This window comes from Sorangium sp. So ce124 (assembly GCF_051525235.1).
GTDB classification, from domain to species: Bacteria; Myxococcota_A; Polyangia; order Polyangiales; family Polyangiaceae; genus Sorangium; species Sorangium atrum.
Genome location: NZ_CP150312.1, coordinates 11989313 through 12046983, shown reverse-complemented (window position 1 = coordinate 12046983; position 57671 = coordinate 11989313). Strand labels below are relative to the sequence as shown.

Sequence of the window (57671 nt, the reverse complement as noted above, 5' to 3'; positions counted from 1 at the left end):
CGTCCCAGTGCTCGTCACGCCCGATCAGCACGGGATATCGGACCTCCGCCCGCCCCGCCGCGCGGATCCGCAGCAGATAACTCCCCCGCTTCAACGGCACCTCCAGAAGCGGAGTCGGCCCCAGCACCCCTTCGCGCACCGGCACGAGCCGCCGGTCCTCCAGCGCGAACCGCTCGACGATCACCTCCGCGCCCGGCGGGTCCGTCACCACCGTCACCGCCCCGTCCCCCCGCAAGAACGCCGCGTTCCGGCCCCGATCGTGGACGCGCAACATCTCCTCGGCGCGCGCCGCGTCCTCGTCTCGACGCGAGAGCTCCGCCTCGATCAGGCGCGCCCGGTGGTGATCCGCGAGCATCGCGTGCGCCTCGGAGAGGTCGGGATCCAGGCTCAACGCGCCTTGCACGGCCTCCAACCACCGCGTCTCGAGCAGCGCCGCGGCTCTGCCCGCTCGCCCCGCTTCGTCCTCCAGCTCCCACGCGGGGCGCTTCTTCTCGATGGGATCGAACGGCCTGAGCTCGCTCTGGACGGCCCGCGCCCGCGCCTCCGCCGCCGCTGCCTGCGCGCGCAGCGCCGCGATCTCCGGCTCGAACGCCCGCGCGTGCTCCAGCGCCGCGAGCGCCTGCTCCCGCCGCCGCACGCCGTCCAGCCACGCCACGACGTCGCGGGCCATCGCCTCCGCGCTCTCGTAGCGCCGCTCGATCTCGGGGCGCATCGCGCGCTCCACGATCGCGGCGAGCTCGGCCGGCACGGCAGGCCCGCCGGCGGCGGCGTCGCTCACGGGCACGGGGGGGCCCGCGAGCAGCGCTGACAGCACCTCCCTGGCGTGGTCGCCCCGATAAGGGGGCCGCCCGGCGAGAAGGCAATAAAGGACAGCGCCGAGCGAATACACATCGCTGGCGGGGCCGTGCAATCGAGTGTCCCCGCGGGCCTGCTCCGGCGGCATGTACGCGGGCGTGCCGACGATATCTCCATGGCGCGTCAACGCGGCCGAGCCCGCGTCGTCCGGCGGGCCGCTGATCCCGCCTTCGGCCGCGTCCGCGGTGCCCACCCGCCGCGCCAGGCCCCAGTCCATCACCAGCACCTCGCCGAACTCGCCGGCCATGAGGTTATCGGGCTTGAGGTCGCGGTGCACGACGCCGCGGCTGTGCGCGTAGGCCATCGCCTGAGCGATGCGCGCGAACGCGTCGACCACGCGCCGGAACGTCCAGCCCGAGGGCGCGGCGCGAAAGCCCGCGGGGCTCGCGCTCGCGTGGAGCTCGGTGATGATGTCTTGCAGCGTGCGGCCGCGCACCTCTTTCATCGTGAACCACAGCCGCCCGTCCGGGAGCTCGCCGCGATCATAGAGAGCGACGATCCCCGGGTGCTGGAGCTGCGCTGTGATCTGCGCCTCGACGAGGAAGCGGCGGCGCAGGTGAGGCTCACCCGCGTGCTCGGCGCGCAAGAGCTTCATCGCGACGACGCGATCCAGCACCGTGTCGCGCGCGCGCCGCACCTCGCCGAACGAGCCGCCCGCGATCGGGCCGAGGTCCTCGTAGCGACCGGGGAGGCCCGCCTGGATCGAGGCCTCCGTCCGCCCGGGCGAGCCGGTCCGGACGACGCCGCTGCCGTCCGCGGCGAGCGTGTCCTCTTGAGGACCGCGCGCGTCCTGGGTCGCCTCGTGGTTGCCGGCCTTCATGAGGGTCCCTGCGGGCCCGGCAGCCTAGCAGCTGCGCTCGACGCCGGACATACGGGCGAGTTCAGGGGGATGTACTTTCCCTCCCGTCGCGTTACCTTGGCGAGCGGACCGGCGCACGGAGCCTCGTTGCATGGCCGCTTCAGCCTCCACCCTCGACCTCGGCAGCTCGCTGACGGTCGCGCCCGAGCGATCCCAGGGTGAAACAACAGCGCTGATGATCGCCTGGGCCGCGTCCGAGCCGCACCGGATAGGCGAGCTGGCGTTCTTCGAGTCAGAAGGGGGAGCGCAGATCCTCGGCCGCGGCGGGCCTCGGGACGGCTCCGGCGTCGAACGAACGGTCTTTTATCGCCAGCGGCCCGGCTGCGTCGAGCGCACTGCCGATCTCGCCGGCCCCGGCCTGTCGAGGGAGCAGCTCCGCGTTCGCCCGGAGGGGAGCCGGCTGCGGATCGAGCGCATCGGAAGATGCGCGATGGAGGTCCGCGGCGAACGCGTGGATCGGTGCGTCCTGGAGCCCGGCGACACGCTCCTGCTCAAGGGCCAGCTCTTGCTCTTTTGCACGCGCCGCCCCCGGAAGCTCGCCCCGCTCACCAGCGCGAAGCTCGCCGATGCGCCCGCGTTCGGCGCGCCGGACAGCCACGGGATCGTGGGCGAGTGCCCCGCTGTCTGGCACCTTCGCGATCGCATCGCGTGGATGGCGACGGCCGACGAGCACACGCTGCTGCTCGGCGGGAGCGGCTCCGGCAAGGAGCTCGCCGCGCGCGCGGTGCACGCGCTGTCGGCCAGGGCGAGGGGGCCTTTCATCGCCCGCAACGCGGCGACGATCCCGGCGAGCCTCATCGACGCGGAGCTCTTCGGGAACGTGAAGGGGTATCCGAACCCCGGGATGCCGGAGCGGCCGGGCCTCATCGGCGCGGCCAACGGAGGCACGCTGTTCCTCGACGAGATAGGCGAGCTCCCCGAGGGCCTTCAGGCGAACCTGCTCCGCGTCCTCGACGAGGGCGGCGAATATCACTGCCTCGGCGCGGCGGTCGCGAAGCGCTCCCATTTTCGCCTGATCGGCGCGACCAACCGCGACCCGGCGGCGTTGAAGCACGACGTCGGCGCCCGCCTCGTGCTGCGCCTCGAGGTCCCGGGGCTCGACGAGCGGCGCGACGATGTCCCCTTCCTGGCGCGGCACCTGCTCCGGCGCGCGGCCGCGAAGAGCCCCGACGCGGTACGGCGGTTCCTGGCGGCGAGGAGCGACGGAGATCCGGAGCCCGCCGTCGGCGCGACCCTCATCGACCACCTGATGCGGCGCCGGTACACGACGAACCTCCGGGAGCTCGATGCCCTCCTGTGGCGCGCGATGTCGACGAGCCAGGGCAGCGAGATCGAGTGGTCAGAGCGCTCACCTTCCGTCGCTGCCCCCCCGCCGGTGGCGATCGAGGCGTCGGAATCGCCGGCAGGCGCGTCGGAGCCGCCCCCCGAGATCCCGGATCCGTCCGCCGATCGTGTGCGGGCGAGCCTGGAGGAGCATGGGGGGAACATCACGCGCGCCGCGCAGGCGCTTGGGCTGTCGAGCCGCTACGTGCTCTATCGCCTGATGCGAAAATACGGACTCAGCGCCGAATAGACAGCGATGAGATCTGCGCTTGTCGCCCGCGGCGGGGGTCGCGGCGCGGCCGCTGGCGATCTGGCAGGCTGAGGCGCGCCCCGAGAGCATCCGCCGGCAGGGGCGAAATGGGTCGCTGGGGCGAAATGGGGCGGGCCAGCCGGGGCAGCGAATCCACACGAGGGAATCCAGCGGACCCGCCGCCTGCTGATCGGAGGGCGTACGGTATTGCAATGCGACGGGCGCGACACATCGATCTCCAGGGAGCGGCTCTTGCAGCGCTCCGCTTCGAGGAGGATACGAAGTTCATGAAGAATCAGATCAAGACGATCCTGTTGCTCGGCGTCATGTCGGCAATCCTGGTGTCGATCGGCGGGGCGCTGGGGCCCGGGTACCTCGTCTTGTTCGGCGTGCTCGCGCTCGCGATGAACCTGGGTGCGTATTTCATGTCCGACCGCATCGTGCTCGCGGTGCACCGGGCCGCCGAGGTCTCGCCCATCGAGGCCCCGGGGCTGCACCGGATGGTGGAGGAGCTCTCGAGCCGGGCGGGGATCCCGAAGCCCCGCGTCTATGTCATCCCGGACGCGCAGCCGAACGCTTTCGCCACGGGGCGCAACCCGGAGCACGGCGTCGTGGCGGTGACCGAGGGCATCATGCAGCTCCTGAGCGAGCGTGAGCTGCGCGGCGTGCTGGCGCACGAGATCGCGCACATCAAGAACCGCGACATCCTGGTGTCGACGATCGCGGCGGCGTTCGCCTCGGGCATCACGTGGGTGGCCCATGCCGTGAGCTTCGCCGGGATATTCGGCGGATCATCGGATGACGAGGAGGGCACGAGCCCGCTCGGCGGACTGGCCCTCGCGATCGTGGCGCCGATCGCGGCGACCCTCGTGCAGCTCGGCATCTCGAGGTCGCGCGAGTACATGGCGGACGAGCTCGGCGCGAAGCTGTCCGGCGACCCGGAGGCGCTCGCCAGCGCGCTGTCCAAGCTGGAGCACGGCGTGGCGCTCGTGCCCCCCGAGGCGGCGCGCCCGGCGACGGCCAGCCTCTTCATCGTCAACCCGCTCGCCGGGGCTGGCTCGGTGCTGAAGTGGTTCTCGACGCACCCGACGACCGAGGAGCGCGTGAGCCGGCTGCTCTCGATGGCGTCGAGCGGCCGGGCGGCGCGCGGCTTTACGAGCGCGATGGCCTGACGGCGGGCGCTGCCCTCTCGGCGCCCATGCGCGGCAGCGCGACTACCTGATCGCTGCGATGCAGGTGTACGTCACGCCATCATCGGATGTGTCGCAGTAAGAGCCCGTCTGGCAACAGTCGTTCACGGGATCGCAGAGATCATCAACGTCGAGGATCTCCGAGCATACGGGCTCAGTCGGGTTTCCCCCCGCGCCCCCCGTCCCCGCGCCGCCTGTGCCGCCGCTCCCGCCCGCGCCGCCGCTGTCCTCGTTGATGTCGAGGGTCCAGTAGGCGCGGTGGTTGTTCTCGTCGAGACCCTGGAACGGCACGCGGAACGCCGGGTAGCTCGGGTCCTGGCCTGCAGCAGCCTTCTGGACGTCGATGGCGGCCACCCAGATCTGCTGGGTCCCCTCGGGGCGCACGACGCCGTACTCCCGCTTCGTGTTGAACGCGATCCAGTTGAGATCGCCTGGCGGCGCCCAGGTAGGCTGGCTGTTCTGATACTGCCCGTCGGTCATCCGGTTCGATGTGACGCGGTTCGCGTTGAGGAGCTCCACCGGCTGACCGCCGCTCGCGCCGAGGACCATGAGCTGGGCCGTGTTGTCACCGTGGCCGCCCTTCCCCCGCGAGAACGCGATCCATGCCGCGTCCGGAGAGAAGCTCGGGAAGAGGTCGCTCTTCTTGGCGGGCGGCGCGAGCAGGACCGATGCCTGCCCCCAGACGCCGTTGCTGTACGGAATATGCGCGATCGATGAGCCGCCGGGAGCATCGCCGTCGCCCGTGGCGAAGACGACCTCCGTCCCGAGCGGGGACCAGTCCGGATGCGTCCCCTTCAGCGCACCGGTCGGGAGATCGTTGACATAGGCGCCGGTCTCCCGCTCGACCATCCACATGGCTCCCTTCGACGCGGCGACGACCCGCGCGTCGTCGGGCGAGATCGTCGCAAAGACGTGGCCATCCGTGTCCTTCACGCTCTTGACGAGCGGGTCGGGCGGCGCGTCCGGCGTCACCGCGAGGATCCACAGGCTGTTCCCGGAGTTGGCGGACACCGGGGCTGCCATGTACTTGCCGTCGCGCGAGAGCACGTGGCATGCGACGCACTTGACCTTGTCGCCGTCGGAGTACGTCGTCGGGGGCTTGCCCACGATGTAGTCCTCCGGAGTCTGGCGAGAGATCTTCCCCCGCCGCACTCCGGCAGAGGTCGTCGACCAATAGAAGATCGCGCCTTTCACGTCCTGCCTGGAGAAGCCTATCTCGATGGCGGCCGAGCGGCGCACGGTGGCTGGCGTCGTCGAGGTGTCGAGCGCGTCGACCGTCCAGGTCGCGGTCCCGCCGGCATTGGAGCCAGCGATGTAGTTCCATGTCGTCTCGTCCACCTCCCAGCACCCGGCGGCGGGGTTGGCCTGCTCGCAGAGGCCGTGCGCGCCGTCCGTGAAGACGGTGACCGTGGAGCTCGCGCCCGTGAATACGAGCCGGAACTCCGTGAACCCCTGGCTCCGCCACTGGAACAGCGTGCGGTAGACGTTCCGCGGAAAGCGCGTTTGATCGCTCGGGTAAACGATGCTTGGCGCAGGAGCGCCCGTGACCGGGGTCCCCGCCCAGGCGCCTTGATCGCTCGGCGTGCCGAGGACCGTGCTCAGGTGGAGCACGACGGTCGTCTCTCCCGTCACGCATCCATCGCTCGCAGTGACTCGCACCGTGCCGCCCGCTGATGCGAAAGGCTCCAGAACACCGCCCGCGATCGTCCCCGGAGGCGTGTCGTCGCCGCGCGTCGCTGACCAGAGGAGCGCCCCCGGCTCGAGCGCCCTCGTGGTGCCGTCGGAGAGCGTCCCGGTGGCCGTGAACGTGATCGGCGCAGCGGAGTGGCCATCGATCTCCACCGTGGAGTCGTCAGGCGACAGAGCGATGGACTGCAGCCCTGGGACGCACGTTACGTGTCCGCCACCTGCGCTGCCTGTGCTACCTGCGCCACCTCCGCCATCTGCACCGCCTGTGCTGCCTGGAACGACACCTGTGCTGCCCGTGGGCATCCCCTCCGCCTCGGTGTCGCTCCCGCACGAGCAGCCCCCCATACAGAACGTGAGCAAGACCGGAAACAGCGAGAACCGCATCGGCGCCCTCCCACGGGGATCAGCGAGACCCCCATTCCGACAGGCTACATCGGGCATTGCACGCGAGTAAAGCGAGCGCCGAGCGTCAACTCACCGGCTGTGAATCGTATTACCGGTTTGCTCGTTAGCCCAACTTTGCCAATCACGGAGCCGTTGGAAGAGCGACGCTAGCTCGACCGCTCACCCACGCATCGAGGGGACCACCTTCACTCCCCAGACGGCGGGTCTTCGTCGTCGCTGTCGCTGTCCTCGCCGTCCTCGTCGTCGCCAGCGCCGTCCTCGTCGTCCTCGTCCTGCTCGGGGGGCTTCGGCGCGAGCGCCACGCGCGGGTAGTGCTCGCCGGAGGTGTCACGGCGCCCGGCCTCCCAGGCGTCCTCGAGGTTGACGAGCTCATACCAGCCAAGGCGATTCACGGCCTCGAAGAAGAACTTGCCGTCAGCGCTCGGCTCGAAGCTGAGGGGCTCGGGCTCGAGCTCGGCGAGCGTGCGGACGCCGTCGTCGTAGACGCCCCAGACCCGGATGGGCTTGCCTTCGGAGACCTCCAGCACGGCCACACGGCCGCCCGCGGCGCTCTCCACGACGCGGAGGTCCAGGTCGCCGCGCGCCTCCAGCCTGGACGCGCCGCCGCTGACCGAGAAGATCCAGGTCTCGGATGAGGTGCCCACGATCACCCGCCCGGAGGCGAGCGCCTCGAGCGTGTAGACCTCGTCCTCGCTGTCCTCCTTGCCGAAGTCGTGCACGAGGACCGGCTTTCCGTGCGGGAGGTCGACCCACCAGAGCTTGGCGTCGCCGTCGGTCGCCACGAGCGCGGCGCTCCGATCCGCGTTCACAAGGCCCGTCGACGAGGGGGAGCTCGCCTTCACCGCGGTCTCGATGAGCTCCCCGTCCTTCAGCACGGCGAAGACGAAGGAGCGCCGGGCTTCCTTCTTCCATCCGATGTACACGTCGGCGGGGCGGTAGCGCTCGATCTCCCGCGCGCCCGCTCCGAAACGCGCGCGCACGTCCTTCGGGATGTCCTCCTCGTCCTCCGGGAGCGGGCGCTGCTTGCCCAGGTAACGCAGGCCGACGCGGCCCGGGGCGGGCTCGATGGCGTACTCCTCGGGCGCCCTCTTCGGGCCCGACTCGGGCGCCTCGTCGTCGTCCTCGTCCTCCTCGGACGGCGTGTACACGGCGACCTCGGGGAACGCGTCGGGGTTCGTGGCGAGCCGCTCGAGCAGCGTGTCGAGGCCGAGCAGCTCGTAGGTGTCGCCGATGTGATCCATGAAGGCCCGGCCCTCGGCGATCCGGACCTCACCCACGGAGGCCTTCACGCGGCTCACGCGGCGCAGCTTGCTCCCGTCGAAGCCGACGATGGTCAACCCGTCCTCGGAGTCCTCGCCCTCGTAGCTCTTGACGAGGAGCAGCCGGCCGCCGAGGGCGGGGGTCAGGCCGTAACCGCCCACGCCCCAGCGCTGCTCGAGGACGGCGCCCTCTCCCTCGCGGCGGTAGACGTCGAGCGACTCGCCCGTGGAGAGGATGACGCGGTCCTCCGGGCCGTAGGCGATGTCGGAGATCGACGCCTCGTGCTCGAAGAGGCGGCGCAGCTTGCCGTCCGCGAAGGAGAGCTCGGCGACGAGCTTGTAGTCGAACCCGTACAGCACGGCGCCGCCGTCCTCCCGCGCCGCGATGTAGCCGTGGGGGCTGGGCAGCGCCTCGCCCTCGGCGCGCTTCAGCTCCCCGTCCTCGATCCAGGCGGCCGTCACCGGCTTGCGCCGGAGCTTCGCGATGCCGTAGACGCGGCCGCCGGGCGCCACCGCGATGCAGGAGGTCGACCCGAACAGCTCGCGCTGCGCGCGCTCGATCTCGGGCTCCGGGGGCACCTCGCGCGACCGCCGCGGCTCCACGCGGAGCGCGCCCTCCAGCACCTCTGGCCGGGCGCCCTCTTCCTCGTCGCCCTCGCCGGACGTGCTCTCGCCCTCGTCGTCGCCCTCGCCGGACGCGCTCTCGTCTTCGTCCTCGTTGCCGGGTTCGTGCTTCTTCAGCTCGGGGAAGGACTCCGGCTGCGCGGCGAAGCGCGCGGCGAGCTCCTCCAGGCCGAGCAGCACGTAGCCGTCGTCGCCGTCGATCACGACGACGCGGGCGCCCTCGATCACGATCTCGCCGACCGCGATGCGCACGCGCGCCAGCCGGCGCACCGTGGATCCGTCGTAGCCGAGGATGGTTACGCCGTCGGCGCTCTCGTCCTCGTCGTCGAAGCACTTCAAGAGGAGCAGGCGTCCGCCGAAGACCGAGCGCATCCCGTAGCTGTCGAGGTCCCAGCGCCCCTCGAGCGCGACGCCCGAGCCCTCCCGGCGGTAGACCTCGATCGTGTCGCTCGCGACCAGCACCCGGTCCTCCGGGCCGTAGGCGACGTCGGAGAAGGGCTCGTCGTGCTCCAGGAGGCGTCGCACGGAGCCCGCCGCAAATACGACCTCCCATACGGCCTCCGAGTCCTCCCCGATCAGCGCCGCGCCGCCGTCGTCGCGCGCGGCGAGGGATATGCCGTGCGTGGTGGCGAGCGGATCGCCCTGAGCGGTGCGGAGCTCGCCGCCCTCGATCCACGCGGCGACGGGCGGCTTTCGCTTCGGCTTGGAGACACCGAAGACGAGGCCGTTCGGCGCGATCAGCCACTCGCTGCTCCGCCCGAAGAGCTTCAGTTGCTCTTCGGAGGGCTCGGGCGCCGTGTAGCCCGGCACGCGCTCCAGCCGGAGCCCGCCGGAGATGACCCTGGGCTTGTCGTCGTCGTCGTCGTCGTCGCTGGTCTCCGCCTCGTCCGTGTCGTGGTCGTCGCCTGCCGCGCGCTCCTCCTCGGGGGCCGCGGCGCGCGCCGCCTCGCGTGCGGCTTCGACCGCCGGATCCACCGCGCACGCGGCCTCGAAGCGCTGGCCTCCGCCGAAGCGGGGCAGCTCGACGGGCCACCTCGGGCCCGCCGGGGGCTCGGGTCGTTGCTCGGCGGACCAGGCGTCCCAGTCGCTGTCGCTCTCGATCGCCTCGGCCAGAGACGCCATCTCGATCGGGTGCGCGCCGTGCACCGCGGTGAGGGCCCGCTGGACCGCGCTTGCCATGTCGGCGACGCAGGCCTTGCTCCACCCGGCCGGCCGCACGCGCACGAGCGCCCAGCGATCGGCCCACTGGAAGGGCTCGCAATGCTCCACCGCGCGCGCGTCGAGCGCCCGCTCCCACGCCTCGCCGGCGGCGCGCCGCGCGGCCGCGTCCGGGGGCGCCACGAAGCAGAGCTCATAGGAGAACAGGTCCCCTTCGAGATCGAACCAGTCGCTCGGCGCTGCCCCGAAGAACGCGAACGGATAGGGCTGAGATCCCGGCATGGGGGCGAACGGTACAGCAGCTTCTGGCGAGCGTGCAGGTCCAGACGCCCGACGGCCCGGCGAGGCGCCGGAGGCGCTGCTCATCGTCCCCGGTGGGCTTAAAGGCCCCGCGAAGCGGAGTGCATGGACGTGGTTTCACGGCGCTTGGGGAGTCGCCGTTTCGTGATCCATCGAGGTGGCCCGGATGGAATCCTCTTCAACTCGATAGCAGCGCTGACCACGCGAAGATGGCGCGAGGCGCGCCCAGCCTGCTCACGTCGAAGCCTTGGGTACTCCTGGCTCGAACCGCGCGCCGAGCTGCACGAGCCGGCCGAGATCGTCGGCGTTACGCCATGTCTCGACGATCTTGCCCTCGACGATGTGGTGAATGAACATCGCGGTGAACGTCTGTCGCCGTCCGTGGCTCGGGATGCCGAGGAAGCTCGCTTGTGCGCACGTATTCTTCGCGCGCACGACCACCTTGTCCCCTTCGGCGATGACGTCCTCGATCGACCATGTTTGCTCGATGGCGCCGAATGTCCCGAAGAGCGTGCGGATCCCTTCCGGCCCTGCGGGGAGCGCGGGTGGCCCGCCGTGCATCCTCCAGGACGGAGAGATCATCTCGCAGAGCTCCTCGATCTTGTGTTCGCTCACGAGCTCGAGAAACCGTCGCGCGATCGCCTTGTTCGCCTCGATTGAAGACATCGCTGCTCACCCTCCTCTTGTCATGCTGAGAGCGCATCGCCGCTCGGCTGAGCTGTGATCGGCTCCCGACGCCTGGTCGCCTGGTCGATTGCGCCGCCGGGGGTTGTCGCGGGCGGCGTGGCGCTGGTGCGGTGGTGGTGCAGGTGCGGTGCCAGGCGCCGCAGCCGGGCGCTCCAGCCGACGAGCTGGCCGCTCCACGTGGCGTCGCGCTCGACGCGCCCCTATCGAGCCACCGTCGATGATGGCGCCAGCCACCACCAGACTGAGGGGCGGCGCCTCCATGGCGAGGCCGAGGCGCCGCGTCCGTCGCGTTACGACGCCGCGCGCGGCGCCTCGCCGAGGAGCTCCAGCCTGGCCAGGCTCCCGCAGGTCTCCGACAGGGCGCGCATCAGCCGCAGCCGGTTGTCCCGCACGGCCGCGTCGTCGGTCATCACGAACACGTCGATGAAGTACTGGTGCAGGAGGGGCGCGAAATCCGCCACCGCCCTGAACGCGGCGTCGTACGAGCCGCTCCGGACGTCCGACGCGATCTGCTCGCGCAGCTTGAGGTACCCCGCGAAGAGCGCCGTCTCGCTCGGGTGCACGTCCTGTCCGAACGGCGCCACCGGCTCGCCGGCAGGCGCCTTGTCGGCGATGTTCGTGGCCCGCTTGAAGACCTCGCCCACCCGCGCGCGCACCTCCGGGCTCAGCGCGTCGATCGCGCGCACGCGGGCCCTGAGATCGAGCGGGCGATCGGCGGCGACGCGCAGGCACGCGAGGACCGCGTCCTGCGGGAGCCGGTCGGAGAGCAGGCCCCGCAGCCGCTCGGAGAAGAACTCGCCGAGGCGGGTCGCGAGCTCCTCGCGCGAGACGTTGAGCTCCACCCCGGCGTAGCCGTCGTAGGCGGCGCCGAACGCGGCGCCGAGGCGCAGGTCGAGATCGCGATCCAGGAGCGTGCGCAGCACGCCGAGGCACGCGCGGCGCAGCCCGTACGGGTCGGCGGTGCTCGTGGGGACGAGCCCGATCGCGAAGCAGCCGACCAGCGTGTCGAGCCGATCGGCCATCGCGACCAGCGCGCCGGCGTGCGTCGGCGCCGTCGCGTCCGCGGCGCCCTTGGGCAGGTAGTGATCGCGGACGACGTCGGCCACCTCCGGGCTGACCCCCTGGGCGAGCGCGTACGCCCGCCCCATCTCGCCCTGGAGCTCGGGGAACTCGCCCACCATCAGCGCGACGAGATCGCACTTCGCGAGGTGCGCCCCCGAGGCCGCCGCCACCAGCGTCTGCTCGGGCAACATCAGGAGCAGGCCGAGCTCGCGGGCGAGCCGCTCGACGCGCTCGGCCTTCGCCAGCACGCTGCCGAGCCGCTTCTGGAACACGATCCCGCCGAGCTTCTCGCGGCGGTTCGCGAGCGGGATCTTGACGTCCTCCCGGTAGAAGAACTGCGCGTCCGACAGGCGCGAGCGCATCGTGTTGTCGTTGCCGCGCTTGATCTTCTCGGGCGCCTCCGCGGTGTTCACGACCGCCAGGTACCTCGGGAGCAGCGCCCCGGTCTTCGCGTCGCGGACGCCGAAGTAGCGCTGGTGGCCGCGCGCGACCTCGAGGATCACCCGCTCCGGCAGCTCGAGGAACCGCTCCTCGAAGCTGCCGACGATGACGTGCGGCTCCTCCACGAGGGAGAGGTTCTCGCCGATCAGGAAGTCGTCCTCGATCAGCGCCCCGCCCGCGTCCCGCGCCGCGGCGAGCAGGCGCTCGCGCATGAGCTTCGCGCGCGCCTCGGGGTCGACGAGCACGTGCGCCGCGCGCATCGCCTCCACGTAGTCCTTCGCGGCGCCGATCGCGATCTCGCCCGGCGCGAGGAAGCGGTGGCCGCGGCTCGTGCGCCCGCTGCGGATGCCGGCGATCTCGACGGGGATGACCTCGCCGCCGGAGAGCGCGACCAGCCACTGGATGGGGCGGCCGAACGCGAAATCTCCCTGCCCCCAGCGCATCGACTTGCGGAAGGGGATGGCCGCGACGAGCGACGTCAGGACGTCGGGGAGGAGCTCGGCCGCGGGCTTGCCGGCCTCGCGGCGGGTGCCCGCGAGGTACTCGCCCTTCGGCCCCTCGACGCGGCGCAGCTCCGCGACGGTACAGCCGAGCTTCTGCGCGAACGCCTCGGCCGCCTTCGTGGGCGCGCCGTCCTTGAAGGCCGCCTTGACCGGCGGGCCGGTGACCTCCTCCTCGAGGTCCGGCTGGCGCGCCGCGACCCCGGAGACGAGCAGCGCGAGCCGACGCGGGGTGCCGAGCGCGCGCACCGCGCCGTGGCGGAGCCTGAGCTCCGCGAGGCGCTTCGTTGCGAGATCCGGGAGCGCGCGGAGCGCGGCCTCGACAAACGACGAGGGGAGCTCCTCGACGCCGATTTCGAGCAGGAGATCGCTCGCTTCGTTGGACATGGGACCGCGGACGCTACCCCAGAACCGCTCGTTCGGCGAGGTGGTCGAGCGATCGAGCCGCGCTGTTTACGCGGTTTACGCCGTTCACGCCGGTCGCGCCGTCCGCGTCGCCCGCCACGTCACGCCGTGGCGCGGCGCGCACGACCGGCGTGCGCCACGGGCGACGTGACGTTCGCGCGGCTCAGCGCGCCTGTGCCGCGCTCCGGAGCGCGCGCGAGAGCACCTTCTTGAAGGCGCTCGCCTCGCCTCCGCTCGGCTTGTCCTTGCGCCCGTAACGGGTCGCCGCGCCGACCCGGGCGACGCACTGGGCTGCGCGCATGTACCGCCGGGCCGCCTTCGCGACCGCCCGATCGCCCGGAGCAGACGCCGACGCGACGGCCGCGCCGAGCTCGTTCAGCGCCTCGTCGAGCGGGGCGCAGCCCTCGGGCGTGGGGGGCAGCTGGAGGGGGGGCGGGGCGTGGCAGCAGCGGGCGCGCAGGGTGGCCAGGGTCGCCATGTCGTGCCAGCCGAGAACGGCCCATTCCTTCGTGGCGTCCGAGACGCCCTTGGGCCCAGCTGCCTGGGCGAGGTGGCTCTTGAGCGCCGCGACGCCCTTCATCGGGTCGATCTCGGCGCACACGGACAACAGCTGGCCCGCGGTGGCGGCGTCGACGCTCTTGCCGGGAAAGAGGGGCATCGCGCACGCGGCGAAGTCCGCCGTGGCCGCAGGATCCGGCGCTGTGCTCGCGGTGCCTGCGTCCGCTGGCGCCGCCGCACCTGTTTCCTCCGCGCCCGCGTCACCGGGCGCCGGGGCGCTCGGCTCTGCGGGGGCGGCGCACGCGGCGGGCGCAGCGTCCGAGCCGGACGGCGGCGCCGGGAGGGACGCCGGCGCGGCGTCGCGGTGTCGAAGCCAGAACCAGGCTGCCCCCGCCGCGCCCGCGATGGCCGCGACCCCCAGGGCCAGCGTCACCCACCGGCGCGCCGCGGACGGCGTCCCGTGGCTCGCCCCGGGCGCCGGCGCCGGCGCCGGCGCGCGAAGCGGCGGCATCGCCGCGCGCGGCGGCGCGCCGAGCCCGGACGCGCCGCCGCGCGCGGCGACGCCGCCGGGCGCCATCGGGAAGGGGTGCGACGGCTCATGCGTGTCGTCTTCGCCGAGCCAGAGCAGATCGACGGCCGGGACGTGGGGCGTCGGTGCGCCGAGCTCGGGCGCGCCGACGCGCGTTGCGGCGCCGCCGGGCGCCATCGGGAAGGGGTGCGACGGCTCGTGCCTGTCCTCTTCGCCGAGCCAGGGGAGATCGTCGATCGTTCGCGGGCTCGCCGGGGCATCCGCGTCGAAGAGGGGCACCGCGGTGGGCGAGAAGGGCGGTTGCGCCGTCGCTACGGGCGCAAAGGGCAGTTGCGCCGTCACAGCGGGGGTGACGGGCGGTTGCGCCGTCACAGCGGGGGCGACGGGCGGTTGCGCCGTCGCCGCAGGCACGACGGGCGGTGGCTGCACCTCCGCGGTCGGCGCAGCCGGTGCGCCCGCACGCGCGCCGTCCTCCGTCCTTGCGCCGGCGAGCCCCGGCGATGCGGCAGGCAGCGCGGTCTGCGCCTTCGAGGGACGGTCTGGCGCTTCCGGCGGCGGGGTGGTCGGCGCGCCGGTCGTCGAACGGAGGCCCAGGCTCGCGAGCCCGTGGAGGGGCAACGGCGTCCGGCGGGCCGAGGCGCTCGCGATGGGCGGCGGCTGCGAGCTCGAATGGCCATGCGGCGGCGCGCTCTTGCGGGGCGGCTGCGAGCCTGTGCCCTCGCGCGGCGGCGCGCTCTTGCGGGGCGGCTGCGAGCCTGTGCCCTCGCGCGGCGGCGCGCTCTTGCGGGGCGGCTGCGAGCTCGACGTCCCCCGCACCCCGCTGCTCGACGGGCGCGGCGCTGGAATGGTCCTCGCCGGCGCCGCGAGCGCGTGCTCATCGAGCGGCGGCAGCTCCTCCAGGCCGTCGCCCGGCCGCGCCGCCTCCAGCGCGCGACGGAGCGCCGCGACCTCGGTGATCCGCTGCTCAGCGCTGCGCGCGAGCGCCTGGTCCAGCACGCGCCACAGCGCGTCGCCCGCCGCGCCGGGCGGCGTGATTCGCGGCGCGGCGCCAGCGCCTTGCTTGCGGCGGAGCTCCTGGTCGCTCTCGGCAGGGAACGGGAGCGCTCCCGAGAGCGCCGTGTACAGGGTGACCGCGAGCGCCCACGTGTCGTCTCGGCGCGACGGCCCCTCGCCCGCGGCCCGCTCCGGCGAGCGGTAACCCACGAAGGCGGGCGTGGCGAGCGGGTCCGACAGCCACCCCGTCGACGTGCACGGCTCGCCCTCCATGACCACGCACGCGGCCGACAGGCGGCCGTGCACCGTCCCGCGCGCGTGCAGGCTCTCGACGCGCTTCGCCAGGCGGACGACCCAGCCGACCGCGTCCCTGTCCGGCAGCGGACCGGCGCGTGCGATCCTCGCAGCGAGCGTCTCCATACGAGCGCCGCAGCGTAGTGCGGCGAACCGCCGCTGACCACATTGTGGCTCTCCCGCGGCACGCCGGATCGCGGATCGCCCGCGTCTGGCCCTGGAGCGCCGCCGTCAGCCGCCGATCACGTCGGCCATCGTGTATCGGCCGGGCGGCTTCCCGTGCAGGTGCCACGCCGCGCGCAGCGCCCCGCGCGCGAAGAGATCACGGCTGGTCGCGCGGTGCGTGAGCTCGATGCGCTCGCCGGGGCCGAGCAGGTGGACCGTGTGGTCGCCGATGACGTCGCCGCCGCGCACGGCGAAGATCCCGAGCTCGTCCGCCTTTCGCGGGCCGACGTTGCCCTCGCGGCCGTGCACGTCGGCGAGCGTCGCGTTCGGCTCGCGGGCCGCGCGCACGGCGTCGGCGAGCCGCACGGCCGTGCCGCTCGGCGCGTCCACCTTGGCGCGGTGGTGCACCTCCACGATCTCGACGTCGTAGCCGGGCCCGAGCCGCCGCGCCGCGCTCGCCGCGATCTCCGCGAGCACGTGGATGCCGATGCTCGTGTTCGGCGACCAGAGGACCGGGACGTGCTGCGCCGTCTCGTCGAGCAGCCGCTCGCACGTGCCGTCGAGGCGCGTCGTTCCGCTGACCACGGCGACCTTGGCCCGCATCGCGAGGTGCAGGAGACGGGGGAGCGCCTCGGGCCGCGAGAAGTCGATGACCACGTCCGCGCCGAGCAGCCCGGCGCTGGTGTCGTCGCTCATCGCGACGCCGATGTTGCCTGTCCCCGCGAGCTCGCCGACGTCACGGCCGATGCGGGAGGAGCCGCGCGACACGATCGCGCCCACGACCTGGGCTCGCTCGTTCGCCGCGAGCCGGACGATGGCTTGCCCCATCTTGCCGCTCGCGCCGTGGATCGCGACCTTCAGCAGCCGTGCGTCGTCCCCCTGGGCGGCCCCCATGAGCGCGCTCATGGGAACACCTCGATGATCTCCGTTCGATTTCACGACGCCTCGCGCCTCGCCTCGAGCCGCCTCATCGCCTCGGCGATCTGCTGCCGGGTCGCCTCTCCGGCCGGCACGAGCGGCAGCCGGACGGCGGCGCTCATGCGGCCCAGGGCGGCGAGCGCGGCCTTCGCGGGGGCGGGGTTCGGCTCGACGAAAAGGAGCCCATGCAGCTCGAGGAGCGCGAGGTGGGCTGCGCGCGCGCCCGCCAGGTCGCCGGCCAGGAACCGCCGGGTCACCGCGCTGGTCTCGCGCGGCAGCACGTTCGACGTGACGCTGATGACACCCTGCGCGCCGAGCGCCATCATCGCGAGCGTCAGCGCGTCGTCGCCGCTCAGGATCGTGAGCCGGTCGCCGAGGCGCCGCACGAGCTCCTGGCAGCGGAACACGTTGCCCGAGGCGTCCTTGATGGCGACGACGTTCGGCGCGGCGGCGCAGATGCGCTCGGTCGTCTCGGCGGAGAGGTCGACCACCGTCCGCCCCGGGATGTTGTAGAGCACGATCGGCGCAGGGACGGCCCTGGCCACGGCCAGCGTGTGCTCGCGGAGCCCGTCCTGCGAGGGCTTGCTGTAGTACGGCATCACGATCATCACGCCCGCCGCGCCGGCGGCGAGCGCGGCGCGCGAGGCCTCGATCGTCTTCTTCGTCGAGAACGAGCCCGTCCCCGCGATCACCGGCACGCGGCCGCGCGCGGCCTCGACGACGCGCCGGATGACCGCGGTCGTCTCGGATTCGCTGAGGGTCGGCGACTCGCCCGTGGTCCCGCACGGCACGAGCCCGCTGACGCCGCCCGCGATCTGCGCCTCGACGAGCGCGTCCAGCGCGTCGAAGTCGACGGCTTCACCATCGGGCGTGAATGGCGTGACGAGGGCGGTGAATGTTCCCGACAAGGGGAGCTGCGACATCAGACGACCATGATCGCCACCCCGGGTGCGCGTCAACAGGAGAGGACAGGTTCGCCGCGGACTCCCCGCTCTCCGCTGGTTCCTGCGCGGGGCGACGCCGAACGGACGCGGCCTTGGGGGCGGGCTGCCGGGAGCCCGCTCGGCCTGTACGGCGCGGGCTGGCGGGAACCCCCGGGGCTTGCGGGGAGCGGGCCGGACGCTCCAGGGCAGGTCCGCGTCTGCTATCGTCCGCGGTGTAGCGCCTCGCTCCTTCGGGGGATTTGCCCGAGCGCGTCAGGTCCCTGAGAGGCACCGGCCATGGATCTCGCCCAGTACATCAAGAGCATCTCCAGCGCGGCCAATACCATCCTGGAGGGGATGGCGGTCACGTTCTCCCATCTGTTCCGGGAGCCCATCACCGTCCAGTACCCCGACAAGACGGACCGCCCCGTCAGCGAGATGCTCCCCCCGCGGTACCGCGGCTTCCTCGAGGTGCAGATGGACATCTGCACCGGCTGCAAGCGCTGCGAGCGCGCGTGCCCCATCGAGTGCATCGCCATCGATCTGGAGAAGGACCCGGCGACGAAGAAGCAGGCAATGAGCCGCTTCGACATCGACATGGGCAAGTGCATGTACTGCGGCCTCTGCGTCGAGGCGTGCAAGACGGAGTCGACCGGCGCGATCCGCCACACCCGCGAGTTCGAGGGGGCGGCGCCGACGCTCGACCACCTCACGTTCCGCTTCATCCCGGAGGGCCTCGTGCCGCTGTACAAGGCGCCGAAGGACCTCGGCGAGGTGCCCGTCGGCGAGTACGGGCCGCACGCCCGGGAGGCCCGCGAGCGCGCCATGCGCGACAACCCGGCCGCGCTGGAGGAGCTGCGCGCCATCTGGCGCAAAGAGCGCGGCAAGCAGCAGGGTGCCGAGGGCGCGGAGCCCGCGGGCGGGGGGGCCGGAGCGGAGGCCGGAGCGGGGGCTGGAGCAGGGGCCGGAGCGGGCGCCTGAGCCAGGGCGCGGCGCGCAGAAGGGCGCAGAAGCGCGCCGCGAGCGACGCCCAGGGGTCGCCCTTGATGGGCGGTGGGCAGCGGTCTAACGTCGCGGCCCTCACCCCATGCCCCCCCTGAGCGCACTCGTCTTCCTCGGGCTTGCCGCGCTGACGCTCGGCTCGGCCGGGCTCGTGGCGTTCTCCAGGAACATCATCCACTCCGCGCTGGCCCTGCTCGGCACGTTCCTGGGCATCGCCGGGCTGTACGTCACGCTCTCGGCCGACTTCATCGCGGCGACGCAGGTGCTCGTCTACGTCGGCGGCACGCTCGTGCTCATCCTCTTCGCCGTGATGCTCACGAGCCGCATCGCGGAGATGAAGATCTCGAACCCGCGCGGCGGGCCGGCCGTGGCGTTCGGCCTGGTCACGGCCGTGCTTCTCCTGCTCGGCAGGGTGGCGGCCCAGACCCCTTGGCCCGCCGAGGCCAAGCCGCCGATGCCGTCCACCGCCAAGCTCGGGCACGCGTTCCTCGGAGAGTACCTGCTCCCGTTCGAGCTCGGCTCGGTCGTGCTGCTCGCCGCGATGATCGGCGCTGTCGTGCTCGCGCGTCGAGCCGTCAGGCGCGCCTGGGAGAGGGAGTAGGCGATGGAGGTCGGTCTCATCCATTACCTCAGCGTCGCCGCGGTGCTCTTCGGACTCGGGCTGTTCACCGTCATGACGCGGAAAAACGCGGTGGGAATCCTCCTCGGCGTCGAGCTCATCCTCAACGCCGCCGCGCTCAACTTCATCGCGTTCGACCACTTCGTCGCCGGCGGCGTGGCTGGCCAGGTGTTCACGGTCTTCATCATCGTCCTCGCGGCGAGCGAGGCGGCGATCGCGCTGGCCATCGTGCTTCAGGTCTACCGCAACCACCGAAGCATCATGGCCGACCAGCTGACATCCCTGAAGAACTGACGCGAGAGCGGTCATCCGTGCGGAAGCGCGCGGTCGGCGTGACCCGCGTGACGCGCGGGATGGGCGCGACGGGCGCGACGGGCGCGACGTTCGGACCGGCGGCCGCCGCGTCGCGCGCCCGCGCGCCCGCGCGCGCCACGCCCACGCCGATGCCGATCGCCTACGCCGATCGCCGACCAGGAGATGCGCTCGACGCGCCCGCGCCCTGCTTCTTCACGTGGAGCTCAATCCCAGCGACAAGCAGGAAAAACCTGACCTTGCTAAGGCCCAGCGGGCGACCCACGTTCGAAGGCATGCAGAACCTATCCAAGTCGGAGCTGGTGGGGTTCGTGGAGCTCGAGGTCGGTTCGCTTGCTGTGCAGGTGCCGATCCGCGCCGCCGCAGCGGCGACAGAGCTACCGCTCGCATCGTTCGAGGCTGAAGGGGACAATTGCGCCATCCTCGTGCGAGGCGACACGTCCTCGAAGGCGGTCGAGGTCGCGCTGCGAAACGCGGCGCAGGAGGCGGTCAAGCACCTCTCGAAGAAGTTGCTCAACTAGAGCGGAGCGATGGTCCCGCTGGCCCGGCGCAGGGCTGCGGGCCATCGTCTCCGTGATGTTCCGTGATGTTCCGTGATGCACGGTGCCCCAGGGTACCGGCGGAGCGGTGTGGACAGGTTTCTGCTGGCCGCCCGGCGCTCAGCGCGAGCGGGGCGGCGTTCCGGCCCGCGCGGGCGCCCCGCGTCGCGGGGGAGCTCGCTGCGCTCCGACGTGAATTTCTCGACGCACGTCGTGCTACGCTGCGCCGCGAAATCGCCCGTGAAGCTCATCATCCAAATCCCTTGCTTGAACGAGCGCGACACGCTCGCGCAGACATTCGCGGACCTGCCGCGGTCGATCGACGGCGTGGACGAGATCGAGGTCCTCGTCATTGACGACGGCAGCACGGACGGGACGAGCGCGCTCGCCGAGCAGCTCGGGATCCACCACATCGTCCGCTTCGCGAGGAATCGAGGCCTCGCCGCCGGGTTCATGGCCGGCATCGACGCGTGCCTGCGGCTCGGCGCCGATATCATCGTGAACACCGACGCAGACAACCAGTATCGCGGCGCGGAGATCCCGAAGCTCATCGCTCCCATCCTCGACGGGCGGGCCGACCTGGTGATCGGCGACCGGCAGACAGACAGGATCGAGGAGTTCTCGCCGCTCAAGAAGGTCTTGCAGCGGTGGGGCTCGCGGCTCATCCGGCGCCTGTCGGCCACGGAGGTGGCCGACTCGCCGAGCGGCTTCCGCGCGGTGAGCCGGAAGGCCGCGCTGCAGCTCTTCGTGCACAACCGCTTTACCTACACGCTGGAGACCGTGATCCAGGCAGGCCGCCGCGGCCTCGCCGTGGAGAACGTGAAGATCACGACCAACCCGAAGACGCGCGAGTCGCGGCTCTTTCGTTCGATCCCCGACTACCTGCGCCGCGCCGGTCCTGTCATGTTCCGGGCTTATGCGATGTACCGCCCCGTGCAGCTCGTGGGCTGGGTCGCGACGGTCCTGCTCGTGTTCGGCGTCGCGCTCGGCGTCCGGTTCCTCTACTTCTACCTGCGGAATCCGGACCACAGCGGTTATATCCAGTCGCTCATCGTCGGCACGGGCGCCGTCGTGATGGCGTGCATCCTGGTGGCCGTGGCGTTGCTCGCGGAGCTCATCGCGACGAACCGCCGCCTCGTCGAGGAGGTGCTGATGCGCGTGCGCCGGATCGAGACCGAGCTCGCGGGGCGGGAGTCGGCCCTCGGGCTGGAGGGCATCCGGACCACGGGCGCGAAGCCTTGGCGCAACCAGCAGGTGCGGCAGGCGCGAGCGATCGCGAGGTGAGGGCCATGCCGGAGGACATCGGATCTCCTGCTCCGGCTCCGGGAAGCATCGATTAACCAGCTGCCGTGGTCGCGATCTCGTGGCGCTCGTCGGGGGCGGGCTCGCTGTCCGCGAGGTGAAGAGCCCGGTCCCCTGGACCGGGCTGCTGGCCGAGCGGCGCGGGTAGCCTTCGGCCTGGCGCTCAGCCGTCCGGATCCTCCTGGTCGTCGTCCTCCTGCGAGGGGTCCGCCGGGCCGGTCGTCGGCTCCGGCCCGGATGACGTGTCCGCCGCCGGGGGCTCGGGCGGCGGCTCCGGCCGGGCCGCGTCGCGCTGCTGCCGCAGGTAGACCGTGTAGTTCTTGAAGCGCTCCGCCGCGAAGAACGCGCCGTCCAGCTTGACGTTCCGGCCGCTCCGCGCGGCGTTCTTGCCGAGCACCACCGCCTGCGCGGCGTCCAGGAGCGCGGCCTGGGCGCTCGTATCGCTGGGCCACGCCCGCGCGGGCTTCGGCTCCTGGCCCTTGGGCGGGCGGAGCTTGGGGATGATGTGGAGCGCCTCGACCGGGTAGAGCCCGTCCGTGTAGCCCGGCGCGCCGAGCGCGAGCACCTGATACGGCAGCTCGTCGGGCGGCGGCGGCGCCTTCGGCATGGTCACGAGCTGGAGATCGCCGAAGCGGCGCTTCTCCGTCGCGTACCGGTGCACGAGCTCGTTGAACAGCACCGCCGCCTGCAGCGTGTCCGGCGGGCGCTGGCCCGGCGGGTACAGGATGTGGGTGATGCCGACGCTCCGGTAATGATCGTAGAGCTCGCGCGGTCCTCGCAAGGGCTCGTAGAAGATGAGCGATTGCCAGGCCTGGATATCGAAGATGATCTCGCGCTCGATGCCGAGCGTCGTGCGGTAGTTGCGCGCGAGGATGCGCGCGTCCGGCGGGGTCGCCCGGGTGATCGCGCGGTGATTTTCGCGGAACTTGAACCGCTGCGCGTCGCTCCACCGCTTGTCGTAGGTGGAGCGGATCATCGAGAGCGCGCTCTCCAGCCTGCGGGGGCCGGAGTAGAAGGGCACATCGCCGCTCCACACGATCTGGAATGCCACGAGCGGGACGAGGCCGAGCCGCGCGACGGACCCGAGCTGCCATGTGCGGACGAGCAGCGCCGCGGTGACGGCGATCGGCACCGCGAGCAGGCCCTGGAGGTACCGATCCGCGGTGTACGTGTTGCTCCACATCCAGATGCCAGCGAACGTCGCCCAGGCCGCGAGCGCCGGCCTGCGCCGACCGCGGATGATCAGCAGCATCGGCAGGAGGAGCGTGAAGAGCGAGCCCATCGAGGGGACGTAGCGAGTGAACGAGTAGTGCGGAGCGAACGAGAATGTGAAGAAGTTCCCGACCGCGATGAGCTGCCGCTCCAGCCCCTTCCCCTTGGGCAGGTAAGGCTCGTTGGGGTACGCCTTTTCCATGAACTCCGCGGAGCGCGCGTGCTGCGGGTACGACCGCGTGAACACCCGCTGAGCCATCGGGAAAACGGGGTTGTTATGATAAATGGCGTTCTTGATGAAGTGCGGCGCGGCCGTGCCGAGCGCCACGCCCGACACGATGAGCCCCGCCACGAGGACGCGGCGCGCCGAGAGCAGCGGCCGCCGGCGCTTCTTCACGGCGCGGTAGGCGTCGCGCGCGAGCAGGAGCGCGGCGCGCGGCACGACGACCGCCGCCGCCATCGCCAGGTGATAGACCGCCTGGTACTTCACCAGCATCGCGCCCCCGAGCGACGCGCCGAGCAGGACGGCATACCGCCTGTCGAAGCGCTCGGCGAAGCGCATCGACGCGAGCAGGACCGGCGCCGCGAAGAAGCCCAGGAAATGGTCCGCCGAGCCGCCGGGGTTCTGGTCCTGGACGAACAGCGATGGGAACAGGAAGAAAGCCACCCAGAGGCCAGGGATGCGTTCGCCATGCAGCAGGTACCGCGCCAGAGCTGCGACGCCGACCACCTTCCCCAGGACGAAGACGAACTCCAGGTGGAGCGCCATCATCCACCGCTGCTCCACGAGCATCCCGGGAACGCTGAAACCCCACGCGTAGAGCATGCTCGCGAGGTGAGGGAACGAGTGGTTCACGTCACCGTAGAACGGCACGATGCGGCCGGCGCGCGCATAGTCCTGCCCGATCGGCAGGTGATACCAGGTCGCGTCGAAGCTGATGGAATCCGGGGTCAGCGACAGCAGGTAGAGGAGCACGAGGCACACGGCGCCGACGCCCGTGGCCGTGAGCCACAGCCAGCGCATCGTCCCTTTCGGCGTCGTCGAGGCGTCGAGATCGTGCTTCAGACGCGATAGCCAGCGTGGCAGCTCCAGGAGGCCGCCCGCGAAGAGGGCCGCCGGCATCACGAGCCCGTACCAGGGGCGGATCCAGCCGACCACGCCCGCGAGGTACATGCCGAACACGAAGGCGATGGTGCCGAGCGTCATGCCGAACAGGCCCTCTTCGACCGGCGGCAAGTGCGCGACGCGGAGCCCCCGGCGCAACAGCACGAGGCCGACGCCGAGGCTGGAGAGCAGGAACAGCAGCGAATAGCCCCAGAGCGGCGCGAGCCGCCACAGGAGCCAGTGCTGGATTGGAATGTGCGCGTGGACCACGCGCGCGTAGCCGGCGAGGCCCGTGAGGCATGCGATGGCCGCGAAGACGTTGCGCAGCAGCCTTGGCCGGGGCGAACTCGAGGTCAGGGCGGCACAAAAGCGGGCCAGGGGGGAGTCGGAGTTCAGGGCAACACGCAGGTGAGCCAGCATGAGAGGGGGCGCATCCTAGCGAGGCGGGGGGCGTCGGCAAAGCAGGCGCGCGAGGAGCAAGCCGCCCACGTCCACGGCGAGCGAGGTGGCGCGCGAGATGATCGCAGCGCCCAGCGCTGCCGCGGGTCCAACGGCGGGGGCGAGGCCCACGGAGAGCAGCGCCTCGCGCACGCCGATGCCGCCCGGCGTGGCCATCGCCAGGAAACCGGCCACGGGCGCCAGCACGAAGAGGCCCGAGCCGCCGAGCGCCGCGCCCGGCGTCGCGCCGACGGCGAGCGCGGCGCACGCGCCATGCGCGGCCCAGGTCAGCCAGTACGCCGCGTGTACCAGCGGCAGTCGCACCGGCATGAGCGGCCCGCGCCCCTCGGCCGCGAGGAGCTTGCGCACGCGCTCGGGCGCGCGGGCACGATCCACGGTCATGAGCGCGACGAGCACCGCGCCCAGGGCGACGAGCAGAGGCAGCTTCCATCGACCGATGAGCGCGCTCGCGCCCGCAAACTGCTCGCCGCTCGCCGCGAGCAGGCCGAACCCCACCATGGCGCCGACCGCGACGAAGCTGGCGAACTCGATCGCGAAGGAGGACGCCACCACCGCGCTGGTCGTCCCGATCCGCGGGGCGCCGAGCATGCGGACCAGCGGCACGCCGAGCTTGCCTGGGATGTAGCGTGCCGCCTGCGACTCGATGTGCAGCGCGATCGCCGGCCAGCGAGGGATGGGCCGGCCGGTCAGCTCCTCCAGGACAAAGGCCCAGGCGAGCCCCAGCACGACGATGCCGAGAGCGAGGGGCAGCACCGCGAGCGCCACGAACGCGGGACGGACGTCGACGGGCTCGCCGCTCTCCCACTTGCGAGCGAGATCCCGCGCAGCGAGCCCGATGAACAAGGCGACGGCGACGACCATGACCGGGCGCAGCGCCTTGCGCACCCTCGCGAGCGGGCCTCCGAGCCCCTGCGGCGGGCCGGGCGGGTCGCGCGCGGGCTCGGGTGGATCTGCCGCGATCATCGGGGGCGCTGGCGGGGCGCTCGCGGGCGGGGTGCTGGTGAGGTCGACGAGCGACGCAGATCGGTCCTTCACGCGGGCCAGCGCTTCGCCACGCAGAAGACCGACGGGCCGAAGCCTGGCCGGTGCCCGCGCGCGATGAGGTCGACCTCGGCGCCGAGGCCGAACCCGCTCACCAGATGGGCCAGCAACCGGGCCCTCCCCTTCTTCAACCAGTCGCCGGATTCCTCGAAGTCGCGCTGAACTACCGTCGTTCCCATCCGCTCTTCACTCTGCATGCGGGGCTGGATCGCCCTGGGGGGGCGATCCGGCCGGGGGCGGCGACTCTGCTGGTTCCGCCTCGGCCGGCTCCGGGGGGGTCGGGATCTCGATCGTCAGATCGTCCACCTTGCCCGGCTCTTTCCGCGACTTCTTCGGCGGCGGCGGCGGCGGGCGCCGCTTCCGCGGCGGCGTCGTCGCGGCGGCCCTGGCCGACGGCTGCGCGGACGTGGCCGTTTCCACAGGCGGCGCCGTGACGGCCGGCTCGGGCGCTGGCTCTTGCGGCGGCGTCGGCTCTGCCGTGACGGCGGGCGGCGGCGGGACCTCGCTCTCGGCCGCCGGCGTGCTCTGCGGCAGGCGCTGAGAGCGGACCACCTGCCACGCGACGACGCCGGCCAAGGCCACCAGCGCGAACGCTACCAGCCGAGCGCGCCGGCGCCGACGTGAGCCGGGGTCGAACTCCGGAGGCTCGCTCTCGCGCGCCTCGTGCGCCACCCCGCTCACGCTGGACCCCTTCATCCACTGGTCCGGCGACTGGCCGGAGGGCAACGCGCGAGCCCGAGGGACGAGCTGTGAATCGAGCGGGTGCGGCGCGCGCACCGACGCGGGGGGCGCGGCGGCTGCGGCCGTCCCGGCGACCGCTCGCCTGACGTTGTCGCGGAGCTGCTCCGACGGCGGGTCCTGGCTCAGCGGCGCCTCGCGCTCCGCGGCGATCGCGTGCGGATCGGCCGCTTGTTGCGAGAGCGCGCGCGGTGTCTGCGAGGAGGGCGGCGGTTCGGCCGTGGCGCCCGGCGCGATGGGTACGCCGCTCTGGGGCGCAGTCACCGCGGGCTCGGGCGGCACGTCGGCCACGGGTTCGGCCGGCGCATTGGCCGCGGGTTCGGCCGATGCGTGGGCCGCGGGCTCGGCCGGCACGCCGGCCATGGGCTCGACCAGCGCATGGGCCGCGGGCTCGGTCGGCGCATGGGCCGCGGGCTCGGTCGGCGCATGAGCTGTCGCTGCGGGCTCGGCCGGCGTCGCGTCTGCGCGCGGAGCGAGCGCTGCAGATGCGGCCGGCGCCGCCCCGGGCTCGTCCACGTCGGTGTCGATCGCGTCCTCTTCGAACTCGTCGATGTCGACGTCGACGAGCGAGGACGCGCTGTCCGCCGCCTTCCGGAACGTGTCGCTGGGCGCCAGCGCCGGTGCAGGCGCGCCTGGCGGGGCGTCGACGCTGTCTGCCGTCGCGGGCGACACGCTGCTCGGCTGCGCGGAGACCGGCGTTCCAGTGGCGACCGGCGTTCCGGCATCGACCGGCGTTCCGGCAGCGACCGGCGCTCGGGCAACGACCAACGTTTCGGCAGCGATCGGCGCTCCGGCAGCGACCGGCGCTCCGGCAGCGACCGGCGCTCCGGCAGCGACCGGCGTTTCGGCAGCGACCGGCGGCTTCTGCGACGCGCTGTTGCTGGGCAGCGGCGGCGCCGGAGGTCGATCGCCGGGCCGAGCCGAGGGCGGTGGCCGCTGGCTCAGCGGCGGCCGTTCGCCGACCTCGGACGAGCCCGGCGGTTGCTCGCTGATCGGAGCCAGCGACGGCGTCTGAGGCCGCGCCGTGGGCCGAGGCGGCGCCGGAGGTCGCTCGGTGGCCCGCGGCGGTGCGAGAGGCCGCTCGCCGAACCGGGACGACAGCGGCGGGCGCTCGCTGAGCGGAGGCCGCTCGGTGAGCCGCGGCGGCGTTTGCGGCCGCTCGCTCGGCACCGCGGGGATCCTCGCGCTCGGACTGGCCGACGACGGCGCGGCCGCCATGTCCGCCGGCGGCTCGCCCGATCCTCGCTCGGGCGATCGCGTCGCGGCGGCGGCCGTGGGGTCGGCCACCCGCGGGAGCGGCGGCGCCTTGGGGATCACCGAGCCCGTCGCCGGCCGCGGCGGGGCCGCCGGCGGGCGCGTGGGCGCGGCCCGGGGCGGCAGCGGCGGCGGCGACGGCGGCGATCTCATGCTGCTCGGGGCATCGGCCGACAGGTCGGCGGTGCGGGCGAGCGACTCCGCGAGATCGCGCGCGCTGCTGAAGCGCCGCGACGGGTCGCGGTCGCAGGCGCGCGCGAACCACGCGTCGAAGCTCGGCGGCAGCTCCGGGTTCACCCTCGACGGGACCGGGATCTCGCCGAGCGAGATCTTGATCAGCAGGTCGCCGACCCCCTCGCTGTCGAACGGGAGCTCGCCCGTCACGCACTGGTAAGCGATCACGCCGAGCGCCCAGAGATCCGCGCGGTAGTCGACCTCCCGGAGCCCCTTCACCTGCTCCGGGCTCATGTAGTGCGGCGTGCCCATGAGCGTGCCGACGCTTGTGCGCTGGGCGACCCGCTTCCCCTGCCCCTTCACCTTCGCGATGCCGAAGTCGAGGATCTTGACGATCTCGTCGTCCTCGTTCGCGCAGAGGAAAAAATTCTCCGGCTTGAGGTCGCGGTGCACGATGCCGGCCCCGTGCGCGCGGGTGAGCGCGCGCGCGACCTGCGTCACGATCTTCGACGTCTCCTGGAGCGAGAGGCGGCGCCGGCGCGCGAGCCGATCGAAGAGGTCCTCGCCCTCGAGCAGCTCCATCACGATGAACGGCTGCTCCCCGTCGATGCCGTGATCGATGATCTGCACGACGTGCGCGCTGCGCAGCTGCGCGGCGGCCGTCGCCTCGCGGCGGAACCGCTCGCGCGCGTCGTCCTGCTTCCCGAGCTCCGGATCGATGAGCTTGACCGCGACATGCGTGCCGAGCGCCAGGTGCTCGGCGACCCACACCGCCGCTTGCGCGCCCTGCCCCACGGGTCGGATGAGGCGGTAGCGCTCGCTCAGCACCTGACCAGCTGCAATAGACACGGCGGCAAAAGCCTACGTCGAGGACAACATCCGTGTCGAGTTCATGCGTACCACCTCAGATGCCCTGCGGAACGGTTTCCTGCATCAGCTCGCGCCATTCGTCGTGGGTGAGCTCTGGATAAATGTAGTCGCCCTCGAAATTTGTATGGTGCAGGAGCAACCGGGCGACATCGACGATGGCCCGCGCGACGTCGCCGCCCTGCGCAACGCCCGCCAGGGCGTCGGTCGCTTCACGCACGGCGTCGTGCTGCTTCAGCGCCACCTGGACCTCCTCGGCGAGCCCGCGCGCCTGGAAATGCGGGAATATGGCGGCCTCTTCGTAGCGCATGTGTCGCTCCATCGGCCCACGCAGGAACGCGAGCAGGCTTGCGCGCTCGGCGCTCGCCTCGTCCGCGGAGCGCTGCGCCAGCTCGATCAGCTTCTTCGCCGTGTCGCGAGCGAGCTCCTCCTCATGGAAGAGCTCGCTCACCATCCGGTCCAGTTCCATGAGGTGCGGGCCGTCGTAGTCCAGATCCCGTGGAGGGTCGAGCGGGGCGCGGCGCGATCCCGCGGCGGAGCAGGTCGGCTCCGTCGCGCGCGTCAGTCATGCGCGCGGGCGCGGACGATCGCGGCGAGCCGGCCGACGACGCCGCTCGCGACCATGGCGAGCACCTGCTTCTCCAGCGCCTGTCGCTCGCTCGGCCTGCCGCCGAACGAGATGCGCGAGCGGGCGGTAGCTCCGCCGACGACGCGGCCGACGACGGTGCAGCTCACGCGGTGGACGTCGCCCCGCGTGGCCGAGGTGAACTCGACGACACGCGCGCTCAGCACGACCGATTTCGCCTTGCCGAAGTCCGCCTTCTTCGCGGCGCTGGAGAGCAGCCCGCGCAGCGCCCGCGCCCGCTGGGCCTGGCCCTCGCCCGCGGGTACGTCGACGCTCTTCCATTCGACCTTGGTGTCGCGGGCGAAGGTCGATGCTGGCGAGGCCGTGAGCGTGGTCAGGGCCATCACCGCCGAGAGCAGCCATCGTGACGCGCGGCGCATGCGCGCAGGGTAGGGGGCCGCGGGCTCGCCGGCCAAGTTCGCGCACGGCGCGCGGGCGCGGCGCGCGCGATCGCCGCGCTCGCGCCGCGATCGGGCCCGCGCTATGCCGTGGCCTGGAAGCGAGGTTCGATGGAGCGCAGCTCGCCGGGGGGAGATCGACGGGATCGACGAGGACGAGATCGACGCGCGCGCGCCCGCGCGCTCCGCGGGGGCGGGTGGCTCGCCGCGCTGCTCGCGATCGCCGCCGCGCCTGCAGCGGGCAACGCCCAGTCGCCGCGTCCTGGAGGCGCGAAGGCGGGCGCGAGCGCGCCTGCAGCCGGCAGCGCGCCGGCGCCGCGAGCGGGGGGCGCGAAGGCAGGCGCTGGCGCGCCCGCGGTGGGCGGCGCGCCGGCGCCGCGAGCGGGGGGCGCGAAGGCAGGCGCTGGCGCGCCCGCGGCGGGCGGCGCGCCGGCGTCCGAGAAGCGCGCGCCCATCGTGCTGGCGCTGCGGTGGACCGCCGCGACGCCCGACGAGATGCTCGGCGCGGCGCTGGCCCGCGCGCGGCGGGGCGGCGACGACGCGTTCGCCGGGCTCGTGATCGCGGCGGCGCTCGCGGACCGCGCCGCGCAGGGCCGCGCACGGGAAGGCCTCGCGCAGATCGGGGCGTCCTCGTCGCCGCTCGCCGACGAGGCGCGCTGGCTCGCCGCCTCGCTCGCCCCGGAGCCGCCGGCGGCGACGTGGCCCGGCGCGCGCGCCGTCTCGTACGACGCGCCCCCGGACCCGTCCGGGCTCGTCAAGGCGTTCGCGGTCCTCGGCCCCTTCCAGGACAACTCGGGCGGCGGGCTCGCGCGCCGCGAGGGGCCCGAGGCGGAAGGCCAGCGCTTCTCGGACATGAGCGCCCGCTACGCCTGGGGGGTGTACGACGTCGCGTGGCGCAGGGTGCTGCCCGCCGCGTCGACCGCGCGCGGCGTGCCGCTCGATCTTTACATCCATCCGCGCACCGAGGCATGCACGTACCTCGCCTCGCGCGTGACCGTCCCGGCCGCGCTCGATCGCAAGCCGATCCTCGCCCACGTCGCCGCGACCGGCGCCGTGCGGCTCGCGTGGGACGGCGCCGACGTCGCCGCGAGCGAGGCGGCGCACGAGCGCCTCGTGCTCGACCGCATCGCCGCGCGCATCGAGGCGCCCGCCGGCGATCACCTGCTCGCCCTCAAGGTGTGCACCGGGGCCATCGCCGACGAGGGGCGCGTCCGCGTGCGCTTCACCGACGAGGACCGCCGGCCTGTGGCGCTCGCGACCTCGTCGGACCTCACGCCGCTCGAGCTGCCGCCGGCCCCGCCCCCTGGCGCGCGCGCCGCGACCGCCGTCGCGACGGCGCTCGACAGGGCGCTCGACGCGGGCGCGTCGCAGTCGCTCGAGCAGACCCTCACGGCCGTCGTGGCGCGCACGCTCGGGGGCGCCGACGACCAGCGGTCGCCCCGCGCGCCCGGGCTGCTCGACCGTGTTACGCGGTCGCCCGGGATCTCCGCCGACGCGCTCGCCCTGGCGGGGTGGGTGTCCCCGTTCGGCGCGAACCGCAGCGGCTGGCTCGAGGCCGCGCGCGCCCGGGGCCTCGCGGAGAAGGACCGGGCCACCGCGGCGTTCGCGCAGCGCCGGCTGGTCGCCGCCCACCTCGCCTCGGAGCGGGTCGACTGGGCGGCGGCCGCGCTGCGCGACGAGCCGCTGCGCTCGGCGCGCGATCCCGAGGCGCGCGTCCTCAGGGCGCTCGTCAAGAAGAAGCTCGCGACGGCGGGGCTCACGCGGGCCGGGCTCGAGGAGCTGCTCGCGGTCGAGCGCGAGCAGAAGGACCGGACGCCGGTCGTCGTCTGGCAGGAGATCGCGGCCGCGGCCCGGCTCGACCCGGCGCTCGAGCTGCGGGCCGCGCGCAGGCTCGCCGAGATCGCGCCCGAGTCGCGGGGCGCGTCTTACGTGCTCGCGTTCGAGCCCGACGGCGGCGCCGCGCTGGAGGTGGCGGCCGCGGGGGCGCTCGCCCAGCAGACGTCGGCCGAGGACGTCATCCGCATCGGCCGCGCGCTCCACGACGCGGGCCGCGTCGCGTGGGCGCGCGAGGTGCTGTCGTACGCGACGCACGTCGCGCCGAACCAACCCGCCGCGTTCCAGGCGCTCGCCGCGGTGCGAGAGAATGGCGCGGGCGGCGCGGGCGGCGCGGGCGCGCGGCCGACGGCCGCGGCCGCCGCGTCGCGCGTGGCCACGGCGGCGCTCGCGCGGGCGCGCGACCTCACGCCAGGCGATCCGTACCTCAAGGCCGAGCTCGCGCTCCGCCTCGGCGAGGGCTCGGCCGGCGCGCCGGGCCGGCAGCGCATGCGCGACGAGCAGCACATCGTCGCGCCCGACGTCTTCCTCGCGCGCGCGCGACAGACCCCGGCGAAGAAGGGGGAGGTGGCCGACCGGCAGCTCCACTGGGTGCGCGTCGTGACGTACCACCCGGACAAGCGCGTCTCGCAGCTCATGCACTACGCGCGCGAGATCGTCATCGAGCCGCGCACCGATCAGGATCTCTACGAGCGCGACATCCCCGCCGAGGGGGAGGACACGGAGCTCCTGTTCGCGCGGGTCCACCGCAAGGACGGCACGGTGGCGCAGCCGGACGAGCAGGGCGCGGGAGGGCAGAAGCCGTTCGTGCGCTGGCCCGAGCTCAAGGCGGGGGACGTGGTGGAGGTCGCGGTGCGCTCGTGGACCCGGGGCCCCGTCGGCCGCCGGGGCGACGCGCCGTTCTACTTCATCGACTACGTCGGCTCGACCGACACGCGGCCGATCCTCTACAACGAGGTCGTCGTCGACTCGCCGGCGAGCGATCCCCTGGCGATCGACGTATTGAACGGCAAGGCCGAGCGGGTGCTCAGGTCCGAGAAGGACGGCCGCCAGGTGACGCGGTACATCTGGGACGACCCGCCCGAGGTGCCCGAGGAGCCGCTCGCCCCGCACCTCGCGGAGGTGCTGCCGGTCGTCGTGGGCTCGACGTTCCACGGATGGCACGACTTCCGGGAGTGGTACCGGGGCGCGGTCGCCGGCTTCATGGAGCCCGACGATCAGGTCCGCCGGCTCGCCGCGGAGCTCACCAAGGGCAAGGCCACGCGCGAGGCCAAGCTGCGGGCGCTCTTCGACTTCGTGTCGGACGACATCCGGTACGTGAACTTCGTGTCGGGCGAGTGGTGGCTGCCGAACCGCCCGCAGGAGCTCCTGGCGCGGCGCCAGGGCGACTGCGACGACAAGGCGATGCTGCTCATCACGCTGCTCAAGTCGATCGGCATCGAGGCGACGGAGGTGCTGGTGCAGACGCGCTACACGGGCCAGCCCTCGCTGCTCCGGAGCGAGGTGGCGGCGATCCCGGTGTTCGATCACGGCATCGCGTACCTCCCGGGCGCGGGCGGTGCGCCGGGCCTGTGGCTCGACGCGACGAGCCCGCAGAGCCGCCTGGGGCCGCTGCCGGCGATGGACGCGCGCACGCTGGCGCTGTTCGTCGACGAGGGGCCGCCGAAGATCGTGGAGACGCCGGCGAGCTCGCCGGCCGATCACGGCGTCGACGCCGAGTGGACGATCGCGCTGCTCCCCTCCGGCGCGGGCGAGCTCGCGGCGAAGGAGCGGCACATCGGCGACGCGGCGTTCGAGCTCCGGTCGAACCTGGCGGAGGCCGACGCGCGCGCGCAGTGGGTCGAGCAGTACCTCGCGTACGGCTGGTTCCCGACGGTCGACGTGAAGCCCAAGGTGGCGTTCCAGGCCGATCTCCCGCACGGGGCGGCGACGCTCGAGTACGAGGCGCGCTCCGAGGGGCTCGCCCGCCGCGAGGGCGCGGAGCTCTCCGTGCCGCTCTCGGGCGCGTCCACGATGACGTCGCAGCTCGCGCCGCTCGTGAAGCGCACGCTGCCGGTGGTCCTGCCGCCGAGCTTCGCGCCGCGGCACCACAGCCGGACGATCACGATCACCGCCCCGCCCGGGTACGTGTTCGCCGAGCTCCCGCCGGGCGGCGACGAGAACGGCGGCGCGTTCGGGCGGGCGACGATCTCCTTCGCGAAGGCGCCCGGCAAGAACGCGGTGGTGGTGAAGGAGCGCGTGATCCTCGATCAGTCGACCATCCCGGTGGCGCAGTACGCCGCCTGGCGCGGCTGGCTGCAGCGGGTCGACGGGCTCCTGCACCGGATGGTGCGGCTCTCGCCTGTCGCGCCCGCGACCAAGCAGGCGCGCAGCGCGCTGGACCCCGCGGCGGGCGGCGGCGCCGGTGCGGCGGCGCCGGCGCGCGGCGCCATCCACTGACGAGCGGCTTCGCCCTCGCGCTGGCGGCGCGCCGAGGCTCTTGCTCGGCCGCTCGCGGCGGCGATCCCGGGCGCCGCGTCCACCCGCCGGCCACGCGCGCCATCGCGGTTGGTACCGTTCTGGCTAGCCGCGCCCTGGCGTACGCACGCACATACCCGAACGCCCTGCCCAGGGGAGGGGCTCGCCATGTCGCTCGAAGAGTACCGACGCCCGCGAATGATCGTTCTTAGCCCGCGCTCGACCGCTTATGACGCCGTGAGGGCGATGATGGACAACCACGTCGGCGCGGTCCTGGTCCACGACGGCCAGCGCCTCGCCGGCATCGTGACCGACCGCGATATCGCGCTGGAGATCGTGGCAGGCGACCTCGACGCGCGCAGCACGATGCTGCGCGACATCATGTCGGACGAGATCGCGACGCTCGAGCTCGACGCGTCGATCGACGACGCCGTGCGCACCATGCGCGATCATGCGTGTCGGCGCGTGCCGGTGACCGAGCAAGGGCGGCCCGTCGGCCTGGTGACCCTCGACGATCTGCTCGCCGATGGGGTCATCGACGCGGAGGCCGCCGGCTCCGTCGTGAAGGCGCAGCTCGAGGTGGCCGCCCGGTTCAAGCCGGAAGGCGCGCTGCACCCCGAGGGGACCGCGCGCCCGGAGCGCTCGCACGGCCGCGTGCGCGCCCTCACCCGGCGCAAGGCGCGCGCCGACAGCGCGTATGGCCGGCTGATCCACGCCGTCGAGCGCCACAGCGGCCTCCAGCAGCGCGACCGCGCGGAGCTCGCGCTGCAGATCGTCCTCGGCTGCCTCTGCCGCAGGGTGACGCCCCAGGAGGCGCGGCACCTCGTCGCGCAGCTCCCCTCGAAGCTCCACCCGTCGCTCGAGCCGTTCCTCGACGGGCCCGACAAGCGCATCACGACCGCGACCATCGAGGCCGACGTCGCGCGCGAGCTGCGCATGGACCGCGAGGCCGCCGGCTTCGTGCTGCAGGCGATCTGCGAGGCCGTCGCGGACAGCGTGTCCGCGGGGGAGATCGAGGGGTTCCGCGGTCAGCTCCCGCTCGACATGAAGGACCTGTTCCCGCCGACCCCGCTGCGCCGGGCCGTCTAGCTACGCTTGCGGCCAGACCACGCCGCGGGCGCGCAGATCGGCGACGGTGTCCGCGAGGGTCTCGAGCGGGTCGCGCGGCGTCCAGCCGAGCTCTCGCCGGGCCTTCGTCGCGTCGAGGTACCAGAAGTGCTGGCCCATCTCGGCCGACACCGGATCGACCGGCAGATCGAACGGCAGCCGCTTCCGCGCCTGCTCGATGAGGTGCGCGCCCGCCTTCGCGAGCGCGATGCTCCGCGGCAGCCGCAGGGCGGGGGCCGGGACGCCGGAGATGCGCGCGAGGCGGCGGAAGAAGACCTCCAGGCTCATGTTGGCGGCGCCGAGCAGGTAGCGCTCGCCCGGGCGGCCCTTGTCCATCGCCAGCGCCATGCCCTGGGCCGCGTCGCGGGCGTCAACGAAGGAGAGGCCGCCCGCGGGGGTGAAGGGGAGCCGGCGCTCCAGGAAGCTCACGATGTCCCCGGTCGAGGCGCCGTGGACGTCGCCCGGGCCGAGCAGGATGCTCGGGTTGACCGCGAGGACCTCGAAGCCGGGCCCGCTGCGATCGAACGCCGCGCGCTCGGCGTACAGCTTCGAGCGGTAGTAGGGCCAGCCGGCGATGAGGTCGATCGGCGTCGCCGCCGTCTCGTCGCGGACGTCGCTCGGGTCCTTGCTGACCGCGACGACGCCGCTCGTGCTCGCGATCACCGCGCGCTTCACCCCCGCGTCGCGGCAGGCGTCGAGGGTGATCTTGGTCCCCTCGACGTGCGTCCGGTAGAGCGCCTCGGCGTCCTCGCGGCGCCGCGAGACGCGCCCGGCGCAGTGGAAGACCCCGTCGCAGCCCTCGGCGGCGCCGCGCACCGACCCTGCGTCGAGGATGTCTCCGCGGCGAAGCTCCACGCCCTGCTCGGCGAGCGCGGGCGCCTCCGCCCGGCAGAGCGCCACCACGTCATGGCCACCCCCACGGAGCGCTGTGACGAGGTGCGATCCCAGGAAACCGGTCGCCCCGGTGACGAGATAGCGGCTCATGCGAGATCGAAAACCTTCTGGAAGGTCTGGAGGAGGGAGATGTCGTTCGATTTCACGAGGCCCGTCATGAACTCCATCGGGCTCGGTGTGTAGGCCTCGCGGACGATCTTGGTGAATATCTCGGGCGTCGTCTTGAGGACACAGTCCGCTTGCTGGCTTGGCTTACCGATCCGCGCCTCGCAGCTGGCCGGGTCGATCCGCAGCGTCCACTTCGCCTCGTCCTCCGTGCCGAGCGTCACGTAGTAGGTGATCGGCTGGGTGACCCGCCCGGCGACGTATTTCGACTCGAGCTCGCGGAACAGGACCGTGAGCGGGTGCTCCTTGGTGGTGGTAGCGGCCTGATCGATGCTCTCCACCCGGCTCAGATCGAGGGCGCCGCCCTCCTTGAGCTTGATGACGGCGAGCTGCGTGAGCTCCGCGACCTTGCGGCAGGCCACCGCGTACTTCATCCCGGCGGTGAGCCGCCGGAGGTCGCCGATCGTGAGCGGCGGTCCGATGCGCGCGACGAGGTCGCGGCGGATCGGGACGGTGCGCCCCTTGGGCAGCGCCTCGAAGGTGCCGCCCAGGTAGAGGGGCAGGATGTCGACGTTGTGCGTGAGCGCGAGGTGCCCGATCGCCGGCTTGAACTCGAGGATGCCGCCGTCGGGGCTGCGCGTGCCCTCCGGGAAGAGGAGCACCGTCCGCCCGCGGTCCAGGATCTCGCCGGTCTGGCGCAGCGCCGTGCGGAGGCCGCCCTTGCGGTCGAAGGGCGCCAGGTTCGTGAGGTTCTCGAAGTAGGCGCGCCGCCAGCGGTTGCCCTCGAAGAAGTAGTCCTGGGCGGCCAGCGAGACGAGGCCGTCCCCGTAGCTGCCCAGCGCGAACTTCACGAGGCCCATGTCGAGGTGGCTCGCGTGGTTCGAGACGACGATCGTGTTGCGGTTGTGCGGGATGAACGCGCGCCCGTAGACCTTCGGGCGCATGACGTTCCCGTAGAAGCCGGACTGGACCTTGTTCATCCAGTGCTTGGCGAAGTCGGCCACCGGGCGAGGGATGTGGATCGGCTCCTCGCCCTGGCCCTGCGCCTTCGGCTCTGCGATCGCCGCGCCGGCGTCCTGCGCGACGGCCGCCGCGCCCGCGCCGGCCTCGGCGGCGAGGCGCGTGACGATCGCCTTCACCTCGGAGCGCTTCACCTGACCGGACGCGGTGCGGGGCAGGTCGGCGTCGTGGAGGTGGAGGGCCATGGGGTGGCACGGCTTGGGCAGCGCCTGGATCGCCGTCCGGAGCGCGTCGAGCGCGCGCTCGTGCTGCGTGGCCAGCGCGAGCGCCTCGTCGCCCTCGCCGTCCTTCGCGCCGGGCGCCGTGGGGACGGCGAGGCAGGCGACCTGCTCGCCGCCGCGGCCGTTGTCGATCCCGACGATGGCGAGCTCCTTGACGTGCTCGACCTTGCCGAGCATTCGCTCGATGTCGGCCGGGTACAGGTTCTCGCCCTTCGCCGCGCTGATCACCTCGCTCTGCCGGCCGACGAGGACGAGCCGCCCTTGCTTGTCGAGCTTGCCGAGATCGCCGGTGCGGAGCCACCCGTCCGCGTCGAGGGCCGCCTGGGTCGCGCCCGGGTCGTCGGCGTAGCCCTTCATGACGTTGGCGCCGCGCGCGAGCACCTCGCCGACGCCGTTCGCGTCCGGGTTCGCGATCTTGATCTGCACCCCGGGGATCGGCTTGCCGACGTTCCCCGGGTTCGCCGCCGGCGAGGGCCTGGCGACGGTCAGGAGCGGCGCCGCCTCGGTCAGGCCGTAGCCCTCGGCGAGCGGCAGGCCGAGCCCCTTGAACACGGCGGCCGTGTCCCTGGGCAGCGCCGCGCCGCCCGAGATGAGGAAGCGGACGTTGCCGCCGAGCGCGTCGTGGACGCTGCCGAAGAAGAGGCGCCCCGCGTTCAGCCCGAAGCGCTTGCCGAGCATGCGGTTCAGCTCCATGGCCCAGCTGAACGCGGTGGCCGCGGCGGGCCCCTGCTCCTTCACCCTGGCGACGATCTGGCGCTCCAGCATCTGCCAGAGCGCCGGCACGCCGACCATCGCCGTGACGCGCGCCCTCTTCAGCCCGTCGCTCACCCGATCGGCCGAGACGTCGTCGAGGTAGATGATCCGCGCGCCCTGCGACAGCGGCAGGAGCAGGCCGCAGGTCACCTCGAAGGTCTGGTGCAGCGGCAGCACGCTGAGCACGCGGTCGCTCGCCTTGAGCGGGAACAGCGGCGCCAGCGAGGCCAGCAGGGCCGTGAAGTTGCCGTGCGTGAGCAGCACGCCCTTCGGCTCCCCGGTCGTGCCGCTCGTGTAGACGACGCTCGCGACGTCCTGGCTGCCCACGCGCACGTCCGGGGGCGCGAGGCCGTCGCCGGACGCCGGCCCCAGGTCGGGCACCTGGCCCTCGGCGAACCCGCCCATGTCGAAGGCGACCAGGTTCGGCAGCGCCGCGCGCACGTCGGCGCCGAGCTTCTCCGCCACGCCGCTGTCCCAGAGGACGACCTTCGCCGTCGACGAGCGGAGGACGTCCGCGAACGCCTTCGCGTCGAGCGCGGGATCGATCGGGACGGCGACGGCGCCTGCGCGGAGGATGCCGAAGTAGGCGACGGGCCACGCCGGCTGGTTCGCGCCGGAGAGCGCCACGCGATCGCCGCGGCGGACGCCGAGCGCGGCGAGGCGCGCGGCCGTCATGCAGGCCGCGTCGCGGAGCTCGCGGTAGCTCGTGCGCGAGAGCCCGTCCTGCTCGAACCGCTGCACCGACAGCGCGTGATCGAAGCGCTCGGCGACCTCGTCGAGCAGGTCGACCAGGCTGTCGTAGGGCCGGAGCGGCTTGATCTCCCGGCGGAGCATCTCCTCCATGAGCGGGAAGGCCCACTTCTCCAGGCCGGGGAGGTGCACGTTCCAGATGTAGTCGCGCCAGTCGATCTTCTCGGGCGCCCAGACGAAGCGCGCCCGCTCCTCGGGGGGCATGCGGGCCATCGCCGCGCGCGTGTTGGCGCAGGAGTAGACCCAGTCGCCCTCCGCGACGAACGGCATGAAGACCTCGAGGAGCGTGGCCGTCTTCTGCTCGGTCCTGGCGGCGTTCTCGAGCGCGGCCGCCGCCGGCTTGAGGAGGGCCGCGGCGGGGCCGACGCTCGCCGTCTTGAGCAGGCCGCCCAGGCCGCGGAGCGCGCCCTCGATGGCCCGCGCGCCGTGCGCGCCGTACTGCTGCCGGGTCAGCCCGCGCGGCTCGAAGCGGGACGACACGACGTCGAAGAGCGAGGTCTTCTTCCCCTCGAACACCTGCCGCCGCTTGTAGAGCCCGGCGAGCTCCAGGTAGCGCGTCACGCGGCAGCCGTTCGTGTCGGTCGATCCGTACTGGTACACCGCGGGCGCGCGGCCCTCGATGAGCTCGCAGAGCGAGGCGATCATGCCGCTCGCGGTCATGTCGACCGGGATCAGGTCGAGCCGCACGTCGTGGTCGCCCGGGAACTGCACCTGCCCCTTCGAGGCGAGGTAGAGGTACGGCGCCGAGGTGTTGATCCCCTCGTTCCAGCCGCAGAACGGGAACTCGACCGCGGTCTCGACGACGGCGGGGCGGACGATGGTGAAGGGCAGCCCGGAGCTCGCGAGGACCTGCTCGCCGATGCTCTTCGTGTAGGTGTAGATGTTGGTCCACCCCCAGAAGAGCGCGCGCTCCTTGCCGGCCTCGATGAGCCGGTCCTTGATGAACTTGCGCTTCACCCTGGCGAGCTCGTTCTCGAGCGCGCTGCCCCGGCACGGCTCGCTGCGCGCGGCCAGGTTGGCCTTGGCCTCGTCGAGGAAGGCGCTCTGCCGGAAGGCGTCCTCGCACCGCTGGCGCGCCTGCTGCACGAGGTCGAGGCACTCGCTGATCTCGCGCTGCGGATCCCAGTGCGACCGATCGAGGGTCCGCTTCGGGCAGGCGGCGCCGAACCACGTCTCGCCCGCGGCGCGGGGGAAGGGGATCTCGGCCGGGTGGTTCTCCTCGATGAGCCCGGAGCGGTAGCCCGCGACGAAGCAGGTGCTCGTGTGCATCACCTTGGCCCCGAGGGTCCGCGCGAGCTCGACGAGGTTGCTGATGCCGAACGCGTTGACCTCGAGCGCCTCGTCGAGCGGCGGGTTGAAATCGACGACGCCGGCCACGTTCACGACCGCGGCGATCGTGCCCGTGAGCTCCCCAACGCGGTCGCCCAGCCCGAGCAGCGGCAGGCCGACGTTGCCGTTCATGGGGGTGATCTTCTGCCGCAGGTACTCCTCGAAGGCGGGCCCGGGGTACTGCTCGCGGATCGGGTCGAAGACCGGCGAGGTCACGATCTGCGACCAGAAGCGCTCCTCCGGCGACTGGCTCTCCTTGGCCCGGACGAGCAGGTAGATGTGGCCGATCTCCGGGAACCTCGCGAGCAGCATGGCCAGCCAGACCTTGCCGAGGAAGCCGGTCCCTCCGACCACCACGAGCCGCTTGCCCGAGAGCACGTGCGACGGCATCAGCGGCGGGGCCGCCGCGGTTTCCTCGCCCTTGGCCCCACCCGGCGACCCCGGCACTGCCTCTCCGGCGCCGGCCCCGTTCGTAACACCCATATGGCTCATCGAGACTCCAGGAAGGCCGCTCAATTCGCGCCTGGGCAGGAACGCGTCAAGGGTGAGGTGCCGCGAACCGGGGTTCGCGCCCTCCCGGCATGCGGTTTGCTCGATTTGCTCGCAGAATCGGGCTCATCGCAGGGGACGGACGAGGTGGCCCGGGTGTTGCGCTCCTCCGTGGGGACGTACGGGCGCGCGCGGATGCGGGGGCCGTGGCAGATCCGGTCGGCTCGGGGCAATGCCTTGCCGGCGGCGGGGAAGCGCCCCAAGCAGTGCGGCCCATGATCTTCGGCGCGCACGAGTCCGTGGCTGGCGGCCTTCACCGCGCGATCGCGCTGGCAGGGGAGGACCGCTGCGAGGCGGTGCAGATCTTCACCAAGGTCTCGGGCCAGTGGCGGGAGCCGGCGCTGAGCGCGGAGCAGATCGCCGCGTTTCGCGCCGCGCGCGCCGCCTGGGCCGGCGCGGGCCGGACGCTCGCCCACGCGAGCTACCTCATCAACCTGTGCGCCGACGACGCCGCGATCCTCGAGCGCTCGCGGGAGGCGCTGTTCCAGGAGCTCGCGCGGTGCGACGCGCTCGGGATCGACTTCGTGGTGTTCCATCCGGGCGCGCCCCGCAGCCTCGGCGAGGAGGTCGGCCTCGACCGCATCGGCGAGAGCCTGTCGATCGTGCTCTCTCGCGCGAAGGGGCTCCGCGCGCAGCTGTGCATCGAGAACACGGCCGGGCAGGGGTCGACCCTCGGCGCTCGCGTCGATCAGATCGCCGCGATGATCGAGCGCGCCGGGCCGGAGGGGTCGCGGCTCGGGGTCTGCGTCGACACGCAGCACGCCTTCGCGGCGGGGCACGACCTCCGGAGCGAGGCCGGCTACGAGCGGTTCTGGAGCGACTTCGGCCGGCTGCTCGGGCTGGAGCGGCTGAGGTGCATGCACATGAACGACTCGAAGGCGGGGCTCGGCCAGCGGCTCGATCGGCACGAGCGCATCGGCGACGGGGAGATGGGGCTCGCGCCGTTCTGGCGCCTCGCGAACGACGCGCGGCTCGCGCGCGTGCCGGCGGTGATCGAGCTGCCGCCGCTCTCGAAGGAGCGGCGCGGCTACATGGAGGAGATCGCGCGGCTGCGCGCCCTCGAGGGCGCGGCGGAGCCGGTCACCCTGCCCGGTGCGGCACCCGGACCCCCTTCTGGTCCGCCACGCGGATCGCCGTCTCGTAGCCCGCGTCGGCGTGCCGGATGATCCCCATCCCCGGATCGATGGTGAGCACCCGCTCGAGCCTCTGCCGCGCGGCCTCGGTGCCGTCGGCGACGATCACCATGCCGGCGTGCAGCGAGTTGCCGATCCCGACGCCGCCGCCGTGGTGGAAGCTCACCCACGACGCGCCGCCCGCCGTGTTCGCGAGCGCGTTGAGGATCGCCCAGTCGGCGATCGCGTCCGAGCCGTCCTTCATCGCCTCCGTCTCCCGGAACGGCGACGCGACCGATCCGCAGTCGAGGTGGTCGCGCCCGATCACGATCGGCGCCTTCACCCGGCCGGCGCGGACGAGCTCGTTGAAGGCGAGCCCGACCTTCGCGCGATCGCCGTAGCCGAGCCAGCAGATCCGCGACGGGAGCCCCTGGAACGCGATCTTCTGCTCCGCGAGCTCGATCCAGCGGCGGAGATCGGCGTCGCCCGGGACCGCCTCGAGCACCGCGCGGTCGGTGGCGAGGATGTCCTCGGGATCGCCCGAGAGCGCGACCCACCGGAACGGGCCCTTGCCCTGGCAGAACAGCTCGCGCACGTACGCCGGCACGAAGCCGGGGATCGCGAAGGCATCCTTCTCGCCCGCCTCCATCGCGCAGGTGCGGATGTTGTTGCCGTAGTCGAAGACCTCGGCCCCGCGCCGCTGCATCGCGAGCATCGCCTCGACCTCCCTGCGCATCCCCGCCTTCGCGCGCGCGACGTACTCCCCGGGGTCACGCGCGCGGAGCTCCGCCGCCTGCTCGAGCGTGAGCCCCGGCGGGACGTAGCCGACGAGCGGATCGTGCGCCGCGGTCTGCTCGGTGACGAGGTCGGGCGTGACGCCGCGGCGCACGAGCTCCGGGTACACGTCGGCGGCGTTGCCGCAGAGGGCGATCGAGCGCGGCGCCCCGCGCTGGACGCTCTCGAGGACGGCGTCGAGGGCGCGGTCGAGATCGTCGATGCGCTCGTCGACGTAGCGGGTGCGGAGCCGCTTCTCGATGCGCGCCGGGTCGATCTCGACGCCGAGGCAGGCCATGCCCGCCATGGTCGCGGCGAGCGGCTGCGCGCCGCCCATGCCGCCGAGCCCCGCGGTGAGCACCCAGCGCCCGCCGCCCGGGGCGCGCGCCGCGTGCGCCTTCCGCGCAGCGACGAACGTCTCGTAGGTGCCCTGCACGATGCCCTGCGAGCCGATGTAGATCCACGAGCCCGCGGTCATCTGCCCGTACATGGTCAGGCCGAGCGCCTCGAGCCGGCGGAACTCGTCCCACGTCGCCCACCGGCCCACGAGGTTCGAGTTCGCGAGGAGCACGCGGGGCGCGTCCGGGTGCGTGCGGAAGCGGCCCACCGCCTTGCCCGACTGCACGAGGAGCGTCTCGTCGTCCGCGAGCTCCCGGAGCTCGCGCACGATCACGTCGAACGCCTCCCACGATCGCGCCGCCTTCCCGGTGCCGCCGTAGACCACGAGATCGTCGGGGCGCTCTGCGACCTCCGGATCGAGGTTGTTGTGGAGCATCCGGAGCGCGGCCTCCTGGATCCACCCCTTGCAGCTCCGCTCGCTCCCGCGCGGCGCGCGCACCACCCGGGCCCCCTGCTCTCCGGTCGTCATGCTGTCGTGTACTCCACCCGGTCCGGATCGACCAGAAGGCGAGGCGTCCGCCGCGCCGCGCGGCGAGGCGAGGCGCACGCCGGCGCGCGACGCGAGCCTGCTCGGTCCTCTCCGGAGCAGCCGGCTTCGTCCGAACCGGAGTATGCTCGCTCGGGGCGCGCGCAGCGCCCGTGTGTCCGGGAGAATCCATGATCTCGACGATCCGTTCGGCCCTCGCGCGTTGTCCGATCCGGGCCCTCCAGCTCGCAGCCCTGGCGCTCACCCTCGCGACGACGGGGTGCGACAAGGTCGGGTGCTTCGAGTGGACCGAGATCGAAGGGGAATGCCCCTCCCAGGACGAGGCGCTCGCCTATTTCGGAAGCGACTCGTGCAGCGGCGAGGTCGAGTCGGTCGACAGCGAGCCCGAGTACGACGGCGATTACTGCTGTTACGACATCACCAAGCGCGACGATTACGGGGGCTTCTGCACCTCGCCCGGCGGGCGCATCTCGCCGCCGCAGCCGGCGCCGCCGCCCGCCCCGTCTCCGCCGAACTGAGCCGGCGCGCCGGACACCGCGCGCGCTCGCGCATCGCGGGCCCCGCGTAGGGCGCCGCTTCCGCCCTGGCTCATCGAGCTAGAGCTCGTCCAGCGCGTTCCTGTCGAGCTCCTGAAGCGCCGCGAGATCCCGCGCTGCGAGCTCCTCCACGTCGCCGGGAGCCTCGCGCGGGTAGGCCAGCGTGAGCTCGCCGTCGTGGACGTAGAGGTGCTGGCTGTCGATGCACCCGTGCGCGCCTCCGGCCGCGTGGAGCGCCGCGATACCCTCGCCGAGGCGCGCGCGCTGAGCCCTTGTCAGCGCGCGCGCCTCGTCGGCGAGCGCCCGGCCCTGGGGCAGCGCCACCCAGACCTCGCCGTTGGCGAGATCGACCCGGAGGACGGACGCCAAGGCCGCGTGGCCGGCGCGCGCGAAGGCCCGGGCCCGGGCGAGGGTCGCGTCGTCGAGCTGCAGCACGAGGACGTCGCGATCGAGCCAGGCGTCGTGCCAGCGCCCCTCCGTGTCCCGGCCGTCGCCGACCTCCAGGGTCGCCGCGAGCCGCGCCGCCGTGGCGGGCGGCGCGTCGCTCGATCGGGGCCGGCCGCTCGCGCGCGACCGCCGCGGCCGCGGGCGCTCCGGCCAGGCGATCGCGGTGATCGCGCGCCGCGCCTCGAACGCGTCGGCCGGCCGCGCGGCGGGGTCCTCCGCGAGCAGTGCCGCCACGGCCGCGTCGTGGGCCGCCGTGAGGTCCGGATGGACCTCGCTCGGCGCGGGATCGAGCTGCCCGCGCACGGCGGGGGCGGGCGGCTCTCCGGTGAGCAGCTCGGCGAGCACCGCGCCGACGCCGTACAGATCGCTCGCCAGCGTCGCCGGTCGGCCCATGCGCTGCTCCGGCGACATGTACGCGAACGTCCCGATCGCGCCCGCCGTGGCGGTGGACGAGAGATCCCCGAGGTGCGCCGCGCCGAAATCCGCGAGGTGAGCCGTCCCGATCTCGTCGAAGAGCACGTTGCTCGGCTTCACGTCGCGGTGGAGGATGCCGAGGCGGTGCGCTTCGCCGAGCGCGGACAGGAGCGCGCCCGCGATCTCGACGGCGCGCGCGGGGGTGACCGGCTCCCCCCGCAGCCGCTCGATCAGGGACCCGCCCGTCATCCAGGCGAGCACCATCGCCGGCCCTTCGGGGTGGTACGCGCGGAGCGCGACGACGTTCGGGTGCCGGAGCTGGGCGAGGGCGCGCGCCTCGCGCTCGAACCGGAGGAGCGCGTCGCGGCCCGCTCCGAACGCCGCGCCCGCGAAGATCTTCACGGCGACGCGCTCCGCCGTGATCCGGTCGCGCGCCTCCACCACGCGCGCGTGGGGCGTCGACGTGACCTCGCGCAGCGTCTCGTAGCGCCCGAAGAGGAGCGGCCCGACGGGCGCGGGTCCTGCCGGGGGAGGGCCTGCGATGGGGCTGCCGGGAGCGGCGCCTCGCGAGGAGAGCGCCTCCTGGCCGGGCGGATCGAGCCGGGCGAGCTCGTCGCGGACGGTCCGCGCGGCGTCCTCGAGCCCGAGCTCGCTCAGGCAGCGGCCGAGCAGCGGCAGCGCGCGGGCCCGCTCGGCGGCGGCGGGCGGCAGCTGCTGGAGCGCCCGCACGGCGGCCTCGGTGCGGCCGTGGCGCGCGAGCAGCTCGCCCAGCGCGAGCCACGCCGCCGCGTCGCCCGGGCGGCGGCGGAGCGCGGCCTCGAGCACCCGCGCGCCGTCGGCCGGGCGGCCGGCGAGCTCGAAGCTCTCGGCGGCGCGGCACGCGTCGTGGGCCGCGGTGAACGCCTCCGCGGCCGCCGCGTGAGCGCCGAGCGCCGCGAACAGCGCGCCCGCGTGGCGCGAGAACCCGCGCGCCGCGAGGTCGGCGGCCGCGCGCAGCGCCGCGTCCCGGGGCGACGTGGCGGCGATCCGATCGAGCGCCTCGCGCGCGAGCGCCTCGTCGCCGCCGAGCGCGGCCATCAGCGCCGCGCGGGCCGGGTCCCCGGCTGCCAGCGCCTCCCGGGCCGCGCCGGCGAAATCGCAGACGCGCTCGAGCAGCTCCGACGCGCCCGCGTGATCTCCGGCGGCCACGAGGAGCGCGGTGCCGCGTTCACGCTGCCCGATCGCGGCGAGCTCGGCCGCGCGACGTCGCAGATCCTCGTACGCCACGCCGATGTCGATCGGAGCGCCGTCAGCGCGCGGCGATGCGCGCTCGGCCGTTCACGGAGAGGTCGAAGCGCACCTCGCCGAGGTCGATCCCCGATGCGTTGAACGGCACCTGCCGCGTCCGGTGCAGGGCGAGCGTCGCGTTCGCCGGCAGAGGCCCGAGCGTCGAGGGATCCAGCAAGGAACCGGGGATCACGCCCCTGCCGGTGTCCTTGAACGCGCACCGCACGGTCGCGCCGTGCGCCGAGGTCACGTCGACGTAGATGACGTCCCGCGCCCGGCCGCCCTCGTCCGCGCGCCACTGCACGACCGCGCCGACCCCGGCGTCGAGATCGACGCCGTCGGCCAGCTCGGCGTCGCCGATGCGCACCTCCTCGGGACCCGCGGGGGCATCGGCCTCGAACGCGAACCGGTCGAGCTGCCCCGAGCCGGAGCTCTCGAACACGTACCGCGCCGGCGCAGGCAGATCGCTGGTGGCGTCGCGCGACGTGTAGAACACGCCGAAGACCAGGGCGCCCACGTCCGGGAACGCGCGGGCTGCGAGCGGCATCTCGGTGCTCTCGGTCTTCATCGTCACGTCGCCCGCGTCGAGGAGCTCGATGGGGCTGAGCGAGCTGATGCTGCTCGCCGCCTCGTCGTCGGCGGCAGGAGAGAGGACCATGCAGCTGCCGGCGGAGGGGAGGACGAACGGCTTCCCGACGGCGCCCTCGGCGAGCTCGGGATCCATCGCGGACGAGAGGCGCATGAACTTCGCCAGCACGTTCGTGACCGCCCCCGCCCCCTCGACGCCCGCGCTCGGCGGCGCGGCGTCGTCGAGCTCACCGGGGGTGGCGGTCGAGGCGGCGTCCCGGCTCAGGTTGATCGCGCGCTCGACGCGCACGACCCCCTGGGTGACCACCCCGTTGACCTCCGTCGCGTCGCCCGCGACAGGCGCCGAACAGCCGACGAGAGCCGCACCGGCGAGCAGGCATGAGGTGGCGAGGGCGCCGTGGGGACGCATAGATCCGAGTCTAAGACGGGTCCTCCGGCCGGGCAAGCGCCTGCGCTTGTCACCGAAAATGGCAGGGAATCCGTTTCATTACGTTTTGTTGCGTTTGCTGCGCCTTGTTTCGTTTGGTTACGTCCGGAAACGCCCTGACGTCGTGCGACGTCGTGCTTGCCGACGTTGCAACGTCGTTGCGTTTGTTGCGGCCGCGTCAGAAGGTGACCGTGAGGCCGCCGCCCGGGGCGACGGTGCCCTGATCGATCGCGACCGGACTGCCGGCGATCTCGCCCTCGGCGTGGTGGTAGGTCGCGGTGGCCTCGAGCGCGACGTGCACGTGGCGGAACCCCGCGCGGATGCCCAGCACGAACCCGAGCTGGAGATGCTGGCCCGACGCGTCGACGAGCGGTCCTCGGAGCGCCGCTCCGGCGGCGGGCAGCCGCAGCTGGCCGCCGAGGAGCTCGAAGCCGAGCCGGGGACCGAACCAGACCGCGTAGAGATCCGCGTCTGACCGGAAGCCGAGCAGCAGAGGGACGTCGAGCCCCGCGCCGGGGACGTCGATCCCTTCTGCGCTGGGGCCCGGCCCGCCCGCGAGGAGCGCCGAGGCGCCGAGGCCGATCGACAGGGCCGCGTCGCCGAGCGGGAACGCGTGGCGCCCGTCGAGCCGGATGGCTCGCCCCGTGTACGTCAGCCCCGCTTCGTTCTCGCCCTCGATCCCGACGCGGGCGCTGGCCCACGGCGCGACACCCGGCGATACGGTGATCTCGGAGAGCTTTCGTCGCGCGGCGCCCTCCGCCGTCGCGGGGTCGGCGGCGCTCGCGCCTGCGTCCGCCGCTCCGGCGACGACCATGTCACCCGACAGGCCGCCGCCGAGGCGCACGGCGCCGGGACGGAGGACGTGGGCCGGGTGGAGCAGCGGACCGCTGCCATGGCAGCCCGCGCAGGCGCCCGCGAGGACCACTGCGGCCCAGCGCCGGATCACTGTGTGACCCGGGCGCCGCATTGAACCGACGGTGCCGGCGGAGGCATGGGAAGCGCGGCCGGAGAGGCGACGCGATGGTGCGCGAAGAGGCGCCTACTTGCGGAAGCGCGAGGGGTAATCGTTGGCAGCGGCCCGCTTCTTCAGCTCCCCATCGTCGGGGTGAAGCCTGACGGCCCGCGCGATGAGGACCTCCTCGGTCTCCACGATCTGCGGGTTGGGCAGGCAGCACTCGACCGGGCATACGGCCTGGCACGCTTCGTGATCATAGAAGCCGACGCACTCGGTGCAGAGCTCCGGATCGATCACGTAGATCTCGTCGCCCTCGCTGATGGCTTCGTTCGGGCATTCGGGCTCGCAGGCGCCGCAGTTGATGCAGTCTTCGGTGATGTAAGTCGCCATGGCCTTCGCTTCGTTCTCCGGGGTCACCCCGGTCCGCTCGTTTGTAGAGGCCTGACCGCAGGGTGTCAATTCGGGCGGAAGCGAGCGCCGGTTCCGGCACGGTGTCATGGGCGTCGCGGGCCTGCGCTTGCGCGCGGGCGCCCCTGCCGGTACTAAGCGGCCTCCTCGATGCTCCGCCTCACCGAGCCCGCCCTCCTGCTCGTCGTCCTTGGCGCATCCTCGCTGCTCGCCGGATGCGGTCCCCAGATCGGCGATCCGTGCACCTCGTCGCTCGATTGCGTGCAGGCAGAGCAGCAGCTCCTCTGCGATGGGACGCAGCCTGGCGGCTACTGCACGGTCTTCAACTGCGAGCCGGACGGCTGCTCCGGGAGCAGCGTCTGTGTCGCGTTCAACCCGGTGATCGATCCGGCGTGCAGCGAGCTCGAGAACGTCCGCTGGCCGCGCTTCGAGCGCACGTTCTGCATGGCCACCTGCGATGAGGACGACGACTGCCGCAGCGGCTACTCGTGCGTCGCGCTGGGCAAGATCCAGGATGCCGCAGGAATCGCGCCGGGCGAGCGCAACGCCGCGATCGTCGACGCCAGGCCGGAAGGCTCGAAGGCCTGCCTGCCGAACCCGCCGTCCGCGTCGAGCGCCGCCAGCGAGCCGCCGGGCGGCGTCGAGAGCGAGCCTGGGGTGTGCAGGGCCGCTCCTGAACAAGACGAGTGGCCCCCCTACACGCCGGATGCCTCGGGCGCAGGAGGCGCCGGCGGCGCTGGAGGGTCGGGTGGCGCGGGAGGCGCCGGCGGCTCGGAGGGCGAAGGCGGCGGCTCGGGTGGCGAAGGGGGCGCTGGCGGCTCGGGCGGCGCTGGCGGTTCGGGCGGCGCTGGCGGTTCGGGCGGCGGCTGAGCGCCGCTCGGTGCGGTCCGGCTTTGCGCGTCGACCGTGCTAGCGTTGGCCGCGTGTTCGGACCGGCCCCCGCGAAAAGGACGCTCGAGGCTGCGCTGCGCGACGTCGCTTCGCAGAAGCCGGCCGTGCGCGCGGAGGCCGTGGGCGACCTCGTCCCGTATGCCGCGACGGCACGGGAGCAGGTCGTGCGCGCGATCGAGGGCGCGCTGCGCGTCGATGAGCACGCGGCGGTCCGCGCGGCAGCGGCCATCGCCCTCGCCGACACGAAGGCCGTCGAGGCGCTCCCCGCCCTGCTCCTCGCCGTCGAGGACGTGGATCCCTACGTCCGGCAGATGGCGATCACGGCGCTCGGTGAGATCGGGGACATGCGGGCCACGGGCCGGCTCCGGCGCGCCCTCTCGGACGAGCGGCCCGAGGTGCGGTTCCAGGCGGTGATCGCGTTCCCGCGCGTCTGCGCCCAGCAGGCCGACGCGATCGAGGCCGTCATGCAGGCCACCCACGACGACGACCCGCTCGTCTGCCACATCGCGCTGCGGATGTTCGAGGAGCTGGGGGAGTCCGGCGGTGAGCTGCCTCCGCTTGGCATGGCGCGGGCACGCGCGCTGCTCGGCCACGCGTCCCCGCTCGTCCGGGCAGCGGCGGCGGTCGTCACCGCGCGCTTCGGCGATCCGGTGGGCCACCCCGTGCTCGCCGAGATCGTGGGAGGAAAGCTCCAAGGGGTCGATCACGAGGACGAGGCCGCGGCCATCGAGCTCTGCGGCGAGCTCGGCCTCGCCGCTTCCCGGAGCGCCCTTGAGCGGCGCGCGTTCGGGCTCAAGCTCGGCTTCGGTCGCGATCCGCTGCGCTGGCACGCGCGCGTCGCGCTCGCGCGGATGGGCCACGAGCGGGCCATCCGCGAGATCCTCAGCGAGCTCGGCGCGTGGGACCGCCACCGGCGCACGCTCGCCGTCGCGGCCGCCGGTCGCGCCCGCCTCTCGGCTGCCCGCGCCGCGATCGCGGCGATGCGGGGAGACGAGCGGAAGGCCGATCAGGGGGCCGTCGAGGAGGCGCTCGCCGTCCTCGCTTCCGAGGTGGATGCATGAACGATGAAGCCCAGTTCAGCGAGGCGGACCTCGCCCCGAGCCCCGAAGAGCGCGCCGCGTCGCGCCGCTCCCTCATCGATCGCGTGGCCGCGAGCGTGGCCGCGCTCGCGGCGGGGGCCTGGGTCGGCGGCATCGTGGCGCTGGGCGCCTGCGCTGCCCCGTTCGTCTTCCGGCTCGCCCCGGCCCCCTTCTCCGGTGACGCGATGAGCGCGGCGTTCGCCCGCTTCGATCAATTCGCGCTCGGCGCCGCGGTGATCCTCCTCGGCGCCGAGGTGGCCCGCACCTGGGCCGCGTACCGCCAGGGCGCGGGCCGCGCGGCGCGCGTGCGCCGGGTCGTCGCCATGGTGCTGGCCGGGTGCGCCGCGTACGTCGGCCTGGCGCTGACCCCCCGCATCGCGGCGCTCCACCGCGAGGGCGTCCAGCGCGGCGAGGGGGAGCTCGGCATGGAGCTCGAGCGCGTCCATCGCCGCGCCGAGCTCGTGAGCAAGTCGGAGGTGTTCCTCGGCGCGAGCCTCGTCCTGCTGCACGTCTTCACGCTCGGCGCCCGCCGCCCCGAGCAGGACGACGACGAGGAAGCGGCCGCCCCGCTGCCGCCCGGCCCGCGGTGACGACGCCGGGGGCGTCCCACCTGCGCCGTCGTCTCGGGCGTGGGCGCGAGCGCGACGATCGAGGCTCCGCGGGGCGCGACGGTCGCGCGCGCGCCGCCGCGCATCGCGCCCACGATACGGAGGGATCGGATGCCGCGTGACAACAAGCTCTATAGCGGCTTCGTCAACCACGATTACATCATCACCTTCTCGATCGCCGACGAGGCGAACCGGGCGCGCCTCGTCGCGCTCTGCGCCGGACCGTGGCAGGGCGACGAGGTCACGCCCGACACCTGGGAAGTGTCGAACACGCTGAGCCCCGATCAGATGGAGCGCGCCATCCTCGATCTGATGGGCGACGCGGACCGCGCCGCTTACTACTACCTTTCGGACAGCAAGCGGATGTTCCGCGTCCTGCTCGGCTGAGCTCGTGCGCGAGGGATGTGAGCCGCTTCGCTCGGGCATGCTGCAGGGCGCGGGAGGGGCGTCGCCGCGGGCCGAAGGGGCCACGAGCGCCGTCATTTCGCGGTATGGTCCGGTCATGAGCGAGCTGGAAGCCACGCCGCCCGGCGCCTCCGCGAGGTCCGCCGCCGACGCCCCTCCACCTCACGCGCCCACGTCGCGACCAGGGGAGGGGAGCGACGAGGGCTTGCTCAGCGTCCTCCGGGACGACGGAACCCTGGATCCCGCGACCGACCCCTGCCTGAGCGACGCGCTGCTGCTGCGCGCGTACCGCGAGATCAAGCGCCTCAGGCTGCTCGACGCGCGCATGCTCCTGCTCCAGCGGCAGGGGCGGGTCGGCTTCTACGGCGCGTGCACCGGCCAGGAAGCGACGCCGATCGCCACCGCGCTCGCGGTCGAGCCCACGGACTGGATCTTCCCCGCGCTGCGCGAGAGCGTGATGATGCTTGTGCGCGGCTTCCCGCTCCGCACCTATGTGGCCCAGGTGTTCGGCAACGCGGGCGACCTCCTCCAGGGGCGCCAGATGCCGTCGCACATGAGCGGGCGGCAGGTGAACCAGGTGTCCTGGTCGAGCTGCATCGGCCCGCAGCTCCCGCAGGCGGTCGGCGCCGCGTGGGCCGCGAAGCTGCGGCGCGACAGCACCGTGGTGGTGGGGTTCATGGGCGACGGCGCGACGAGCGAGCCCGATTTCCACAGCGCGATGAACTTCGCGGCGGTCTTCAAGGCGCCGTGCGTCATGATCTGCCAGAACAACCACTGGGCCATCAGCGTGCCGACGGACCGGCAGACGGCCTCGAGGACGATCGCCCTCAAGGGGCGCGCGTACGGCGTCCCGTCGGTGCGGGTCGACGGCAACGACGTCATCGCCGTCTACCGCGCCGTCTCCGAGGCGGTCGCGCGGGCTCGTGGCGGCGGCGGCCCCAGCTTCATCGAGGCGCTCACCTACCGCGTCGGCGCGCACTCCTCGAGCGACGACCCGAGCCGCTACCGGTCGCAGGAGGAGGTCGATCGCTGGACGGCGCGCGACCCGCTGCTGCGCCTCGGGCGCCACCTCGCCGGCCGCGGGCTCCTCGACGACGCCGCGGAGTCCTCCCTCGAGGCGGAGCTCAACGCCGAGATCGCCGCCGCCGTCGCCGAGGTCGAGGCGATGGGACCGCCTGCCCGAGAGACGCTGTTCGACGACGTCTACGCCGAGCTGCCCTGGCACCTGCGCGACCAGCGCGCAGAGCTGCTGCGCTCCCCGAAAGCGCCGGCGCACGGCGGCGGGCGCTGACCTCGGGGAGGGATTTCCCCTCGCTGCGAGGTCGTGTAAGCCCCCGGGCACCCAGGGACGGCTCGCGGGTGCGGGCGCGGCCTCAGGGCTGTCGGCGAGGGGCTTGCCTGACGAACCCCGGCGCCCCTAGTTCCAGTCTTCGAAGCGCACAAAAGGACAAGGATGAAGACCTACGACGCAATCGTGATCGGAGCCGGCCCCGGCGGTTACCCCTGCGCCATCCGGCTCGCTCAGCTCAAGCAGAAGGTGCTCTGCATCGAGAAGGAGAACGTCGGCGGCGTCTGCCTCAACTGGGGGTGTATCCCCTCCAAGGCGCTGATCTCCGCCGCGCATCTCTACGAGAAGTCGCAGGCCGGCGCCGCGATGGGCATCAAGGTCAGCGGCGTCGAGCTCGACGCCAACAAGATGCAGGACTGGAAAGAAGGTATCGTCAAGAAGCTCACCGGCGGCGTCGGCTCGCTGCTCAAGGGCAACGGCGCCGACGTGGTGAACGGCACCGCCACGGTCGTTGGGCCGAAGCGCGTGGACGTGACCCGGGCGGACGGCTCGGTGGAGCAGTTCGAGGCGACCAAGGCGATCGTGATCGCGACCGGCTCGACGACCATCGAGATCCCGACGTTCAAGTTCGACGGCGACACGATCATCGGCGCGAAGGAGGCGGTCAGCCTGCGCCGCGTCCCGAAGCGGCTGATGGTGATCGGCGGCGGCGTCATCGGCCTCGAGCTCGGCATGGTCTACCAGGCGTTCGGCGCCGAGCTCATCGTCGTCGAGGCGCTGCCGGAGCTGCTCACGGGCGTCGACCCCGACTGCACCAAGGTCGTCGAGCGCAAGATCCTGAAGCGCGGCGGCACGATCCACAAGAACGCCAAGGCGCTCGGGTACGAGAAGCAGAAGGACGGCTCGGTCGGGGTGAAGATCCAGGCCGAGGGCAAGGAGCAGACGATCGTGGTCGACACCGTGCTCGTCGCCGTCGGCATGCGGCCGAGCAGCAAGGGGCTCGGCCTCGAGAAGGTCGGCGTCACGGTCGATCAGCGCGGGTTCGTCCCGACGGACAAGTTCTGCCGCACCAACGTGCCGTCGATCTACGCCATCGGCGACGTCAGCGGGCCGCCCCTGCTTGCGCATAAGGCGACGAAGGAGGGCGAGATCGCCGCCGAGGTCATCGCGGGGCACAAGGCCGAGAAGGACTGGGTCGCGATCCCGGGCGCGATCTTCACGGATCCGGAGATCGCCACGGTGGGGCTCACCGAGGCGGAGGCGAAGGCGAAGGGCCTCGAGGTCAGCATCGGCAAGTTCCCGTTCTCGGTGCTCGGCAAGGCCATGGCCATGAACGAGACCGAGGGCTTCGTGAAGATCGTCGCCGACAAGAAGACGAAGCAGGTGCTCGGCGTCCACATCGTCGGGCCGGAGGCCAGCACCATGATCAGCGAGGCGTCCCTCTCGCTCGAGATGGCGGCCTTCCTCGAGGATCTCTCGCTCACGATCCACCCCCACCCGACCCTCGGCGAGTCGCTGATGGAAGCCGCCGCCCACGCCATGGGCGCCGCCATCCACATCGCCAACCGCTAGAGCGACGGTCACCCGCTTCGGATACGGGCCCACCTCGACGTTTTCGGTGCTCAGCGCACTGGAGTGCGCTTGCGCGCCGAAAACGCCGATCTAGGCCCGTCTCCTGTGCGGGAGACCGCCGCTCTGCTCGGCATGAGCAGAGGCGGGCGGGAATCGCTGTCGCGCTCCGGATCGCTCGAAAGTTTCACGGAGGCGCGGAGTTCTCAGCCTTCCCGCCGGCCCTCGATTTTTCGCCGATTCTTGACGCGATGGCGGTCTACGTCAGTCGCGCATGAAATGGCACGTATACCCGGCCGGGTACTTCTCCAGGTACTTCTGGTGGTACTCCTCGGCGCGCGTGAACGGGCCGGCTTCCACGATCTCGGTGACGAGCGGAGCGCGCCACTTGCCGCTCTTGTCGACGCGCGCCTTCACCTCCTCGGCGATGCGGCGCTGCTCGGGCGTCGTGACGAAGATCGCTGAGCGGTACTGCGTCCCGACGTCGTTGCCCTGGCGGTTCCGCGTCGTCGGATCGTGCATGCGGAAGAACCACTTCTCGAGCAGCTCGGCATAGGACAGCTTCGCGGGATCGAAGACGATGCGCACCGACTCGGCGTGGCCCGTCGATCCGGTCTTCACGTCCTCGTAGGTCGGCGCCTTCGTCCGGCCGCCGGCATAACCGACCTCCGTCTCGAGGACACCGGGGATCTGCCGGAGGAGCTCTTCCATCCCCCAGAAGCAGCCGCCCGCCAGGACGGCCGTCTCCAGCGTCGTCTGGCACCCAGGCGCCTCGCCAGGCGCCGGGACGGCGCAGGCGTTCGCGCTCGCTTGCTCCCGAGGCGCGCCGCCGCGGCCCTCGAACAGCGCCCGATAGGCGCCGTAACCCTCCGCCTCGAGGCGAGCCAGCGGGATGAACCGGAGGGACGCGGAGTTGATGCAGTAGCGCAGCCCGTCGGGCCCGGGCCCGTCCTCGAAGACGTGCCCGAGGTGCGAGTTGCCGGCCTTGGAGCGCACCTCCGTTCGGACCATCCCGTGGCCCCTGTCCGAGCGCTCCACGACCCGCTCCGGCTCGACGGGGCGCGTGAAGCTCGGCCAGCCGGTGCCCGAGTCGAACTTGTCGAGCGACGTGAAGAGCGGCTCGCCGCTCGCGACATCCACGTAGAGGCCCGCCTCGTGGTTGTCCCAGAAGGCGTTGCGGAACGGCGGTTCGGTCGCGTCCCGCTGGGTGACCTCGTATGCGAGCGGCGTGAGCTGCTTGCGCAGCTCCTCATCCGACGGTTTGCGATAGCTTCTGTCCGACATCGTCACAGCCTCCTTGGACCCCGGAATCACCTTGCTCGCCCTCCCTGCATCGCCGGCGCGAAAACACGCGAACACGGCGGCGCACGCGATGAGGACGAGCGCGAAGAGAAGACCAGCAGCGCGGAGCCGTTTCATCATCCACCTGGCCTGTCGAGGGTAGCGCACCTAACCCTCCTACGCCCCGCGGCGCCGCTGGTTTCGCCCGGCGAGCGCGGCCCGCGCAGCCTCGCGCGGCGCCGGCCTCGGCGCTACGGGCCGCCGCTCTCGAGTGAGGCGTCGCTCTCGCCGGCGCCCCGCTCGAAGCACTCGGCAGGGATCTCGCGCGCGCGGCGGACGAGGCGGGTCGCCCCGATGAACGCCGACGTGACCGGATCGTAGTAGCCGCTCGCCCCGTGCAGGCCCGGAACCGCGCGCTGGTAGTGGCGCGCGACCCGCTCCATGAGCGCCTCGCGGACGTACTTGCCCACCATCGACGCCATCGCGACGCACAGATCCGAGGCGTCGCTATCGCGGACGAACGCGATCTCGCCGAGGCCGGGGAAGCGGTAGGCGCTGCGGGCGCGGCTCTCCTCGAGCACGACGTGCATCCTCCCCGCGAGCGGGCCGAACACGGAGCCGTACTTGCCGAAGCCGCCGACCTTGCCGCACACCGCGAACACCTCCGCGCCCGCGAGGCCGCGGAGCTCCAGGACGAGGCGCTCCATCGCGTGGAGATCGAGCACGAACCTGTTCTTCCCGGCGCGCGCCCCGTCGTTCATCCGCTTCGCGCAGAGCAGCACCGAGCGCACGGCGACGACCTCGACCCCCTTCCCCGACAGCTTGTCGAGGTCCTTGCCGACCGCGCCGAGCAGCTCGTCGGGCGCGGTGAACGCCTCGCCCTCCGCCGACCAGCACTGCTCCTCGACGTGGCCAGGGCAGAGCGCGCGGAGCGCGGGGCGATCGTCGAGCGCGACGGCGTGGAGCAGCTCGTCCACCGACGACGCGCCGCTGGCCGTCCCGTCGCGGCCGCGGCCGCAGCCGCGCGCGACCAGCGCGCGAGCCCAGGCCTCGCCGAGCGAGACATCCCCGTGCGCAACGAGCTGCTTCGAGTCGCCGAGCCGCTGGGCGAGCGCGCCGCGAGGGGCGCGGCCGGCGACCTGCCAGCCCGCCTCCGTGACGCGCGTGAGGACCGCCGTCACCACCATCGGACCGAGCCGCGGGCCCAGCCCGTTCTCATCGACGCCGATGCGGTAGCGGACGGAGGGCTCGGCGGACGTCATGCACGGCCCCTCTGCCACACCACGGCGCCCGCGTCACCGCGCGGATCTCCGCCAGGCCACCCGCCGTCCCGCTCGGGACCACTTGCCGGTTCGGTCCAAAAATTCTCAAACTTTCTCGAGCTCATGCGCGATCCGCCGCGCAGCGCGCACCTTTTCCCCGGCTCCCGCCGGGGGCGCCGCTATAGTCGACGCCTCATGCGCATCCTCCCCGTGCCCTGCCTCAGCGACAACTACGCGTACCTCGTGGCCGCGGACGGGCGGCGCGAGGCGATCGTCATCGATCCCTCGGAGGCCCAGCCGATCATCGCGGCGCTCGAGCGCGAGAAGCTCAGTCTGGTCGCCATCGTCAACACGCACCACCACCACGATCACGTCGGCGGCAACGAGGCGCTCCGCGAGCGTTACGGCGACCTCCCGGTCTATGCGCACTCGAGCGACGTCGGGCGCGTCCCCGCGCAGACGGAGCGGGTCGAGGAGGGCACGCCGGTCCAGGTCGCCGGCCTCACGCTCCAGCCGTTGCACGTCCCCGGCCACACGCTCGGCGCCGTCTCGTATTGCGTCGAGGACGTTGTGTTCACCGGAGACACGCTCTTCATCGCCGGATGTGGCCGCATGTTCGAGGGGACGCCGGAGGTGATGCACGCCTCGCTCTCCAAGCTCGCGGCGCTCCCGGCGCACACGCGCGTCTTCTGCGGTCATGAGTACACCGTGAACAACCTTCGTTTCGCCGAGACGGTCGAGCCCGAGAACGAGGCTGTCCGCAAGAAGCTCGCGGCTGCCCGTGCGGCGCGGGAGCGCGGCGAGCCCACGGTCGGGAGCACGATGGCCGACGAGCTCGCGACGAACCCGTTCCTGCGCTGCGGCGAGCCGAGTTTGCAGGCGCGCTTCCCGGGGGCCACGCCGTCCGACGTGTTCGCCGCCGTGCGTCGCGCGAAGGACGATTACCGCTGACTTTCGACGTCGCGCGCGGCCGTATTCCGCTCGCGCCCGCCGTCCGATTTCTATACGACTAGGCCCATGGACTCCCGCGCTCCCATCTTCGGGTTCAACGACGCGCGCGACGAGATCGTGCGCACCGTGGTCGACCGGGTCGTCGGCTCCACGAGGGATCCGCTGCTCGCCATGAACGAGGCGGCGTATCAGGAGGCGAAGCGGCTCGAGGGGTCCCGGAAGCCGCAGGACATCCGCGAGCTCGCCGAGTGGCAGCGGCTCGCCCGCTCGCTCGGCCGCATGCATGACGGCGAGCGCCGCCGCCGCCTGCGGGAGCTCTCGGAGGAGTACGCGTGGGACATCGCGGGGAACTTCGACCGGCGTGTCTACCAGCTGTCGTCGCGGCTCCTGCCGCCGGTCGTCAGCGCCCTGCTCGCGCCGCGCAAGCTCATGACGGTGGTCCGCGACCCGCTCAAGCTCGTCAGCCTCGAGCTCCTGGCCGACCGGGTGCTCGTGGAGGGCCCGCTCGCGAAGCTCCGCTCGCTCGTGCAGC

The 57671-nt window shown here is 72.8% G+C and carries 42 protein-coding genes (2 of these 42 running past the window's edge); 19 read left to right on the top strand and 23 right to left on the bottom strand.

Annotated features, from left to right (window positions below; translation table 11 throughout):
• On the bottom strand, positions 1–1675 hold the 5' portion of the coding sequence (locus WMF19_RS45215) for a bifunctional serine/threonine-protein kinase/formylglycine-generating enzyme family protein (RefSeq protein WP_437896015.1). The gene continues 872 nt to the left of window position 1, outside the view; 1675 of the gene's 2547 nt are visible here — the first part of the coding sequence; its start codon is at positions 1673–1675; its stop codon lies beyond the left edge, outside the window.
• Positions 1676–1805: 130 nt separating this feature from the next.
• On the opposite strand from WMF19_RS45215, the gene WMF19_RS45210 reads away from it, so the two are divergent.
• Positions 1806–3287: a sigma 54-interacting transcriptional regulator gene (locus WMF19_RS45210; RefSeq protein WP_437896014.1), complete on the top strand. Its 1482-nt coding sequence runs from the start codon at positions 1806–1808 to the stop codon at positions 3285–3287.
• A gap of 287 nt (positions 3288–3574) precedes the next feature.
• Positions 3575–4459: a zinc metalloprotease HtpX gene (locus WMF19_RS45205; RefSeq protein ID WP_437896013.1), complete on the top strand. Its 885-nt coding sequence runs from the start codon at positions 3575–3577 to the stop codon at positions 4457–4459.
• 42 nt (positions 4460–4501) lie between these two features.
• Here WMF19_RS45205 and WMF19_RS45200 read toward each other — a convergent pair whose 3' ends face one another.
• The 7 genes from WMF19_RS45200 to dapA form a co-directional block, all read right to left on the bottom strand.
• Entirely contained in the window at positions 4502–6319 is a 1818-nt protein-coding gene (locus tag WMF19_RS45200; protein ID WP_437896012.1) for a TolB family protein, read from the bottom strand.
• Positions 6320–6756: 437 nt separating this feature from the next.
• Complete coding sequence (locus WMF19_RS45195; protein ID WP_437896011.1) at positions 6757–9894, bottom strand: hypothetical protein; 3138 nt, start codon at positions 9892–9894, stop codon at positions 6757–6759.
• Positions 9895–10146: 252 nt separating this feature from the next.
• The gene (locus tag WMF19_RS45190; RefSeq protein WP_437896010.1) at positions 10147–10578 is read right to left on the bottom strand and encodes an ester cyclase; all 432 of its coding nucleotides are present in this window, start codon (positions 10576–10578) and stop codon (positions 10147–10149) included.
• 311 nt (positions 10579–10889) lie between these two features.
• On the bottom strand, positions 10890–12989 hold the full coding sequence (gene glyS, locus WMF19_RS45185) for a glycine--tRNA ligase subunit beta (protein WP_437896009.1): 2100 nt from the start codon (positions 12987–12989) through the stop codon (positions 10890–10892).
• 181 nt (positions 12990–13170) lie between these two features.
• On the bottom strand, positions 13171–15447 hold the full coding sequence (locus WMF19_RS45180; RefSeq protein WP_437896008.1) for a hypothetical protein: 2277 nt from the start codon (positions 15445–15447) through the stop codon (positions 13171–13173).
• A gap of 105 nt (positions 15448–15552) precedes the next feature.
• Positions 15553–16350 carry a 4-hydroxy-tetrahydrodipicolinate reductase gene (gene dapB, locus WMF19_RS45175; protein ID WP_437901749.1) on the bottom strand — a complete coding sequence of 266 codons (798 nt, stop codon included), beginning with the start codon at positions 16348–16350 and terminating at the stop codon, positions 15553–15555.
• A gap of 71 nt (positions 16351–16421) precedes the next feature.
• The gene (gene dapA, locus WMF19_RS45170; RefSeq protein WP_437896007.1) at positions 16422–17327 is read right to left on the bottom strand and encodes a 4-hydroxy-tetrahydrodipicolinate synthase; all 906 of its coding nucleotides are present in this window, start codon (positions 17325–17327) and stop codon (positions 16422–16424) included.
• A 297-nt stretch (positions 17328–17624) separates the two neighbouring features.
• Between dapA and WMF19_RS45165 the strand changes: the two genes are divergently transcribed.
• The 5 genes from WMF19_RS45165 (at position 17625) to WMF19_RS45145 (ending at position 21083) form a co-directional block, all read left to right on the top strand.
• Entirely contained in the window at positions 17625–18308 is a 684-nt protein-coding gene (locus WMF19_RS45165) for a NuoI/complex I 23 kDa subunit family protein (RefSeq protein WP_437896006.1), read from the top strand.
• A gap of 106 nt (positions 18309–18414) precedes the next feature.
• Positions 18415–18930 (top strand): NADH-quinone oxidoreductase subunit J family protein, encoded by a 516-nt coding sequence (locus WMF19_RS45160; RefSeq protein ID WP_437325778.1) that lies wholly within the window; start codon positions 18415–18417, stop codon positions 18928–18930.
• Positions 18931–18933: 3 nt separating this feature from the next.
• Positions 18934–19242, top strand: coding sequence for an NADH-quinone oxidoreductase subunit NuoK (nuoK, locus tag WMF19_RS45155; protein ID WP_272102053.1), 309 nt, complete (start codon positions 18934–18936; stop codon positions 19240–19242).
• Between the two features lie 17 nt (positions 19243–19259).
• Entirely contained in the window at positions 19260–19781 is a 522-nt protein-coding gene (locus WMF19_RS45150) for a hypothetical protein (protein ID WP_437896005.1), read from the top strand.
• Between the two features lie 258 nt (positions 19782–20039).
• A complete protein-coding gene (locus WMF19_RS45145) occupies positions 20040–21083 on the top strand; it encodes a glycosyltransferase family 2 protein (RefSeq protein ID WP_437896004.1) in 1044 nt (347 codons plus the stop codon).
• A gap of 181 nt (positions 21084–21264) precedes the next feature.
• Here the strand turns inward: WMF19_RS45145 and WMF19_RS45140 are convergent, their stop codons facing one another.
• From WMF19_RS45140 to WMF19_RS45115, 6 genes are all read right to left on the bottom strand, one after another.
• Positions 21265–23838 (bottom strand): hypothetical protein, encoded by a 2574-nt coding sequence (locus tag WMF19_RS45140; RefSeq protein WP_437896003.1) that lies wholly within the window; start codon positions 23836–23838, stop codon positions 21265–21267.
• A gap of 15 nt (positions 23839–23853) precedes the next feature.
• Complete coding sequence (locus tag WMF19_RS45135; RefSeq protein WP_437896002.1) at positions 23854–24912, bottom strand: lysylphosphatidylglycerol synthase domain-containing protein; 1059 nt, start codon at positions 24910–24912, stop codon at positions 23854–23856.
• Complete coding sequence (locus WMF19_RS45130; RefSeq protein ID WP_437896001.1) at positions 24909–25097, bottom strand: hypothetical protein; 189 nt, start codon at positions 25095–25097, stop codon at positions 24909–24911. The genes WMF19_RS45135 and WMF19_RS45130 overlap by 4 nt, the downstream gene beginning before the upstream one ends.
• Before the next feature lie 7 nt (positions 25098–25104).
• Positions 25105–27933, bottom strand: coding sequence for a protein kinase domain-containing protein (locus tag WMF19_RS45125; protein ID WP_437896000.1), 2829 nt, complete (start codon positions 27931–27933; stop codon positions 25105–25107).
• A 55-nt stretch (positions 27934–27988) separates the two neighbouring features.
• Positions 27989–28405, bottom strand: coding sequence for a hemerythrin domain-containing protein (locus WMF19_RS45120; protein WP_437895999.1), 417 nt, complete (start codon positions 28403–28405; stop codon positions 27989–27991).
• A 107-nt stretch (positions 28406–28512) separates the two neighbouring features.
• Positions 28513–28956 (bottom strand): hypothetical protein, encoded by a 444-nt coding sequence (locus WMF19_RS45115; RefSeq protein WP_437895998.1) that lies wholly within the window; start codon positions 28954–28956, stop codon positions 28513–28515.
• A gap of 129 nt (positions 28957–29085) precedes the next feature.
• Between WMF19_RS45115 and WMF19_RS45110 the strand changes: the two genes are divergently transcribed.
• Together WMF19_RS45110 and WMF19_RS45105 are read left to right on the top strand one after the other, a co-directional pair.
• Complete coding sequence (locus WMF19_RS45110) at positions 29086–33246, top strand: transglutaminase domain-containing protein (RefSeq protein ID WP_437895997.1); 4161 nt, start codon at positions 29086–29088, stop codon at positions 33244–33246.
• A 186-nt stretch (positions 33247–33432) separates the two neighbouring features.
• The gene (locus tag WMF19_RS45105; RefSeq protein WP_437295833.1) at positions 33433–34353 is read left to right on the top strand and encodes a DUF2267 domain-containing protein; all 921 of its coding nucleotides are present in this window, start codon (positions 33433–33435) and stop codon (positions 34351–34353) included.
• Here WMF19_RS45105 and WMF19_RS45100 read toward each other — a convergent pair whose 3' ends face one another.
• A complete protein-coding gene (locus tag WMF19_RS45100; RefSeq protein WP_437895996.1) occupies positions 34354–35355 on the bottom strand; it encodes an NAD-dependent epimerase/dehydratase family protein in 1002 nt (333 codons plus the stop codon). It abuts the gene before it with no gap.
• Entirely contained in the window at positions 35352–39926 is a 4575-nt protein-coding gene (locus WMF19_RS45095; RefSeq protein WP_437895995.1) for an AMP-binding protein, read from the bottom strand. Before WMF19_RS45095 ends, WMF19_RS45100 begins: the two co-directional genes overlap by 4 nt.
• A 281-nt stretch (positions 39927–40207) precedes the next feature.
• Between WMF19_RS45095 and WMF19_RS45090 the strand changes: the two genes are divergently transcribed.
• Positions 40208–41158 (top strand): deoxyribonuclease IV, encoded by a 951-nt coding sequence (locus WMF19_RS45090; protein WP_437895994.1) that lies wholly within the window; start codon positions 40208–40210, stop codon positions 41156–41158.
• Here WMF19_RS45090 and hutU read toward each other — a convergent pair.
• Entirely contained in the window at positions 41073–42746 is a 1674-nt protein-coding gene (gene hutU, locus WMF19_RS45085; protein WP_437895993.1) for a urocanate hydratase, read from the bottom strand. The two genes, WMF19_RS45090 and hutU, sit on opposite strands and share 86 nt — an antisense overlap.
• Positions 42747–42934: 188 nt before the next feature.
• Here hutU and WMF19_RS45080 point away from each other — a divergent pair, with 188 nt between their 5' ends.
• The gene (locus WMF19_RS45080) at positions 42935–43282 is read left to right on the top strand and encodes a hypothetical protein (protein WP_437895992.1); all 348 of its coding nucleotides are present in this window, start codon (positions 42935–42937) and stop codon (positions 43280–43282) included.
• A 78-nt stretch (positions 43283–43360) separates the two neighbouring features.
• Here WMF19_RS45080 and WMF19_RS45075 read toward each other — a convergent pair whose 3' ends face one another.
• The 4 genes from WMF19_RS45075 to WMF19_RS45060 all read right to left on the bottom strand — a co-directional run bounded on the left by WMF19_RS45075 (position 43361) and on the right by WMF19_RS45060 (position 47787).
• Positions 43361–45427 carry a protein kinase domain-containing protein gene (locus WMF19_RS45075; protein WP_437895991.1) on the bottom strand — a complete coding sequence of 689 codons (2067 nt, stop codon included), beginning with the start codon at positions 45425–45427 and terminating at the stop codon, positions 43361–43363.
• Between the two features lie 22 nt (positions 45428–45449).
• Entirely contained in the window at positions 45450–46424 is a 975-nt protein-coding gene (locus WMF19_RS45070) for a hypothetical protein (RefSeq protein ID WP_437796278.1), read from the bottom strand.
• Positions 46425–46620: 196 nt separating this feature from the next.
• Positions 46621–47388 (bottom strand): hypothetical protein, encoded by a 768-nt coding sequence (locus WMF19_RS45065; protein ID WP_437895990.1) that lies wholly within the window; start codon positions 47386–47388, stop codon positions 46621–46623.
• Positions 47389–47481: 93 nt separating this feature from the next.
• Positions 47482–47787 carry a YfhL family 4Fe-4S dicluster ferredoxin gene (locus tag WMF19_RS45060; RefSeq protein ID WP_012240614.1) on the bottom strand — a complete coding sequence of 102 codons (306 nt, stop codon included), beginning with the start codon at positions 47785–47787 and terminating at the stop codon, positions 47482–47484.
• Positions 47788–47955: 168 nt separating this feature from the next.
• Here WMF19_RS45060 and WMF19_RS45055 point away from each other — a divergent pair, with 168 nt between their 5' ends.
• From WMF19_RS45055 to lpdA, 6 genes are all read left to right on the top strand, one after another.
• Positions 47956–48675, top strand: coding sequence for a hypothetical protein (locus tag WMF19_RS45055; RefSeq protein WP_437895989.1), 720 nt, complete (start codon positions 47956–47958; stop codon positions 48673–48675).
• Between the two features lie 53 nt (positions 48676–48728).
• Positions 48729–49757, top strand: a complete 1029-nt coding sequence (locus tag WMF19_RS45050) for a HEAT repeat domain-containing protein (RefSeq protein ID WP_437895988.1) — start codon at positions 48729–48731, stop codon at positions 49755–49757.
• Positions 49754–50365: a DUF4149 domain-containing protein gene (locus WMF19_RS45045; RefSeq protein WP_437325758.1), complete on the top strand. Its 612-nt coding sequence runs from the start codon at positions 49754–49756 to the stop codon at positions 50363–50365. The genes WMF19_RS45050 and WMF19_RS45045 overlap by 4 nt, the downstream gene beginning before the upstream one ends.
• A 129-nt stretch (positions 50366–50494) precedes the next feature.
• Complete coding sequence (locus WMF19_RS45040) at positions 50495–50770, top strand: hypothetical protein (protein ID WP_272102076.1); 276 nt, start codon at positions 50495–50497, stop codon at positions 50768–50770.
• 115 nt (positions 50771–50885) lie between these two features.
• Positions 50886–52079 carry a thiamine pyrophosphate-dependent dehydrogenase E1 component subunit alpha gene (locus WMF19_RS45035; protein ID WP_437895987.1) on the top strand — a complete coding sequence of 398 codons (1194 nt, stop codon included), beginning with the start codon at positions 50886–50888 and terminating at the stop codon, positions 52077–52079.
• A gap of 162 nt (positions 52080–52241) precedes the next feature.
• Complete coding sequence (gene lpdA, locus WMF19_RS45030; RefSeq protein ID WP_437895986.1) at positions 52242–53648, top strand: dihydrolipoyl dehydrogenase; 1407 nt, start codon at positions 52242–52244, stop codon at positions 53646–53648.
• Between the two features lie 261 nt (positions 53649–53909).
• Here the strand turns inward: lpdA and WMF19_RS45025 are convergent, their stop codons facing one another.
• Together WMF19_RS45025 and WMF19_RS45020 are read right to left on the bottom strand one after the other, a co-directional pair.
• Complete coding sequence (locus WMF19_RS45025) at positions 53910–55064, bottom strand: bifunctional methionine sulfoxide reductase B/A protein (RefSeq protein WP_437901748.1); 1155 nt, start codon at positions 55062–55064, stop codon at positions 53910–53912.
• 113 nt (positions 55065–55177) lie between these two features.
• Positions 55178–56188 (bottom strand): hypothetical protein, encoded by a 1011-nt coding sequence (locus WMF19_RS45020; RefSeq protein WP_437895985.1) that lies wholly within the window; start codon positions 56186–56188, stop codon positions 55178–55180.
• Positions 56189–56383: 195 nt separating this feature from the next.
• On the opposite strand from WMF19_RS45020, the gene gloB reads away from it, so the two are divergent.
• Together gloB and WMF19_RS45010 are read left to right on the top strand one after the other, a co-directional pair.
• The gene (gene gloB / locus WMF19_RS45015; protein ID WP_437895984.1) at positions 56384–57139 is read left to right on the top strand and encodes a hydroxyacylglutathione hydrolase; all 756 of its coding nucleotides are present in this window, start codon (positions 56384–56386) and stop codon (positions 57137–57139) included.
• Positions 57140–57205: 66 nt separating this feature from the next.
• Positions 57206–57671, top strand: partial view of a 1-acyl-sn-glycerol-3-phosphate acyltransferase gene (locus WMF19_RS45010; RefSeq protein ID WP_437895983.1) — the start only. The gene runs 1316 nt beyond the window's last position; only the first 466 of its 1782 coding nucleotides appear in the window; its start codon is at positions 57206–57208; the stop codon falls past the right edge of the window.

What these genes read in the sequence shown, in the direction of transcription:
- WMF19_RS45190 (WP_437896010.1), bottom strand. Translation starts at nt 10,578, where the DNA reads ATGTCTTCAATCGAGGCGAACAAGGCGATCGCGCGACGGTTTCTCGAG.
- WMF19_RS45025 (WP_437901748.1), bottom strand. Translation starts at nt 55,064, where the DNA reads ATGAAACGGCTCCGCGCTGCTGGTCTTCTCTTCGCGCTCGTCCTCATC.
- glyS (WP_437896009.1), bottom strand. Translation starts at nt 12,989, where the DNA reads ATGTCCAACGAAGCGAGCGATCTCCTGCTCGAAATCGGCGTCGAGGAG.
- WMF19_RS45035 (WP_437895987.1), top strand. Translation starts at nt 50,886, where the DNA reads ATGAGCGAGCTGGAAGCCACGCCGCCCGGCGCCTCCGCGAGGTCCGCC.
- WMF19_RS45195 (WP_437896011.1), bottom strand. Translation starts at nt 9,894, where the DNA reads ATGCCGGGATCTCAGCCCTATCCGTTCGCGTTCTTCGGGGCAGCGCCG.
- WMF19_RS45060 (WP_012240614.1), bottom strand. Translation starts at nt 47,787, where the DNA reads ATGGCGACTTACATCACCGAAGACTGCATCAACTGCGGCGCCTGCGAG.
- WMF19_RS45070 (WP_437796278.1), bottom strand. Translation starts at nt 46,424, where the DNA reads ATGCGTCCCCACGGCGCCCTCGCCACCTCATGCCTGCTCGCCGGTGCG.
- dapA (WP_437896007.1), bottom strand. Translation starts at nt 17,327, where the DNA reads ATGTCGCAGCTCCCCTTGTCGGGAACATTCACCGCCCTCGTCACGCCA.
- WMF19_RS45100 (WP_437895996.1), bottom strand. Translation starts at nt 35,355, where the DNA reads ATGAGCCGCTATCTCGTCACCGGGGCGACCGGTTTCCTGGGATCGCAC.
- WMF19_RS45115 (WP_437895998.1), bottom strand. Translation starts at nt 28,956, where the DNA reads ATGCGCCGCGCGTCACGATGGCTGCTCTCGGCGGTGATGGCCCTGACC.
- WMF19_RS45165 (WP_437896006.1), top strand. Translation starts at nt 17,625, where the DNA reads ATGGATCTCGCCCAGTACATCAAGAGCATCTCCAGCGCGGCCAATACC.
- nuoK (WP_272102053.1), top strand. Translation starts at nt 18,934, where the DNA reads ATGGAGGTCGGTCTCATCCATTACCTCAGCGTCGCCGCGGTGCTCTTC.
- WMF19_RS45160 (WP_437325778.1), top strand. Translation starts at nt 18,415, where the DNA reads ATGCCCCCCCTGAGCGCACTCGTCTTCCTCGGGCTTGCCGCGCTGACG.
- WMF19_RS45130 (WP_437896001.1), bottom strand. Translation starts at nt 25,097, where the DNA reads ATGGGAACGACGGTAGTTCAGCGCGACTTCGAGGAATCCGGCGACTGG.
- hutU (WP_437895993.1), bottom strand. Translation starts at nt 42,746, where the DNA reads ATGACGACCGGAGAGCAGGGGGCCCGGGTGGTGCGCGCGCCGCGCGGG.
- WMF19_RS45210 (WP_437896014.1), top strand. Translation starts at nt 1,806, where the DNA reads ATGGCCGCTTCAGCCTCCACCCTCGACCTCGGCAGCTCGCTGACGGTC.
- WMF19_RS45140 (WP_437896003.1), bottom strand. Translation starts at nt 23,838, where the DNA reads ATGCTGGCTCACCTGCGTGTTGCCCTGAACTCCGACTCCCCCCTGGCC.
- lpdA (WP_437895986.1), top strand. Translation starts at nt 52,242, where the DNA reads ATGAAGACCTACGACGCAATCGTGATCGGAGCCGGCCCCGGCGGTTAC.
- WMF19_RS45090 (WP_437895994.1), top strand. Translation starts at nt 40,208, where the DNA reads ATGATCTTCGGCGCGCACGAGTCCGTGGCTGGCGGCCTTCACCGCGCG.
- WMF19_RS45205 (WP_437896013.1), top strand. Translation starts at nt 3,575, where the DNA reads ATGAAGAATCAGATCAAGACGATCCTGTTGCTCGGCGTCATGTCGGCA.
- WMF19_RS45095 (WP_437895995.1), bottom strand. Translation starts at nt 39,926, where the DNA reads ATGGGTGTTACGAACGGGGCCGGCGCCGGAGAGGCAGTGCCGGGGTCG.
- WMF19_RS45020 (WP_437895985.1), bottom strand. Translation starts at nt 56,188, where the DNA reads ATGACGTCCGCCGAGCCCTCCGTCCGCTACCGCATCGGCGTCGATGAG.
- WMF19_RS45045 (WP_437325758.1), top strand. Translation starts at nt 49,754, where the DNA reads ATGAACGATGAAGCCCAGTTCAGCGAGGCGGACCTCGCCCCGAGCCCC.
- WMF19_RS45055 (WP_437895989.1), top strand. Translation starts at nt 47,956, where the DNA reads ATGCTCCGCCTCACCGAGCCCGCCCTCCTGCTCGTCGTCCTTGGCGCA.
- WMF19_RS45180 (WP_437896008.1), bottom strand. Translation starts at nt 15,447, where the DNA reads ATGGAGACGCTCGCTGCGAGGATCGCACGCGCCGGTCCGCTGCCGGAC.
- WMF19_RS45110 (WP_437895997.1), top strand. Translation starts at nt 29,086, where the DNA reads ATGGAGCGCAGCTCGCCGGGGGGAGATCGACGGGATCGACGAGGACGA.
- WMF19_RS45120 (WP_437895999.1), bottom strand. Translation starts at nt 28,405, where the DNA reads ATGGTGAGCGAGCTCTTCCATGAGGAGGAGCTCGCTCGCGACACGGCG.
- WMF19_RS45080 (WP_437895992.1), top strand. Translation starts at nt 42,935, where the DNA reads ATGATCTCGACGATCCGTTCGGCCCTCGCGCGTTGTCCGATCCGGGCC.
- WMF19_RS45040 (WP_272102076.1), top strand. Translation starts at nt 50,495, where the DNA reads ATGCCGCGTGACAACAAGCTCTATAGCGGCTTCGTCAACCACGATTAC.
- WMF19_RS45105 (WP_437295833.1), top strand. Translation starts at nt 33,433, where the DNA reads ATGTCGCTCGAAGAGTACCGACGCCCGCGAATGATCGTTCTTAGCCCG.
- gloB (WP_437895984.1), top strand. Translation starts at nt 56,384, where the DNA reads ATGCGCATCCTCCCCGTGCCCTGCCTCAGCGACAACTACGCGTACCTC.